The following is a 40,534-nucleotide window of genomic DNA, read 5'->3' as shown; positions in this document are numbered from 1 at the left end:
AACTATAATTAGACACCAAATGGTGCATAAAACGCCGAACGGGCTTGGTGTATAACATTCCTTGTCATTAGAACTCTCCTTGTCTAGGCTGGGCGCTTCCGGGCAACGATGAATTTATAAGGGAGTTATACACCATGGATGGAAAGCCGCGATTGTTGGATCAGGTGCGGGAGCAGATCAGGCTCAAACACTACTCGATCAGAACTGAACGTGTCTATTGCGAGTGGGTTAAACGCTACGTTCGATTTCACCAATATCGACATCCGGTCGAAATGGGCGCGCCGGAAGTGGAAGCCTTTCTTTCTGATCTTGCGGTTCGCCGTGATGTATCTGCTTCGACGCAGAATCAGGCGTTAGCCGCGTTGCTGTTTCTCTATAAGCAAGTCCTCAAGCAGGATCTACCTTGGCTAGGCGAGGTGGTGCGTGCAAAAAAGCCAGCTCGGTTACCGGTTGTGCTCTCGATGGAAGAGGTACATCAGATATTAGGACGGCTGAACGGCGAGGTCGGGCTTGTAGCTCGGCTTCTGTACGGCGGAGGTTTGCGTCTCATGGAGGGGGTTCGGCTGAGGGTCAAGGATGTCGATTTCGCTCGCAACGAAATCATCGTTCGGGACGGCAAAGGTCAGAAAGATCGCGTGACCGTCATGCCTGCAAGTCTGGTTGCGCCGCTTAAACAGCATATGGCCCGCGTGCAGTTTATCCATCGCCAAGAACTGGCCGAGAACAGGGGAGACGTATATCTACCCGACGCTTTGGCGCGTAAATATCCAAAGGCGCCATGGGAGTGGGCCTGGCAGTACGTGTTCCCTGCGACGGGTCTCTCTGTCGATCCGCGCAGCGGAGCTGTGCGTCGGCATCATCTTGACGAGAAGCGTGTGCAGCGGGCCTTCAAGCGTGCTTTGAAGGAAGTCGGAATAGCCAAGCTGGCGACCCCTCATACGTTGCGGCACAGCTTTGCGACTCATCTATTGGAAAGCGGGCAGGACATCCGCACCGTGCAGGAGCTGTTGGGGCACGCCGATGTAAAAACGACAATGATCTATACCCATGTGCTCAACCGTGGTGGTTTGGCGGTGCTGAGCCCTTTGGATCGGATGTGACTACGTGGGCGAAGGCGTAATGCCGTGCTGAAAGGTGTGCCATGACACGTTAACTATACGGCTATCGATTGGCAGGCAGGTGAGTTGCCTATCGACACAGGCTCGACTGAGCCTGAGCGATTCTGAATGTTGACCTGAGTAGGTGAGGGCGAAATCAACGCGCGCGATCTACGGCTTCTCGAGAGCGCGTCGCATTGTCTGCCGCAGCCGGTGCTTCTGGCTCGGCTGCAGCGGGATCGGTGTAAGGCTCGCTTGATGGCGCCGCGGTCGGTGTGCCGACGCTCTGGTTGGCGCCGCGGCAGGTCAGCTCGGCGAACGGCTCGTCAGGGGAATAGTCGCCGGGTACCCGCTCGACCCGTTGTGAGTTTGGCGTCACGGTGAATACGGGCGGGGCGGAGGTGTCTGCCCGTGCATCGGCGGGCACGCGGAACTCACAGGTTACCGTTTCGCCGGTCTTGTTCATGACCTTTACCGCCCGAATCCCCACCAGTTCGCCGCCGGCCTCGGTTGTTTCGGTCGGCACGCCCATGGCGCTGACCTCGATATCCAGGCCGTTCAGGTGCGTGATCACTTCGGGCTTCGGCGTTTGGGCGAATGCAGGCTGCGCGCAGAGCGCAATGCCGAGGGCGATGAGCAGTGACTTGGTCATGGAACCTCCTTGAGTCGATGCCTGCTTAGAAGGGTTCGATGGCTAAGGGTTCGGTTCTTTCCGCAGGGATTGATTACAAAAGATGGTCGCTAGTCCAGATGAGACAGCGAAAGGGCATTGGTCGCGCGCCTGGCAATGCCTATGGTTGCACCTGCATGGTTAGAGCGGAATCACCCCGAAGCCGCGAGCCATCAGGGCGGCCAGCAACGGGATCAGCAATAAGGCGAGCAGTTCGATGCGGATGATCAGCTTCACCCAGCGTGTCGTGGTCGGTCTGATCGCCGGAACCTGACCGGCCTTCAATGCAGGGCGCCACTTGAGGAAGGTGACGGTGGGGTAGATCGACAGCAGGGCCACGATCACGAACAGCCCAATCTTGGCGTGAAAGAAGCTGTTATTGATGTAGTAATCGAACCCCTTGCCGTAGCGCATGGCGCGCGCCGCACCTGTGACCAGCACCAGGCCGGCGACGATGCCGAAGGCAGTATCGGCGCGTAACAGGCTGCGTGCCCGCTTGAAGTCCAGCGGCTGGCTGAACAACTGATGTTCGAGGGTCAGCAGGGCGAAGAGCAGGAAGATCGCCACGAAGTGTAGGTAGGCGGCGACGGCGTAGGCCATGTTCAGTGTCCTTTCGATGGTACGGCCGCGAGTGCGGCATGAGTCGAGGTAAACCATTGTTGCTGGCGTTGCAGGCGTCGGGCGATGCTGCCCAGACAAATGCCACGCAGAAGCATGAAGGCGAGAAAGGCCAACCACAATCCATGATTGCCCATGCCCCGCAATAGCCAGCCCAATGGTAGCGAAATCGCAACGGCCAGGAGCATTGCGTTGCGCATTTCACGTGCACGGGTGGCGCCGATGAAAAGGCCATCGAGCAGGTAACTCCAGACGGCCACCAGCGGCAGCGCCGCCAGATACGGCAAATAGGTGATTGCCGTTTCGCGTACTACGGGGATGTCGGTTTGCAGGCCGATGAACAGCTTGCCGCCGAGCAGGAAGAACAAGCCGAAGGCGATGCTCGCCAGCAGTGACCAGCCGCCGGCGACGGTCAGGATACGACGCAGCTCGGTACGGCTCTGCGCACCGATGGCGTGGCCAGTGAGCGCTTCTACTGCATGAGCCAGCCCGTCGAGCGCATGGGCGGTGAGCATCAAGCCGTTGAGCAGCAGCGCGTTGGCAGCAACCGTGGCATCGCCCAGTCGCGTGCCCTGTACGGTGACCAGAAAGAACACCAGCTGCAGGGCCAGCGAGCGGACAAAAATATCGCGATTCACTGACATCAGTGGTTTCCAGCTCACCCAGCGGCGCATCGCCTTGCTGTCCAGACGACCTCGGTAGCGCAACAGGGCGCCGCGGGTCAGGGCCAGGCCGACCAGCACACCGCTCCATTCGGCGATTACCGATGCGCGCGCGGCACCGGCCACGCCCCAGTCCAGACCGATGACGAACCAGAGGTCGAGCGCGACGTTGATCAGGTTGGTGGTGAGCAGGATCGCCAGTGGCGCGCGAGCGTTCTGGGTGCCGAGAAACCAGCCGATCAGCGCCAGACTCGCCAGTGCCGCGGGCAGGCCGAACAGGCGAGTAAGGAAGTAGGCCTGCGTCAGGCTGTCGAGCTCGGCGGACGGCTGCATCAGCTGCAGCGCGTACTCTTTGAGCGGCAGCGCGACCAGGCTCAGCAACAAGGCGAAACCGAGTGCGAGCAACAGGCCTTGCAGCAACACCTGTCGCAGCGCACCGCCATCCTCACGCCCCGCCGCCTGGGCAGCGAAGCCGGTGGTGCCCATGCGCAGGAAGCCCATGACCCAGACTAGCAGCGTATAAAGGCTACCGCCCACCGCAACCGAAGCCAGCTGATGTGCATGCGGCAAATGGCCAATCACGGCGCTGTCGACCAGAGCCACCAGCGGCACGGAAAGATTGGACAGAATCATCGGTGCAGCCAACGCCCAGACCCGTTTATGGGTGGGCGCGTGCTGCCAGGCGGTCAACAGCCGTGACATGAAGAGGCTCCAAAACAGCCGGAAATCATACGTTGGCGCGACGAAAGCGACCAGCGAGAGGGCTGCAAAGGGCGAAACGGCCGAGGAAAAGGGAAGGGGCGGACGAACGATCAAGTCATCAAGGCATTACAAACAAAACATCTGATTGTCCGCCCCGCTTGCTTGAGCTCGCAGTCTTTTTTGCCCATCAATGAATCAACCAGCTCAACAGCCAAAGCCCGAGAAACAGATAAATCACGCCGGCGATGATCGAGCGTCGGAAGAAAGCGCGAGCGGCGGCCACCAGAAACATCAGGCCGATCGCCAGGGCGATCAGGCTGATCAGCGAACGGTCCATGCCCAAGGTTCGCGAAAGGCCCTCCAGAAAGTTCGCCCCGGCATCGGCGAACAATCCGAAGAGGCCGCTGAGTGCATCGACGATGTAGCGGATTACCGTGCCGAGCGCCTGGCCCAGCCATTCGAAAAAACCTTCCACCCGCATGTCTTTCTCCTGCCGTTCGATCCGGGGCTGCAAGCGCAGCCGTTCCTTGGGGCATTGGGCTATCAATCCGTCTGCCAGTTCCCACGGCCCGGATTGAACCGGGGTTTTGCCGGCAGGTCAGTACAGGCTGATCGGCTCCTACGTTGCGTGCCGTCATGCAATTGCAACCCTTTGTGGGTAGGCTGTCCGCCGATGCTCTAACGAGAAAAGACGATGCCGATTTTTACCAATGCGCAGTCGCGGTGGCTGCCAGGCGCGCGCCCGAAGGTCTGGGCCCTGGGTATGCTGGGCGCCGGTTTGCTTTACGCCGCTGCGACGTTTCATCTGGATGAACGGATGTTTTATGGGCTGAAATCCGCCTGGTACGAGAACAGCTGGGAAGCACGCAGCCTGTGGCTCCCGGAGTACAACGTGCGCGTCGAGGCGCAGCCGGTGGCGTCGATTTCCAATAACTTGTCCGGGCTGACCTTCGATGATCGACGCAATCACCTTTGGGCAGTGGTGAACAACCCAGAGTCGTTGGTCGCGCTGGATCAGGATGGCAACTTTCTTGAGCGTTACCCCTTGCAGGGCTTCACCGATGTCGAGGGCATCACCTACCTGGGCGACAACCTGTTGGCGGTTGTCGAAGAACGCAGTCAGTCGGTGGTAATCATGCCGGTGCCGGATCGTCCCGGTACGTTGCAGCGCGAGGACTATGCGTCGGTCTCGCTGGCGCTGGGCGAAGAGGACAATGCCGGTTTCGAAGGCGTTGGCTACGATCGCGCCGGTGATCGGTTGTTCGTGGTGAAGGAGAATTCGCCGCGCAAGCTCTATGAAATCCAGGGCATCAAGGCCAGCCTGAACGGCCAGTTGGACCTGAAGATCATCGACCGCGAATCATGGATCGAGGACACGGACATGGCTACCGACCTCGCCTCCGTGCACTTCGACGAGCGAACCGGCCATCTTGTGCTGCTCAGCGACGAAGCGAAGATGATGTTGGAACTCGACAGCGAAGGCGGGCTGGTCAGCTTCCGTTCGCTGTGGAGCGGCTTTGCCGGCCTCGAAAACAGCGTGCCGCAAGCCGAGGGCATGACCTTCGATGCGCGCGGCGATCTATATCTCGTCAGCGAACCCAACCTGTTTTACGCGTTCGAGCGCAAATAGCCTGTTTCGACCGCCGCGCTCAGCCGCGGCGGATCATCCACACGCCACCGAAGATCAGCACCAGCCCGGCAACCTTGCCGACGCTGATCGATGACTGACGAAAACCCGCCCAGCCGAAGTGATCGAGCAGCAGCGCCATCCCCAACTGCCCGGCCAGCACCAACGCCATGAACAGCAACGCGCCAATGCGCGGGCCGGCGAACGCCGCCGTGGCGATGAAAAACATGCCGAGTAGGCCGGCGCACCAGTGGTACCAGTGCAAACCCTTCAGGGCCTGAATCGAGGGCATATCGCGCTGGACCAGAACGACAAAGGCCAACGCCACGGTGCCTACGGCAAATGAAAGCATCGCCGCGCTCATGACGCTGGTCAGGTGTTTGGCCACTTGTCCGTTGATACCGGCCTGCAGCGGCAGAAACGCCCCGGCAATCAAAGGCAGAACGAGAAGCCACCAGGCTACGACAGGCATGCGAATTTACTCCGATGATTACAAAGACAGCCCTGCCAGGACGGCAGGCCAGAGATCGATGATGAACCCAGCTCTCGAGGCAATTTGCAGGTGTTCCGTTACTACGCGCCACCTTTTGGCGAGCCCATGGATCATTAATGGGCTGTTGCGCCAGTATTCGCCACGAAGCGCGCCTTGTATGGTTTCTTTGCAGGTTCAAAATTGGACTTGTCAGGGTGGAGGAGGGGCAAGCGCGCCTTCCGGCCCTCGGGGCGAAGCGTTTACCCTTTGTCGGCAGTTCGAAGCCCGCCACTGCAGCAGGCCGGGTTCGGAACGGACTGCAGTCTACTGCGGTGGATATTGCGCAAGCACCTTGGCGACGGTTTCGCGGAACATTCCGGCGCGCTCCTGAGGACTGCCAGGATCGTCGCGCAAGACTTGTTCAGCACTGCCGCGCCAGACCAGCTTGCCGTCCTCGGCATCGTAAAAATCTACCTGCAGGGTACCGACCTGGTAGTGAATGGTGCGGGTGTCGGTGATCATCGGCCCGCCCCAGAAACCATGCCACGGGCTGCCCCAGGCTCCCATCGACGTGGAAGTATATTGCTGGGAGCGCTCGTCGACGATGAACCAGGCCTGTATCAGCACATCCGGCTGGCTGCCGGACTGAGCCTGGCGCAGGCCGCGCTGGTCGAGCTGCTCGCTGACCGCGCTACGGATGCGCTGTTCGGTGAGGTCGCTCTTGATCCGCGGATCATCCGGGCGGTACTGCAGCGCCGGCTCCTGCCAGCTCCAGGTCCGGTAGGCGGAGAAGTCGCGCTGCGGATCGAAATCGCGCTGTACCTGAGTGCTCTGGCAGGCGGCCAGCAGCAACAACAGGGGAAGCATCAGTAATGAACGGAACATTTCGGTTCTCCTCGCGATAGGGGCATGCAGGCTCAGCGCGGTGGATAGTCGGCGAGCGCGTTGTTCACGGCTTGACGCGCGGCATCCTTGCGTTCGGCCTGATTGCCGCCGCTACGAGCTTCGGCGCGGTTGCTCCAGATGGCCTGGCCTGAGCTGCTGTCATACATCTCGACGTACACCGAGACCACCTCTTCTTCGTAGGTGCGCATTATCGGCGCACTGGTCCCAATGCCATAACCGCTGCCGTAACCGCCGTAATGACCAGCCCCGATATGAGGGCCGTAATCGTCATACGTCTGCCGCACGCGCGTCTCCATGTTGGCTCGAGCGCTGATCTGCACGTCGCCCTTGGTATTGTCTGGCGCAGGCCGCAGGCCGCGCTGATCGAGGGCGCCGGCGACCATTTCCTGAAGCTCTTCCCCGGCGAGCGAGGCCGTGCCAGGCGGTGGATTGCGCCAGCTCCAGCTCTGATAACTGGAAAAATCCCGCGGTGCCGCAGGGTACACCGGAGACTGGATCTGCTCGACGGGCGGCGCGGGCGGAATCGGCGCGGATTCGCTGGTGTACGGATTATTGCTCTGGCAGGCCACGAGACTTAGGCAGAGCAGCGGCAGGGCAGCGCGGGTAAACATAAAATACCTCCCGGCCGGCACTCAGCGGGGCCGACACAACCAGTGCAGGTAGCGCCCGAGGCCGGCAAAGGCGGGATGGCGGCGGTACGCCAGTTCCATCTCGACGAGGTCGGCAGGCTCGGTGCGGGCCTGAAAATCAGCGGGCATGTAGTCATGGAATACGCGCACGCCACTGGTTGATTCGACCCGCCAGTGCGACGCGAGTTGCGCGGCCAGCTCGCGAGGGTCGAGGGGCTGCTGCGGCGTCAGGCTCTGGCGTTCACCGGCAAAGCTCTGGCTGCGCAGCTTCTTGAAATGGCCCTTGAGCAGGTTGCGGTAGATCAGCGCGTCGCGGTTGTAGAAGGCCAGCGACAGCCAGCCATCGGCGGCGGCCAGGCGATGCAGCACCGGCAGGATGGCCTGAGGTTCGGCCAGCCATTCCAGCACCGCATGGCAGATGACCAGATCGAAACGGCCTTCGACCTGACTTTCGATGTCCTGCCAGGGCGCCTGGATAAAGGTGGCCGATTGACCGGCAGCGGCGAAGCGCTCGCGAGCACCTTCGAGCATCGGTTCGGCGGGCTCCGCGAGCGTCACTTGATGGCCTTGCTGTGCGAGCCAGAGACTCATGTGGCCAAGCCCGGCACCGATATCGAGCACGCGCAGCGGGCGTTGCGGCAGCACTTCGGCGAGGTCCGCCTGCAGCACCGCGAGGCGGATCGCGCCCTTGGCCCCGCCGTAAATCTTCTCGGCGAAACGCGTCGCCAACTCGTCGAAATGGCGATCGCTCATCGGGCGAACCGCCGCTCGTTGTCCGCCAGCTTGGCCAGCAGCGCCTGTTCCATGTCGATGCCTAGTTCGCTGCACATCAGCAGCAGGTACATAAGGATGTCGCCGACTTCCTGGCCGGCATGCTCAAGCTTGTCGGCAGGCAGTTGCCGCGACTCGTCCTCGGTCAGCCACTGGAAGATTTCCACCAGCTCGGCCATTTCCACGCTGGCGGCCATGGCGAGGTTTTTCGGGCTGTGAAAGCGCTGCCAGTCGTTGCGATCGCGGATGGCGTGCAGGCGTTGGGTGATCTGTTCGATGTTCATTAGGATTGCGGGCTCGGTGAAAAGGCCAGTGACCGGTGCGGCTAATGGCCTGACTGCAAATATCGTTTGTTCGTTTCTTCGTCGTTGCGGGGAGCTGTAGGAGCGAGCTTGCTCGCGATCAGCCTCTAATATCTACGTTCGCGCCGTATCTGCTTGCGACCTCGGTTCGCCAGCAAGCTGGCTCCTACAAAAGCAGCGGGGGGGCGTCTGGGTATCTTTGCACGATCCGATCGCTCGATTGTAGGAGCGAGCTTGCTCGCGAACCATGCTGAAAGCCGACTCGAGTTTGCAGGTTCAAGGACTGCGGAGCGGCAATGCCATATCGGGCCATGATCGCTCGTGGCGATCCACAGTCCCTCGCCAAACAGCGCAACAGCTTCGGTCAGCGCGCAAGCGCCCGCAAGTGGTCAGAGCTGACGGACCTTCAACTCACGCTCGATGGCGATTACACCGGGGCGATAGCTGCCGTGCTCAATGGCGCGAATGGCCTGTTCCAGGGCGCGCTCGGCGATCTGCTCGTGCTGCTGGGAGATGGCGTTGACCGGTATCGGCAGAAAGTCGAGCAGCTGCGCGTCACCGAAGGTGGCCAGCCGCAGCTGCGCAGGCCATAGCAGGTCGCGCTCGCGCAGGGCATCGAAGACGCCTTCGAGCAGAACGTAAGCGGTGGTTATCAGTGCGTCGGGCATCTCGCCGTGATCAAGCAGCGCCAGCATCTGCTCGCGGCCGCAGGCGCGGCTGAACTGCTCGGCCTGCCTCACGCTGATCTGGCCCGCGTATTTTTCCAGTGCTTGGCGAAAGCCTTGCTCGCGCTGCTGGCTGATGCGCAATTCGGGCCGTGCGCTGATCAGCGCGATATGCGCGTCGATTGGTGAATGCAGTGAGTGGGTCAGCTGCGTGGCGGCTTCGCGGTCGTCGCTGACGACCGAGCAAAACTGCTCTGGGTCCAGCGCGCGATCGAGAGCAATGATCGGCGTGCCGCTGGCGAGCAGCGTGCGGTAGCTGGCATCGTCAGCCGGCAGACAGCTGGCAACGATCAGCGCATCGCAGCGCCGCGAGCGCAGCACCTGGATGACCTGGCGTTCAGTTTCCGGCTCGTCATCGGAGCCGACGATCAATAACTGATAGCCGCGCAAACGGGCGCGCTGTTCGAGCAGTTTCGCCAGCCGGGCATAGCTGGGGTTTTCCAGGTCGGGAACGATGAAGCCCAGGGTGCGCGACTGTCCGCGCCGCAAACCGGCAGCCTGTTGATCGAGTTGGAAACCCTGTTGCTCAGCCACTGCCATTACCCGATCCACCGTGGCCTGGCTTATCCGCCGCTGTACGGCCTGGCCGTTGAGGACGTAGCTGGCGGTGGTCACCGAGACATTGGCGAGGCGGGCGATGTCGGTCAGTTTCAACTGCAGAATCCTGGGCTGAGAGACAGAAGGTATGAACTTGGGCTTCTAGAGTTACCCAATATTGCGTAATGTGCCAGCCTTTGCTGAAACGTTTCAGCAATCGTCCGGTCATAAGCGCCGTCCGGTGATCCCAGCGCCCCAGCCGGCAAAAGAAACAATAGTGAGCCCGTACAGGAGTTCTTCATGCTTGAGTTGAATGCCCAGCATATCCACATGCATCAGGCGGCCGCCGACAAGCCTGCCGCTCTGGCTTTGCTGGCCGAAGTGCTGGTGGCGGACGGTCTGGTGGCGCCCGGTTACCTCGACGGGCTCCAGGCGCGCGAAGCGCAGGGCTCGACCTTTCTTGGCCAGGGCATCGCCATCCCGCACGGCACGCCGGAGACCCGCGATCAGGTCTTCACCACCGGCGTGCGCCTGCTGCACTTTCCAGGTGGTGTGGACTGGGGCAACGGCCAGCACGTGTTCCTCGCCATCGGTATCGCCGCGCGTTCGGATGAGCATCTGCGTTTGCTGCAGTTGTTGACCCGAGCGCTTGGCGAAGGCGATCTGAGTGAGGCGCTGCAGAAAGTGGATAGCCCCGAGGCGATCATCGATCTGCTGCAGGGCGCGCCGCAGGAATTGGCGTTGGATGGCGAGCTGGTGGCGCTCGGTGTCGCCGCCGATGATTTCGACGAGCTGGCCTGGCAGGGCGTCAAGCTGCTCAAGCGCGCCCAGTGCGTGGAGCCCGGTTTCAATGCCGGGCTGGCGCTGAGCCAGGCGCTGCCGCTGGGCGATGGGCTGTGGTGGCTGAGCAGCGAGCAATCGGTGCAGAGTCCTGGGTTGGCCTTCGTCACGCCCATCAATTCGCTGGTACACCAGGGGCAGCCGCTCAACGGGCTGTTCGTGCTCGCCAGCCTTGGCGAGGCGCATCGGGCAATGCTCGAGCGCTTGTGCAATCTATTGATCGAGGGGCGCGGGCAGGAACTCAGCCAGGCGACCTCCAGCCGCGTGGTGCTCGAAGCGCTCGGCGGCGAGGTGCCCGCCGACTGGCCGAGCGCTCAGGTGCCCTTGGCCAATGCCCATGGTCTGCATGCGCGGCCCGCCAAGGTGCTGACCGAAATTGCCCAGGCGTTCGACGGCGATATCCGCGTTCGGCTGGCCGGTAGCGAGAGGGCTGGCGTGTCGGTCAAGAGCCTGAGCAAGCTCTTGGCAATGGGCGCGCAGCGTAGTCAGGTATTGGAATTCATTGCCGAGCCTTCGATAGCCGGCGATGCGTTGCCGGCACTGGTGCGCGCCGTCGAAGAAGGCCTGGGCGAGGAGGTCGAGCCCTTGCCCGCGCCGGGCCAGGTGATGGAAAACGCCGGCGCGTCGCTTGCCGCGCAACCGGATCAAAAGACTGTCGAGCACGCGGCTTTGCGTGTCGGCGAGCGCGTGATGGCCATTGCCGCCTCGCCCGGCATCGCCATCGGCCCGGTACTGGTGCGCAAGCCACAGGTTATCGACTACCCCAAGCATGGCGAATCCCCGGCGGTCGAGCTGCAGCGCCTGGATACGGCGCTCGACCGCGTGTTCAGCGAAATTGGCGTGCTGATCGAGGAAAGCCAGGTCGCCAGCATTCGCGACATTTTCACCACTCATCAGGCCATGCTGCGCGACCCGGCGTTGCGCGAAGACGTACAGGTACGGCTGCAAAAAGGCTTGAGCGCCGAAGCCGCCTGGGTCGAGGAAATCGAAAACGCCGCGCAGCAACAGGAGTCGCTGCACGACAAGCTGCTGGCCGAGCGCGCAGCGGATTTGCGTGACGTCGGCCGTCGCGTGTTGGCCTGTCTGACCGGTATCGAGGCCGAGCAGGCGCCGGAAGAGCCCTACATTCTGGTGATGGACGAAGTGGCACCCTCGGACGTTGCCACGCTCAACTGCCAGCGCGTCGCCGGCATCCTTACCGCTGGCGGCGGTGCGACCTCGCACAGCGCGATCATCGCCCGTGCGCTGGGCATTCCGGCCATCGTCGGCGCCGGGCCAGGCGTGCTGGGGTTGGCGCCGAACACACTATTGCTGCTCGACGGCGAGCGTGGCGAACTGCTGGTCGCGCCGAGCGATGCGCAACTGGCCGACGCCCGAAGCGAACGCGCCGAGCGCGAGGAGCGCAAGCGTCTGGCGAACGAGAGACGAATGGAGCCGGCGATCACCCGCGACGGCCATCCCGTGGAGATCGCCGCCAACATCGGCGCGGCCGGAGAGACCGCCGACGCCGTATCCCTCGGAGCTGAAGCCATCGGCCTGCTGCGCACCGAACTGGTGTTCATGAACCATTCCCAGGCGCCGGACCAGGCGACCCAGGAGGCCGAGTACCGCCGCGTGCTGGAAGCACTCGAAGGACGGCCTTTGGTGGTGCGTACGCTGGACGTTGGCGGCGACAAGCCGCTGCCGTACTGGCCGATGCCGGCCGAGGAAAACCCCTTCCTCGGTGTGCGCGGCATTCGCCTGAGCCTGCAGCGCCCGGACATTCTCGAAACCCAATTGCGCGCGCTGCTGGCCTCCGCCGACGGTCGCCCGTTGCGGATCATGTTTCCCATGGTCGGCAACATCGATGAGTGGCGCACCGCCAAAGCCATGGTCGACCGGCTGCGTGCGGAGCTGCCGGTGGCCGATCTGCAGGTCGGCATCATGATCGAAATCCCGTCCGCCGCGTTGATCGCCCCGGCGCTGGCGCGAGAAGTGGATTTCTTCAGCATCGGCACCAATGACCTGACCCAGTACACCCTGGCCATCGACCGCGGGCATCCGACCCTTTCCGGTCAGGCCGATGGCTTGCATCCGGCGGTGTTGCGCCTGATCGATATGACCGTCGAAGCCGCGCATGCGCAGGGCAAATGGGTGGGCGTGTGCGGCGAGCTGGCCGCCGATGCGCTGGCGGTGCCGATGCTGGTGGGCCTCGGTGTCAACGAATTGAGCGTGTCCGCCCGCAGCATCGCGCTGGTCAAGGCGCGGGTGCGGGAGCTGGATTTCAGCGCCTGCCAGCGGCTGGCTCAGCATGCGCTGCTGCTGCCCGGTGCGCATGAAGTGCGCGCCTTCGTCGGAGAGCATTGCTGATGGCGCGCGTCCTGACGGTCACCCTTAATCCTGCACTCGACCTGACTGTGCAACTGCCATCGCTGCGCCTGGGCGAGGTCAACCGCAGCGAAAGCCTGCAGGTGCATGCCGCCGGCAAGGGCCTCAACGTGGCGCAGGTGCTGGCCGACCTCGGTCACCAGCTGACCGTGACCGGCTTTCTCGGCGCGGACAATCCGCAGGCGTTCGAGCAGTTGTTCGAAGCACGTGGCTTTGCTGACGAATTCGTCCGCGTCGCCGGAGAAACCCGTAGCAACATCAAACTGGCCGAAGCTTGCGGACAGATCACTGACATCAACGGTCCTGGGCTGATGATCGCCGAGGCGGAGCGCGTCGAGCTTCTGGCCAGGCTAAAGCGCCTCGCCCCAGTACACGACCTGGTGGTGGTCGCCGGCAGCCTGCCGCGCGGTGTTCAGGTGGAGTGGTTCGTCGACCTGTTGCGCACGCTCAAGCAACTCGGCGTGCGGGTCGCGTTGGATACCAGTGGCGCGGCGCTGCGCGCCGGCCTGGCGACGGCGCCCTGGCTGATCAAGCCCAACGAAGAGGAGCTGGCCGAGGCCCGCGGAATGAAAACGGCCGATGCTCAGGCGCTTGCCCGTGAAGCCTGGCGCTTGCAGGTCGAAGGCATCGAGCACGTAGTCATCTCACAAGGTGCCGAGGGCGTGAGCTGGTTCGGTCCGGATAGCGCCTGGCATGCGCAGCCGCCAAAGGTTCAGGTGATCAGTACCGTCGGCGCCGGCGACTCCCTGCTCGCCGGCATGCTTCACGGCTTGCTGGAAAACTGGCCCGCCGAACTCACCCTCAGCCACGCCACGGCCATCGCCGCGCAGGCAGTTGGGCAGGTCGGCTTCGGCATCACCGACCCGGCACAACTCGCCGAGCTGGAAGCCGCCGTTCGCCTTCAGCCGCTCAGCCAATAATTCCAATAAGAGGTGAAAGGAATGAATCTTCTCATCGTCACGGCCTGTCCCAACGGAATGGTCACCAGCGTGCTCACGTCGCGCTTGCTCGAAGCGGCTGCCCATCGCCTGGGCTGGTCGACCGCCGTGGAAGTCCACGATCCCAAGGCCATCGGCTCGCCGCTCACATCCGCGCAGATTGCCAATGCTGACCTGGTCGTGGTGGTCAAGACCGGGCCGTTATCGCTGCAACGCTTCATCGGTAAGCGCGTCGCTCAATCGACGCCGTCCGAAGCCTTGCTTGACCCGGAAGGCTTCCTGCGCAGCGCCGCCGAGACGGCCGGCGAACTGCAACAGGATGACGAGGCTGATGCAGCCCAGTCCCGCAGCAAACCCAAGCTGGTGGCCATCACCGCGTGCCCGACCGGCGTGGCGCATACCTTCATGGCTGCCGAAGCCCTGCAGCAGGCGGCGATCCGCAAGGGTTACGATTTGCAGGTGGAAACCCGCGGCTCGGTGGGTGCACGCAATGTGCTCGACGCGCAGGCTATCGAAGAAGCCGATGCGGTGCTGCTGGCCGCCGATATCGAGGTGGACGTCGCCCGCTTCGCCGGTAAGCGAGTGTTTCGCTGCGGCACCGGTGTAGCGCTGAAACAACCCGATGCGACGCTGGATCGCGCGCTGGAAGAAGCCACGGTGCTCAGCGGCGGCGCCGCGGTCAGTGCCAGCGGCGGCGAGCAGAAGGGCGAAAAGACCGGCGTTTATAAGCACCTGCTCACTGGCGTTTCGTACATGCTGCCGATGGTGGTGGCCGGCGGCTTGCTGATCGCGTTGTCCTTCGTCTTCGGCATCGAAGCATTCAAGGAGGAAGGCACCTTGGCCGCGGCGCTGATGAAGATCGGCGGCGAAACGGCTTTTCAGTTGATGGTTCCCTTGCTGGCCGGCTACATCGCCTACTCCATTGCCGACCGGCCTGGCCTCGCGCCTGGCATGATCGGCGGGCTGCTGGCCGGCACGCTGGGTGCGGGCTTCATTGGCGGGATCATCGCAGGCTTCGTCGCCGGCTACGCGGCCAAGGCGGTCAGTCGCTGGATTCCGTTGCCGGCCAGTGTCGAGTCGCTCAAGCCGATCCTGATCATCCCGTTGCTGGCCAGCCTGGTCACCGGCCTGGTGATGATTTATGTGGTGGGCACGCCGGTGGCGAAGCTGCTCGCCGGTCTCACCGAATTTCTCGACACCATGGGCACGTCCAACGCCGTTCTGCTCGGGCTGCTGCTCGGTACCATGATGTGCGTCGACCTCGGCGGACCGGTGAACAAGGCGGCCTATGCCTTCTCTGTTGGACTGCTCGCGTCGCAAAGCTACGCACCGATGGCCGCGACCATGGCCGCCGGTATGGTGCCGCCGATAGGCATGGGCATCGCCAGCATCATCGCCCGGCGCAAGTTCGCCCAGAGCGAGCGCGAAGCCGGCAAGGCCGCGCTGGTGCTCGGTTGCTGCTTCATCTCCGAAGGCGCGATTCCCTTCGCCGCGAAAGACCCGCTGCGCGTGATTCCCGCGAGCATCGCCGGCGGCGCGCTGACCGGTGCGCTGTCGATGGCCTTCGGTGCCAAGCTGCTCGCGCCCCATGGTGGCCTGTTCGTGCTGCTGATTCCCAACGCCATCAACCACGCGCTGCTGTATCTGCTCGCAATCCTCGCCGGCAGTTTGGTGACCGGGGTGATTTACGCCGTGATCAAGCAGCCCGAGGCTCAGCCGCTCGCCGTTGAGGCAGCAACCTGATCGGCGGGCCGAAAATGCTGAACTAAAGCCCTTCCCGTCGTATCCACTAAAAGCTGGTTGAGACCTTTGTGTCAGAAAGTTTCGCCAGCTTGCTTTGAAGAACGAATCGGCAGGAGAGCGTTGCATGAGTATCGAATACGAGCCACGACCCTTGCGTATCACCCTGACTGCCTTAGTAGTTTTGGTGCTGGGCGGGCTGATGGCGGTCGGCGGCGGCTACCTCGCGATACTGGGCGGGTCCTGGTACTACCTGATCGCCGGCATTGGGCTGCTGGTGGTGGCGGGCCTGCTGTTTGCCCGGCGCCGTGCGGCTATCTGGCTGTATGCGGTGCTGCTGCTGGCGACACTGGTCTGGGCGCTCTACGAAGTCAGCTTCGACTGGTGGCAGCTGGCGCCGCGGATCGATCTCTGGTGCATTCTCGGCCTCTGGCTGATCCTGCCTTTCGTCAATCGCTACGTGAGCGACCGGTTGGTCTGGCGCGACGGTGCCAGCGGATTGCTCGGGCTCGGCCTGCTGGCCGGGGCGCTGATGGCGGCTTACTCGCTGACGCAGGATTATCACTCGATCACTGGCGAATTCAGCGACGCGCAAATGCAGGGCCTCGACCCGCAAGGGCAGGCCGGTCGCTCTGAGAGCGAGTGGCCGTCATACGGCGGGTCCGAGCAGGGTGACCGGTACTCGACGGCGGATCTGATCACGCCGGAGAACGTCGGCAAGCTGGAAAAAGCCTGGGAATACCACACCGGCGACCTACCAGGGCCGAACGATCCCGGCGAGTTTACTTATGAAGTGACGCCACTGAAGGTTGGCAATAGCCTGTACATCTGCACGCCGCACAGCATCGCCATTGCGCTGGATGCCGATACTGGCGAGGAGCGCTGGCGCTACGACCCGAACATCAATCGCGAGGCCGAGTATTACCAGCACATGACCTGCCGTGGCCTGGCCTTCCATGATGCGACCCGCTATGCCGCGGCGGCCTCGACCACCGGGCAGCCGGACCAGCCCGCTGCACGCTGCGAGCGTCGGCTGTTCCTGCCGACCAACGACGCCACACTGATCGCCCTCGACGTAGAAGACGGCAAGCCCTGTGAAGATTTCGGCGATTCCGGGGTGGTGGATCTAAAAGTCGGCTTGGGTGAGGGCGCGCTGGGCGTTTATCTACCGACTTCGCCGCCCGTGGTGACCGAGAAACTGGTCATCGTGGGAGGGTCCGTTACCGATAACGGTTCGGTGGATTCTCCCGGTGGTGTTATTCGCGCATACGACGTTCGCAATGGGCGGTTGATCTGGAACTTCGATCCGGGCAATCCGGACGCTACCGAGCCGTTGCCGCCAGGCGAAACCTATACGCGCAGCACGCCGAACTGGTGGACCACCGCGACGGCGGACGAGTCGTTGGGCCTGGTCTACATCCCCACAGGCAACCAGACGCCGGACCAGTGGGCAGAACCGCGTACGCCACAATCCGAACGCTTCACCGATACTCTGGTCGCGCTGGATCTGGCGACCGGCAAGGTGCGCTGGGAATTCCAGACCGTCCATCACGACCTCTGGGACCGCGACCTGCCGTCCCAGCCAACCCTGATCGACATCGACGGACCGCAGGGCAAGGTCCCAGCAATCATCCAGCCGACCAAGCGCGGCGACCTCTATGTGCTTGACCGCCGCACAGGCGAGCCCATCGTGCCGGTGGAGGAGTTTTCCGTGCCGCAGGGCACCGATTACGGTGACTTCACTGCCCCGACTCAGCCGGCGTCGGCGCTCAGCTATGCGCCCGACGAACCGCTGTATGAGAAGGACATGTGGGGCGGCACCCCGCTGGACCAGATGATGTGCCGGATCCAGTTCCGCAAGTTGCGTTACGACGGTGATTTCACGCCGCCGTCGCAGAAGGGGTCGCTGATCTATCCGGGCAACGTCGGCACCTTTAACTGGCCATCTGTGGCGGTCGATCCGAGCCGGCAGCTGTTGTTCGGTGCGCCGAATTATCTGGCGTTCGTCTCGACCATGGTCAAGCGCAGCGAAGTCGATCCCGATGAGCGTTCCGGCGGCGGCGAGACCGGTCTGCAACCAAACCTCGGCGCGCCCTACATGGTCAGGCTGGAGCCTTTCCTGTCGGTGTTGGGCCTGCCATGCCAGACCCCGCCGTGGGGCTTCGTCACCGCAGTTGATCTGCGCACCATGAAGAAGGTTTGGATGCATAAGAACGGCACCAGCCGTGACAGTGCGCCGCTGGGCATTCCGTTCCCGGTGGGTACGCCGGCACTGGGCGGCCCGATCGTCACCGCAGGCGGTGTGGCCTTTATGAGCGGCACGCTGGATTACTACCTGCGCGCCTACGATCTGCAGACCGGCGAAGAGCTGTGGAAAGCGCGGCTGCCGGCGGGTGGGCAAGCGACGCCGATGACTTATGTTTCGGAGAAGACCGGCAAGCAGTACGTCGTGCAAATGGCCGGTGGGCACGGGTCGTTCGGGACCAAGATTGGGGATTCGGTGGTCGCGTGGACGCTTGAGGATGACCGTTAAGAACATTCGCGAGCAAGCTCGCTCCTACAGACCCGGCTCGCATTCGCTTTGTAGAAGCCAGCTTGCTGGCGAAGCTTTGGCAATGGTGCAGGTATTCGCGAGCTAACTCGGTCCTACGAGTTTCGGTGCCGCTGATGCTTTTGTAGGAGCAAGGGGGACGCCGAGTTCTTGCTGGTGAAGCTTTTAAGTCGCTAGACGAGTAAGCATCATCACAACCACGCAGCATCCCAGAACGGATAGTCGCCGATGCGCTTAACCAGCCCGGCGCGCAGCGGGTTCGCGACGATGTACCGCGCAACGTTGCGCAGGTCTTCCTCGTTGCGGATGGCGCGGTCGTGATAGCCCTTCTGCCAGATCGCGCCTTGGCCGCCGTTGAGACGGTTGGTGGCAATCGCGCTTCGTGATTTCAGGCGCTGCATCAGCTGGCCCAGCGAGCCAGTTCTCAGCTGCACGAGCCAATGCAGATGGTTGGGCATGACTACCCAGGCCAAGGACTCGATTGCGTCCGACTGCCCGATCTGGTGGATTTCCCACGCCAACGACGACGCGGCAGGCCAGTCTGTGAACAGGGCGGTGCGGTTCAGCGTCACGCAGGTCAGCACATAGGGCTGGTTGGGCAGACTGACTCGCCCTTTGCGTAGGTCGCATCCATGAAAGCGCATTCCGTTGCGTCCTTCTGTTGATGCCTGGGGTCAAAAGCGGCGGCGCTTCATTCGCGAGCAAGCTCGCTCCTACAAGTGAGGCTGAGTCAGGCCTGTAGGAGCGAGCTTGCTCGCGAAGCTTTTATGCAACAGGCACATTACAGCGCGCCGGCGAACGTTGCATCGTCGCGTTACTCAATGATGCTCGCGCGTCGCCCTGAATTTCACGTCAGGCCAACGTTCTTCCATCAGCGCTAGATTCACCCGCGTTGGTGCCAAATAAGTCAGATGGCCGCCGCCATCGACCGCAAGGTTCTCATAAGCCTTGTCGCTGAATTCCTTGAGCTTCTTCTCGTTGTCGCACTCGATCCAGCGGGCGGACCAGACGTTGATCGCCTCATAGGCGCATTCAACCTTGTATTCCTCTTTCAACCGGCTGGCGACGACGTCGAACTGCAGCACGCCGACCGCGCCGAGGACGATGTCGTTGTTGCGCTCGGGAAAGAACACCTGGGTCGCGCCTTCCTCGGCCAGTTCTTGCAAGCCCTGACGCAGCTGCTTGGATTTCAGCGGGTCCTTCAGGCGGACGCGGCGGAACAGCTCCGGGGCGAAGTGCGGGATGCCGGTGAAGCCGAGGTTTTCGCCTTCGGTAAAGGTGTCACCGATCTGGATGGTGCCGTGGTTGTGCAGGCCGATGATGTCGCCGGCCCAGGCTTCTTCCAGCTGCTCACGTTCGCTGGAGAAGAAGGTCAGGGCGTCTGCGATGCGCACATCTTTGCCGATCCGCGCGTGGCGCAGCTTCATGCCTTTTTCGTACTTGCCCGAGCAGATGCGCATGAAGGCGATGCGGTCGCGGTGCTTGGGGTCCATGTTCGCCTGGATCTTGAAGACGAAGCCGGTGAATTTCTCTTCAACCGGCTCGACCACCCGCTCGTTGGCTTCACGCGGCAGTGGGCGCGGCGCCCAGTCAACGACCGCATCGAGCACATGGTCGACGCCGAAGTTGCCTAGGGCGGTGCCGAAGAACACCGGGGTCAGCTGACCCTTGATGAATTCGTCCTGATCGAACTCGTGGCAGGCACCCTGCACCAGCTCCAGCTGCTCGACGAAGCGGTCGTATTCGTCGCCGATGTGCCTGCGCGCTTCATCGGAGTCCAGGTTCTGGATGATCTTCACGTCGGTACGCTCGTGCCCATGGCCCGGCGTGTAGACGATGATGTAGTCGTCCTTGAGGTGATACACGCCCTTGAAGTCGCGATAACAGCCGATCGGCCAGGTGATGGGCGCGGCCTTGATCTTCAGGACCGCTTCGATTTCGTCGAGCAGCTCGATGGGGTCGCGGATGTCGCGGTCGAGCTTGTTGATAAAGCTCACGATGGGCGTGTCGCGCAGACGGCAAACGTCCATCAGCGCGATGGTGCGCGGCTCTACGCCCTTACCGCCGTCGAGGACCATCAGCGCCGAATCCACCGCGGTCAGGGTGCGGTAGGTGTCTTCCGAGAAGTCTTCGTGGCCGGGCGTGTCGAGCAGGTTGATCATGTGCTCGCGGTAGGGGAACTGCATTACCGAGGTGGTGATGGAGATACCGCGCTGCTTTTCCATTTCCATCCAGTCGGACGTTGCGTGACGATCGGATTTACGCGATTTCACGGTACCGGCCACGGCAATGGCCTTGCCCATCAGTAGGAGCTTTTCGGTGATCGTGGTCTTGCCCGCGTCGGGGTGGGAAATGATGGCGAAGGTGCGGCGCTTCGCGACTTCGGCGGCCTGAGAGGTCATGGCGGTCCCGGTATAGAAAGCGTGTCGGAAAAAAGCCGGCGATTATAGCGCAAAGGGCGTTCCAGGCGTGGGCCGTCAAGGAGGCCTGCCGGTGGTCTCGCAAGGCTCCGTCAGTCCGCAGCGGGGCGAGACGGATGGAACATCACCGCAGCACATCTGTCGGTTTGAATAGGGTAGGTTCGCCAACGCGGCAAAAAATGGAGCGGGTGCGGATTTTTCGTTGATCTGTAACAGCTGTGGTTCTAAAGTTCGCGCCCGAACGTCCATGCTGGCAACGATCCATCCGGCTCAAGTACTGACGACGAGAGATTACGATCCACCAGGTCAGCGACAACGCAGCATGAACGAATGCAGCGGTTGTCATTTGGCTTGGCCGTAATACTCGGCGACATGCCTTGGGAAGTAGGCGAACCAAAGTGGGGAAACTGATCAGGCGTTCATGTTAGGTCTGGCCTGCTCGCAGCGAGCAGAACAGACGCAAGTCCCCAATCCGACTTTACGTTTCCCGATTTGGAGCCATGCATGTCGATCAATATCGAAGACTATTATTCCCGTTCCACCTTCCAGAAGATGAAGGATTTCTCTGACCAGCACGAAACGCCGTTCGTGGTCATTGATACCCAAACCATTGACAAGGCGTACGACGATCTGCGCGCCGGTTTCGAGTTCGCCAAGGTTTATTACGCGGTGAAGGCCAATCCGGCGGTCGAGATTATCGATCTGCTCAAGAGCAAGGGTTCCAACTTCGATATCGCCTCGATCTACGAGTTGGACAAGGTAATGTCCCGCGGTGTCGGCCCGGAGCGCATCAGCTACGGCAATACCATCAAGAAAGCCAAGGACATCCGCTACTTCTACGACAAGGGTGTGCGCATGTTCGCCACCGACTCGGAAGCCGACCTGCGCAATATCGCCAAGGCCGCGCCGGGGTCGAAAGTCTACGTGCGCATCCTGACGGAAGGCTCGACCACCGCCGACTGGCCACTGTCGCGCAAATTTGGCTGCCAGACCGACATGGCGATGGACCTGCTGATTCTTGCGCGTCAGCTGAAGCTCGAGCCTTATGGCATTTCCTTCCATGTTGGCTCGCAGCAGCGTGATATCTCGGTATGGGATGCCGCAATCGCTAAGGTCAAGGTAATCTTTGAGCGCTTGAAAGAAGAAGACGGTATCGAGCTGAAGATGATCAACATGGGTGGCGGCTTCCCGGCCAACTACATCACCCGGACCAACAGCCTGGAAACCTACGCCGAGGAAATCATCCGCTTCCTCAAGGAAGACTTCGGCGACGACCTCCCGGAAATCATTCTCGAGCCGGGTCGTTCACTGATCGCCAACGCGGGCGTCCTGGTGAGCGAAGTGGTGCTGGTGGCGCGTAAGTCGCGTACCGCGGTGGAGCGATGGGTCTATACCGACGTCGGTATGTTCTCCGGCCTGATCGAAACCATGGGCGAAGCCATCAAGTTCCCGATCTGGACCGAGAAGAAAGGCGAGATGGAGGAAGTGGTGATCGCTGGCCCGACCTGCGACAGCGCCGACATCATGTATGAGAACTACAAGTACGGCCTGCCGCTGAACCTGGCCATCGGTGATCGCATGTACTGGATCTCGACGGGTGCGTACACCACCAGCTACAGCGCCGTGGAGTTCAACGGCTTTCCGCCGCTGAAGGCGTACTACCTCTAAGCATCGTCTCTATGCAAAACGCCGCGATCTTCGCGGCGTTTTTGTTTCTGCGATTCGGGGGAGCGACGCTAAACGGCCAGCGAGGTAGGGTGGGCCGGGCGGCGTTCCGCTTCAGCCCACCGTGATGGGATCGCCAGCTGCTTGTGGTGGGCTGAAGCCCACCCTACAGCGCTAACTTGACGCTGCGGGAAACCGCGCTACGTGATTTGTGCATCCGCGACGGGCTGCGTTGCAGCAGGCCGAGCGGCGATCTGGGCATCGCTCTGATCGCCGATTTCGGCGCACCGTGCCGCATACTTTGCAGTGATGTCGGCAATCGGTGCGATCTTCGCTGCGAGCAGTTCGTCTCGGGCTTTGCGCAGAAATTTCAGGTGACCGAGCGACAGCGCCTGGATCAACCAGTGACGGGCATCATCCCAGCGCTGCTCGCTAATCAGCACGGCGGCGTAACTGAACTGCCCACGAAAATCTCCCGCCTCGGCGGAGCGTCGGTACCAGTCCAAGGCTGTCGCCCGATCAGCCGGGACCATCAGGCCTTCTTCCAGATAACGCCCGACCAGGTTCATCGACTTGGCGTGGCCGAGCTCGGCGGCGCGGCGATAAAGCGCAAAGGCAGACGCTTGGTCCTGCGCAACGCCGCGGCCGGTGGCGACCAGGTTGGCGAGGTTGTAGAGGCTCCAATCTAGGCCAAGGTCGGCAGCTTTTCGGTAATAGCGGGCCGCCCGGGACAGATCGCCTACACAGCCCCAGCCATGCTCGTGACAGCGCCCCGCCATATTGGCGGCCATGGCATGACCGCGTTCTGCGGCGATGCTGAACCACTGCAGCGCCAGCGCCTGATCCTGTTCGATGCCGCGCCCGTCGAGGAGGATCTGCCCCAGCAATGCTTGGGCCTCCAGCTCGCCCTGGCTGGCGGCATGGATGATCCAGCGAGCGGCACGCCGCGGGTGCTCTTCGAGGTCCAGGCCGAACTGGTCGAGGCTCAATGCCTCGTCGCGATGCAGATGGTGAGCGCCCATCAAACCTCGACCCAGCGCCGCAACAGATTGTGGTAGGTGCCCGTGAGCTGCACCAGCGAAGGGTGATCCGGAACGTCCTGATTGAGCTGCTGAATCGCCTGGTCCATGTCATAGAGCAAGGTGCGTTGCGCATCTTCGCGTACCAGGCTTTGAATCCAGAAGAACGAGGCGAATCGCGCACCTCGGGTTACCGCTTCGACCTTGTGCAGGCTGGTGCTGGGGTAGAGCACCAGGTCGCCAGCGGCCAGTTTGACCCGCTGGGTGCCGTAGGTGTCCTGGATCAACAGCTCGCCGCCGTCGTAGTCTTCTGGTTCGCTGAAGAACAGCGTCGCCGAGAGGTCCGTGCGTACCCGTTCGGCGCTGCCGCGAACCTGTCGCACGGCGTTATCGATGTGATAACCGAACTTGCCGCCGGCCGTGTAGCAATTGAACAGCGGCGGAAAGACCTTGCCTGGCAGTGCAGCGGACATGAACTGAGGATGCTCCCAGAGCCGCTGCAACATGGCTTCGCTGATCTCACGGCTCAGCGAGTCATCTTCGGCTAGTTGCAGGTTGTGTTTGGCCTTGGCCGACTGATAGCCGGCCGTGACTTTGCCATCGAGCCACTGCGCCTGTTCCAGCGCAGTGCGGATCCTGAGCGTTTCGTCTGCGGAAAAAACCTGGGAGATGCATAACAGCATGAGTGCACCGGAAGGTGATGGCGGATAAATGATAGCTGTTCGCATTTAAATGTTTCGGAATGCGACGGAATGTATCAGAATGCCGGTCGCTAATAATAGCAATTATCGATAGCGTTCAACTTTTTGAAGGATATTGTTTCCGATGTCGCGTCCGTCTCTAGAGCTCTCTTCAAACCCCCGCTTGCTGGTCTCGGCCATCGGCGTGACCCTTACTGCGCTGTCCGCACCGGCAGTCGCGCAGGACGCGGAAAAAGCGCCCGCTGACAATCAGGAGCCCGTCGCCCTGGATTCGGTGACCGTCGTTGGTAACCAAGAGCAAAGCTACAAGGCTGATGGTTCGGCATCGAAGAAGTACACCGCGCCGCTGCGTGAAACACCCAAGTCGATCACTGTAATTACCGATCAGGTGATCCGTGACACGGGTGCGTTGTCGCTGGTCGACGCTCTGCGCACTACGTCAGGCATCACCTTTGGCGCCGGGGAGGGTGGCAACCCGGCTGGCGATAGGCCGATCATTCGTGGCTTCGATGCCGAGAGCGATACCTTCATCGACGGCTTGCGCGACATCGGCTCGCAAACCCGCGAGATTTTCAACATCGAGCGAATCGAAGTGAGCAAGGGGCCGGGCTCGGCCTATACAGGGGCTGGTTCAACCGGCGGAAGCCTCAATCTGATCACCAAGACGGCCAAGCGCCAGAACTTCGGTGATGCCAGCTTCACTTACGGCTCCGATCAGACCCGCCGTTACACCCTCGATGTGAACCGGGTGATCAGCGATAACGTCGCCGGCCGTCTCAACCTGATGAAGCATGAAGCCAACGTCGCTGGCCGCGACGGCGTTGAGGTTAGCCGCTGGGGCGTGGCGCCAACCGTGACCTTCGGTTTCGACACTCCGACACGCGCGACGCTGTCCTACTACCACCTGGAAACCGACGATGTGCCGGATTACGGCATTCCGCTGACCGATGCCACACCGGCAAATCCCAACCGCGTGCCGGTGAGTGTCGATCGCGACAATTTTTATGGTCTGAGCCACCGCGACTATCGCGAAAGCACCACAGACGCCGGCACCATCAGGCTGGAGCATGACCTTAACGACAACCTGACACTGTCCAACACCACCCGTGTGGTGCGCACTACGCTGGATTACATCGTCACCACGCCAAATGACTCCGTAGCCGGCAATCTGGATCAAGGGCTGGTCTTTCGCTCGCCGAAGAGCCGTAACTCGACTTCCGAAGGTTGGGTCAACCAGACGGACCTGAGCGCGCGCTTCGACACTGGTAGCGTCGAACATAGCGTGGTGACGGGTGTGGAAATCAGTGATCAAGGTACGCACAACCGGCCGTATGTCATCAGCACGAGCGGTCGTGTCTGTACGGCAATTGGCCCGGACTGCGCCGACTTGGCGAACCCGAACTACGACGCCGCCTGGAATGGAACGATCGAAGACAGTGACAACTACACCGATACCGACACCAGGACGCTCGCGGCTTATGTGTTCGACACGCTGAAGTTCAACGAACAATGGTCGTTGAATCTTGGGTTGCGCTATGACGACTACGAAACGACATCCAGCGGCTACGGTTCGCTGGCGGGCCGCGGATCGCCGAGCGGCGATTTCGAACGAGAAAGCGGCTCTCATTTCTGGAATTACCAAGCGGGGTTGGTTTTCAATCCGCTACCTAATGGCAGCATCTATGTAGCCTGGTCGACTTCCAGTAACCCGGTCGGTGAAAGCAGCGGCGAGGGCTCGTCCAACGTTGCCTACAACACGCTTGATCTTGAACCGGAACGTAACCGCAACGTCGAGATCGGCACCAAGTGGGAATTCCTCGATGATCGCCTTGGCGTCGATGCGGCTGTGTTCAAGACCGAAAAGACCAACGCTCGAGTCAACGACGCAAACGGCTTGCCGATGAATATTGGCGAAACGGAAGTCACCGGCTTCGAGCTGAGCGTCAACGGCCAGCTCACCTCGAAGTGGCAAACCTTTGCCAGCTACACCTACCTCGATGGCGAGTTGGTCAAGGGTGTTGGAACAGGCGTCGACGATGGGAACGCGATCCCCAGCACACCGGAAAACAGCTTTAGCTTCTGGACAACCTATCATCTGCTGCCGCAGCTGACCGTCGGTGGCGGCGCCAACTACGTCGATTCACGCTTCGGCAATACGGCCAACACCATCGAGGTGCCGAGCTACTGGCGCTACGACGCGATGGCCGCATATCGCGTCAGCAAGAATCTGGATCTGCAACTGAACGTGCAGAACCTGACCGACAAGCGTTACTTCGACCAGGTTTACGGCAGCCATATGGCACACGTGGCCGCGGGCCGTACTGCGCTGCTGAGTACCAACTTCCACTTCTAAGCGAAGCGCGAGTGCTGCGCCACTACTTATAGCTGAGGGTGGCCGCAAAATAAAAATGTCCGTATCGAGAGATACGGGCATTTTTTTGCTTTTTTTCAGCGTGCGCTGGTGCCTGTCGGTCCTGTTTCGCTGTCGCGGATGGTAACGCCTGGAACGGCTGATGGGGCCAAGCGCCTGCTGCCAGTCTTCTGCGTCAGTACAGGTCCCGTTTGTATCGCCCTTGCTCGGTCAGCTGTTGCAACTGCTGGTCGCCCAGCACACCGGCAAGGATCTGTTGCACCTCGCGCCCCATTCCTTCGAGGCTGCCGCAGATATAAAGCGCGGCGCCTTCGTCGATCCAGCGCCGCAATTCGTCGGCCGCATCGCGCAGAAGGTGCTGCACATAGATTTTCCCCGGCTGGTCGCGGGAAAACGCCAGATCCAGTCGCTGTAGATGACCCGATATCAGCCAGGCTTGCAGCTCGTCACGAAAGAATTGATCGTGCTGTGCGCTGCGCTCGCCAAACACCAGCCAGTTCATGGAGGCCGGCGTGCCGGCGCGTTCGCGCAGATGCGCGCGTAGCCCTGCCAGGCCGGTGCCGTTGCCGATCAGGATCATCGGCGTGTCTGCAGCCGGACCGTGAAAACCCGGATTGCTGCGTACCCGCAGGTCAAGCTCATTGCCGATCACCGCATGCCGGCAAAGCCAGCCGGAGCCAATTCCCAGACGACCGTCGGCGTGTCGCGCTTCGCGAACCAGTAACTGCAACTGGCCGTCCGCGGGGACCGAGGCGATGGAGTATTCGCGATGCGGCAACAGCGGCAGCGCCAATAGCCCATCGATATCAAGACCGAGTAGCGCTGCTTCGTCGTCGGGCAGTCGCCGCGTGGACAATGCATCGGCGAGTGTTAGCTGGTCGATGGATGCCTGTGGATCGTGACCAAGGCGCCGTAGTAACGCGTCCATCTCGGCTAGCGAATGCCGCGGGCCAACTTCTGCGATGTCGCCGGCGCGCCAGTTGTGTCTGCCATCGACTGCACTCAAGCCCAGATGGAAAGCCGGCGCACCTTGGCTGCCAGGGTTCAGCCATTCACGCAGGTCGAGGCGCCAACGCTGGTACGGTGCGGGCTGCCAGTCTGTGAAGTCGCTGTTGCCGCCCACATGGGCGAGCTGTTGTTGCCAATGACGCAACACGCCGGCGTCACCACGGTCGGCCTCCAGTCGATCGAATAGCGACAAGGCGCCAAGCTCGCGCAACCGGGTATCGAGGCGTCGGCCAAATCCGCAGAAGTGGTTGTATTGACGGTCGCCCAGCGCGAGGACGGCATATTCCAGGTGCGACAGGTTGCGCACCTGATTCAGCAACTGGCGTTCGAAGCGTGCGGCGTTTTCCGGCGCCTCGCCCTCGCCATAGGTGCTGACAATGAACAGAACGCGGCGGTGATCGTGCAAGGCCTCAGGACTGAGGCCGTTCAAGGGCAGAACGCTGGTCGCGACACCTGCGCCGCGAAGTTGGTCGGCGCTGCGCTCGGCAAGTTCTTTGGCCTGGCCGCCTTGGCTGGCATAGGCGATCAGCAGTGCGCTAGATGTTGTTTCGTGCGGCGGAACGGCTTGGCGGTGGTGCTGCCATAGATGCAGACAGACTCCCAGATAGGCCATCGCCACCAGCGTCGCGGAAAGCTCCCGGGCCGGTTGCCACCAGAACAGCAGCGTGGCGAGCGACAGGCACGCCAGCAAAGGCATGTGGCGCACGAGCTTTGATGAATGCAGCAAGATGAGCCGTCTCCGGGGATTGGCTTGTTTCAAGTGTGGTGACGCGAGCGGTTTTGGAGGCAATTCGAACGCAAGGGGATGTTGCAGCAACTGCCGGGCCGAGCTGTTCCGGCAGCTGAAGGATTGTATCTGCGCGGTCCGATCCACCTTCCAGCGCTGCCCCATATGAAGCAGCGTGCGTTGCGCGCTCTCTAGGGCGCCTGTATTTCCAAGGTTGCGCTATAGGTGGCGCGGCGTTCGGTGGCGGGCTCCGAGACACCCTTGTCGCTGATCATCTCGGCTTCCAGCCAATACATGCCCGCTTCCGGCCAAGTGATACTCACCTTGCCCTGTTCGTCGGTGGTTGCGTGGATCTCGCCCAAATGGTCGCGATAGCGATTGCCGCCGGGGATCACGCTGATCTTCACGCCCGCGGCCGGTTCGCCATCGAGTAGGAAGGCGAACTCCGCCGCTTCGCCGGCGAAGAGGTCGTTGGGATGGGTAATGGGTGCCATCTCTAATCCTTTGCCGGTGGGCGTGAGCACTTCCTTAGAAGGATTGCCGGAGGTAACGAACACTTCCATGCGGCTGCTGTTCTGGCTGACCTTGAGGTCCTCGCCTTTGGCTGGGACTTCCTTGGCGAACGCCTCAGGGGTGCCCATCCAGCGGCGCATTTGGCCGTTCTCCTTCCATCGTGCAAACAGACCGTTGTTGGCCACCGCCAGCTTATAGGTCCCTTTCTGCGTCAGATGCACATCGAAGGTGCTGCGGTAGTGGCCGATGGCGCCATTCTCGGCCTGGATCGGTGAGCCGTCCGGTGCGATCACGTGCAACTGCGATGCGGGCCGTGCGCGCATGCCGGGCGGACCGCTAGCCGGCGCCTGGTCGAGGTTGCCGATGCCCTGCAGGCGCAGTGGGACGTGCTCGAAATAGAACAGGTCATTGGATACCGCGGCGTCGACGGTGATCCATGGGTCCTCTCCAGACAGTACGGTCGCCGATGGCAGCATCCAGGCACGGTGAGCCTGGGCAGAAAGTGGCAGACATACGGCCAGGGCCAGGGCGGTCCATTTGATCATGGGTTTCATGAGCGATTCCTAGTTCATGGATTCAGGTTAAGAGATATGTTGCCCAGCTCACTTTTGCCCTGGGCTCGATGGCTTTGTTTTTCCTGTGGCGGCCAGCTGAAGGGCACTCGCAGCAATTCGCGACCGCCGACTTCCCGAGCTGCTTCCACGACCAGTCGATACTCACCGGCGGGCAAATCCTTGAGTGGGGCCTTGCTGTCGTCGAAGTTCAGTTCATGGCTGCCGACTGCGCGGGTCGCAGCGCTGACACCATCGACCGGAAGGTCCAGGCTACGACCGCTGCGGCGCCACCACTGACGCAGGTCCTTGAGCCATTTTTCACCTTCCTCATCCTTCAGCTTCACGTCGTACCACACGGCCAAATCGGCGACATGGCTCTGGTCCGGGCGCTCCAGCCAAAGTGCGACGTAGGGGCGGTGATATTCGGCGACCTGCAACCGTGGAATCTCGACGGAGACCTGTAGGTCAGCCGCCATAATTGGCGCGCTGATCAGAGTGAGGGGTAGCAACAAGCGTTTACGCATCGCAGATCCTTAATGAATGAACAGCAGGGCCAACAGCACGGGAACAACCAGGCCCAGGCCGACCAGCGGCCAGGTGATGGGTCGCCCGGCGGCGTGGCGCTGCAACAGCAACAGGCCGGTGAGACTGAAAACTACGCATGCCGCGGCAAAGATATCGATGAACCAGCTCCAGACCGTGCCGGTGTTGCGGCCTTTGTGCAGGTCGTTGAGATAGGAAACCCAACCGCGATCGGTGGATTCGTACAGCAGTTCGCCGCTTTCCAGTTCGAGGCTCAGCCATGCATCGCCACCGGGGCGGGGCAGGGCGATATACAACTCTCCATCGGTCCACTCGGCGTTGCGATCGGCCAGCTCGATGTTTAGCTCGCTCTCCAGCCAGAAACGCAATTGACTAGGCAAACCAGCCTCTGGCGACTCCGTCAGCAGCTTGGTCCGCAACGCTTCAGGAAGATGAGCCTGACGCTCGGAAATGACGGGGCTGGCCTCGATTTGCCCTGCATGGTTGAGTGTGATGCCGGTAATCGCGAACAGGAGCATGCCGGCCAGGCACAGCGCGGAGCTGATCCAGTGCCATTGGCGGAGGGTGCCGAGCCAGAGTCGCATGGTGATCCTTGTGTGGAGCGAGGGGGCGGCAAAGATTCTAGGGGGCGCTGGAGGCAAACGCTAATAATTTACAGACGTTATACATTCGCATCGAGAGGCTGCGTGTTGCCGGCTTGAGCGAAATTGAACGACGGTCAGGAGTTCCGGTTCTCGTTGGTTTGGGGGGCCAGGTTGGCAGTCATTGAATGGAGTGCGACGTCTGAAAGCGTGCTCGATACGGCATGGCTCGCTTCGAGCCGGTTGTGTCTCGGTCGTGTTGGCAGGGCGTGCAACCCCGCCAAACTGGGGGTTACGACGTCACGGCATCTCAACTTCGATGACACCGTCGGCATTGATGCTGACCTGGCGGGTCCCGGCCTCGACCTCCGGTGTCGGCATGGAATCCATGCTCTTCATCGCGAAGTTGCGCATCACCGGCTGGTAACCGCCGCCGCTGTTCAGATTGAGGTTGACGATCCGGTAGTCAGTGCCGCCAAGCGCTTCGGTAGCCAGTTGTGCGCGGGCGCGGAAGGCGGCGACGGCATCCTTCAGCAGGGCATCTTCGTTCTGCTTTCGGATCGCGTCGGAGACGCTGAAGTGCATGCTGCCCATCTTCAAGTCCTGCATCAATTCGCCGGTAAGTTTGGACAGAGCAGTGAAGTCACCGCTCTCAAGGCGCAGCTCGGCGCGTTCGCGCCAGGCGGTGATCTGCTGGCCCTTTTCCTCGTAGACCGGATAGCTGCTGCGGCTGCCCTGGCTGACGACGACGCCTTTCGTTTGGCGGGCGCGCTGCAAGGCTTTGTTCATGGCTTCGGTGGTCTGCGCGGCCAGCTGCGCCGGGTCCTCGTGCTGGGCTTCGCTGTAAAGCGTGACGTGCATGCGGTCGTGGGCTACTTCGCTGCTGGCCTCGGCACGCAGGGAAATCTGGTTGTAGTGCTGCTCGTCGGCAACAACCGGAAAGCAGGCAAGGCAGGCCAGCAGCGCGACGCTGCGGGGAACTGTAACGAACATGAGAGCTCCTGAATTCAGTGCACCACCGGTGCGGCGCAGAGACTTTAGCCCTTTGAGGGCCGTTACGCAGTTTTTCTGTGCGTCGCGTTGACGCAGAAAGGGCTGCCTCCCGAATCGCTTGGTTATACTCGCCATTCGTTTGGAGAACCCATGTACGCATCCGTTCACCTGCTGTCTGCCAGCCGTCAGAATCTCCGTCTGCTCACCCTGATCCGCATCCTCGTGCTTGCTGCTCAGGCGGGCGCGGTGGGGCTCGCCTATGCCACGCAGTTGTTCGTCTTGCCGTGGGCGCATCTGAGTATCACGTTGGCGATCTCCGCGCTTATTTGCCTGGGCACGGCTTTACGGCTGCGAGGGCCCTGGCCGGTGACCGAACTCGAATACGCGGTTCACCTGGCTGCTGACTTGTTGATTCACAGCGCGCTGCTGTATTACTCGGGCGGTTCGACTAACCCGTTCGTTTCCTACTATCTGGTACCGCTGACGATCGCTGCGGCCACATTGCCGTGGCTGTACTCAGTCGTTCTGTCCGGCATGGCGCTTGCGGGCTACACGCTGATGCTGGTGTGGTACGACCCGGTCATCGCCCCGCCGGTCGATCGCACTACCTTGCTCGTCTATGGAATGTGGCTGAGTTTTGCCTTGGCAGCTGCGCTGATTACCTTTTTTGTCGCACGTATGGCCGAGCAATTACGACGTCAGGAGCAACTCCAGGCCCAGCGCCGCGAAGAAAGCATGCGTGACCAGCAGCTTCTGGCCGTGGCGACGCAGGCGGCTGGCGCCGCGCATGAATTGGGTACGCCGCTGGCGACCATGAGCGTGTTGCTCAAGGAGTTGCGCCAGGAATACCGCGATCCGCAATTGAGCGAAGACCTCGAACTGTTGCAGTCACAGGTCCAGCTCTGCAAGGAAAGCCTGCGTCAGCTGGTTCGTGCCGCCGAAGCCGATCGCCGCCAGGCCATCGTCGAGCAGACCGTGCGCGAGTGGACCGAGTCGGTGCTGCAGCGCTGGCATCTGATGCATCCAGAGGCAACCTATCGCTTCCAGTGTTTGGGTAAGGGCACGCCGCCGCGTCTGATGCCACCGGCTGATTTGAGTCAGTCGCTGCTTAACCTGCTGAACAACGCCACTGATGCCAGCCCGGATGATCTGGAGATTCGCCTGGACTGGGACGCACAATGGATCAAGTTGACCATTCGCGATCACGGCGCCGGTGTGCCTCTGGCTATTGCCGAACAGATCGGCAGACCCTTCATCACGACCAAGGGCAAAGGCTTCGGCCTCGGCCTGTTCCTGAGCCAGGCCAGCGTGACGCGCGCCGGCGGTACGGTGAAACTCTACAATCACGAAAAGGGTGGCACTCTGACCGAGCTGCGCCTGCCGCATGGCTCGGTACGGGCCTGAACTGACGTGACAATGATGCGAGGAATCCAGACATGACCGAAGAGTTGCAGCACGAAGGCGACGATCAGCCCCATCTGCTGCTAGTGGATGACGATCCGACATTTACCCGTGTCATGGCACGCGCCATGAGCCGCCGTGGTTTGCATGTCAGCATCGCCGGATCGGCCGAGGAAGGCCTGGAGATGGCGCAGCAAGAATTGCCCGATTACGCGGTACTGGACCTGAAGATGGAAGGCGACTCAGGCTTGGTACTGCTGCCCAAACTGCTCGAGCTGGACCCGGAGATGAAGGTGCTTATCCTCACCGGCTATTCGAGCATCGCCACCGCGGTCGAGGCGATCAAGCGCGGTGCTTGCAACTATCTGTGCAAACCCGCCGACGCTGACGACGTGCTCGCCGCACTGCTTTCCAAACATGCTGATCTGGATACGCTGGTGCCGGAAAACCCGATGTCGGTGGACCGGCTGCAGTGGGAGCATATCCAGCGCGTGCTCGCTGAGCATGACGGCAACATCTCCGCCACGGCGCGCGCGTTGGGCATGCATCGGCGGACCTTGCAGCGCAAGCTGCAGAAGCGCCCGGTTCGGCGCTGATCGCCCTCAGCAAGCGCAGGTAGCCGTCTTGGATGCCGGCACTGCGCTGTTTATACCAAGTCGACGGCTAGCCCGGCGCCCGATCCGGCAGTTTTTGTTTACCCTGTTGGTATCCACGACTCTTCTTTTCGAGCGTTGCCATGCTCCCCCTGGTTCTGCAGACCCTGAGCGTCACCGCACCGGTTTTCGTAATGCTGTTTGCCGGCGTCGCACTGATGCGCCTGCGCTGGATCGATGGTGCATTCATCCATACGGCATCGACGTTGGTGTTCAACGCCACGATGCCAACGCTGCTGTTTCTTTCGGTCATCAAGGCGGATTTAAGCGCCGCGCTACAGCCGGCACTGCTTATCTATTACATAGCCGCTACGGTGGGTGGCTTTTTGCTGGCTTGGGCCTGGGCGCATTGGCGCTGTCCGGTGGCGGATCGCGGCGTCTACGTGCAGGGTGCTTTTCGCGGCAACAACGGCGTGATCGGACTGGCATTGGCTACCAGTCTTTATGGCGACTACGGGCTTTCGCTCGGCGGCGTGCTGGCCGGTGTGGTAATCCTTTTGTATAACAGCCTGTCTGCCGTGGTCTTAGCGATCTACAGCCCCGATGGCCACGCAGATGCCCGGGCGATCATCCGCAGTATTCTGCGCAACCCTTTGATCATTGGCGTGACCGCAGCGATACCCTTCGCCTATTGGCAGGTTCCTCTACCCGATTGGCTGATGACATCGGGGCAATATTTCGCTCAGCTGACGCTACCGCTGGCTCTGATCTGCATCGGCGGCACACTCTCGATTGCGGTGTTGCGTGAAAGCAGCGGCATTGCGATGAGCTCGAGCATGATGAAGATGGTCTGGTTTCCGGCGCTGGCTACGCTGGGCGCTTGGCTATGCGGCTTTCGCGGCGCCGAGCTCGGTATCCTGTTTCTGTATTTTGGCTGCCCGACCGCGGCTTCCAGCTTTGTCATGGCGCGCGCGGTCAATTCCAATCATCAATTAGCCGCGACCATCATCGTCATCACAACGCTCGGCGCGGCGGTGACGATCAATACCGGGTTATTCCTGCTCCGCTGGGCCGGCTGGATCTGACCAGCCGGCCATGAGCATCAGGCGCGTTGGCTTTTCCAGGCGCGCCCGGAAATCACCACCAATGTCACAGCAGTCAGCGGCAGAACATAGCCAATAATCGCGTCACCAAAGGTTTCGGCAAACGGGCGCCCGGTACTGGCCGTCACCAGGTAGACCGTATAGGCGATGTAGTAGGCCAGGAACAACAGACCTTCCCAGCGGTTGATGGCATAACCGGTGAAAAAGATCGGCAGACAGGCCAGCGCAACCGCGATCATTACCGGGAAGTCGAAGGCCAGGGCGCTGGCTGCGACGCCGATTGCCTCTGGCGATACCAGCGAGGCCAGCCCTAGCACGCAGAGCAGGTTGAAGATGTTGCTGCCGACGATATTGCCGACGGCGATATCGCGTTCACCCCGGATGGCGGCGAGTATCGAGGTCGCCAATTCGGGGAGGGAAGTGCCGACGGCAATCACGGTCAAACCGATCACCAGTTCCGACAGGCCCAACGCACGGGCCAGCGATACGGCGCCCTCCACCAGAAAGTTCGATCCCGTCACCAGCAGCACCAGGCCGGCAATCACCAGGCCGGCATTGATCAGGCTTGCGTAGGGCTTTGGTTTTCCATCGAGACCGAACTCCTTGGTGAACTCGTCATCAGCGGCTGCGACTGCATTGGCGCGGCGGCTGCTGATGATCAGGAACAGGGTATAGCCGATGACGGCCGCAAATAGCAGGGCACCATCGAGGCGACTGAGCGTGCCGTCCCAAGCCAGTGCATAGGTGACCAGACTGGCGCCGATCATGATCGGCACATCGAGGCGGATCAATTGGCGAGACACGATCAGCGGCGCAATAAGCGCCGTCATGCCAAGAATCAACAAGACGTTAGCGATGTTGCTGCCAATCACGTTGCCGATGGCGATATCGCCGCTGCCATTCAGCGATGCCTGCACGCTTACCGCCGTCTCTGGCGCGCTGGTGCCGAAGGCGACCACGGTAAGGCCGATGATCAATGATGGGATGCCGAATTGGGCTGCCAGTTTGGCAGCGCCGCGCACCAAAACCTCGGCGCCAGCGACAAGCAGCACCAGGCCGGCTATCAGATAGACGAACGTCATCAGGGTCACGAAGGTAGCTCCAGAGGGGATCGAGGTGGGTCAGCGCTGGTGTTTCCAGGCGCGCAGAAAGATCACGAAAAGCGTAATGACCGTCAAGGGCAATACGTACCAAGTCATTGCATGGCGTAACAGATTGATGGCCGGCAGGCCGGTAGAAAACATCACCAGATAGAGCGTATAGGCCAGGTAGTAGCCTAAGAACATCGTGCCCTCCCAGCGTTTGATTTGGTATCCGGAAAAGAAGATCGGCAGGCAGGCACCAAACACGGCGAGCATGACCGGCAGGTCGAAGGCCAGCGCATTGGGTGAAATCGACAGACCGTCGGCCGAAACCAACGCTCCGGCACCGAGCACCAATAGCAGGTTGAAGATACAACTGCCGACCACGTTGCCAACGGCGATATCACGCTCCCCGCGATAAACCGCTAGCAGTGAAGTCGCCAGCTCGGGAATGGACGTGCCGACCGCGATTACGGTGAGGCCGATCACCAGTTCGGACAGGCCCAGTGCGCGTGCCAGGGCCACCGCACCTTCAATCAGCAGATTCGAGCCAGCCATCAGCAGGCCCAGCCCGAGCACTATCATCGACAGCTGGACGAGCCAGCCGAGTGGTTTCGGTTGGCCTTCGGGGCCGTATTCGGTGGTGAACTCGTCAACCTGCGCGCGTCTTTTCTCGCGCTTGCTGGCGATGATCAGAAACACCGTATAGAGCAACAGCGAGGCCATCAGAATGCCGCCGTCCAACCGGCTGACGCGGCCGTTCCAGGCGAGGAAGAAGGTCAGCACGCCGGCGCCGATCATGACCGGCACGTCGAGGCGCACCAGTTGGCGGGACACCAGCAGCGGCGCGACCATTGCCGAAAGGCCAAGAATCAGGAGGATATTGGCAATGTTGCTGCCGATCACGTTGCCTACGGCAATGTCGCCGCTGCCGCTCAGCGAGGCCTGGATGCTGACGGCCGCCTCCGGTGCGCTGGTGCCGAACGCGACGACGGTCAGGCCGATGATCAGCGGAGAGATACCGAAGCGCGCAGCCAGTTTCGCGGCGCCTCGGACCAGGGCTTCGGCACCTGTCATCAACAAGACCAGGCCGACGATCAGATAGGCGAACGTCATTAAACTCATTGCAACTCCATCGGTATTCGGCGCTCCCGGTCAGTCTACTTTTTCGATCTTGGCGTTGACCACGCCGTCCTCGATCAGGTCAATCTTGCTGGCAGCGATCCGTGACAGATCGATGATCCGCCCCGGCTTGAACGGGCCGCGATCGACGATGCGTACCGTTACCTGTTTGCCGTTTTCGAGATTGGTCACCTTTACGCGCGTGCCGAACGGCAGCGTTTTGTGCGCAGCGACCAGCTCGTTTTGATTGAATGTTTCGCCGCTCGCGGTCTGCTCGCCATGAAAACTGCGGGCGTAATAGGACGCCTTGCCCTGCTGGATGAAAGTGCGTTTGGCTTTCGAAACTTCATCCTGCTTCTCGGTACAGCCGCCAGCCAGGGCGAGCAGGAAGGGTATAACCAGCAGTCTGGTTTGCATGAGCCAATCCCCTGAATGAATGCAGGCGCGGCACCAGCTGCCGGGAGTGGATTGCTATACAGTCTTGAACGTTATTGAGCGCTAACCGACGCAGCCGTTCAACGGGTCGATCGACACCGAAGCGTTGACTGCAATCGTCATGAGCACCGGAGACGAGGCGGGTCCTGTCAGGCCCGCCTCGTTGGGTCAGCCTTCGAGCTTGCTCTTCAGCAATTGGTTGACCTGGGCAGGGTTGGCCTTGCCCTTGGAGGCTTTCATCGCCTGGCCGACGAAAAAGCCGAACATCTTGCCGCGCTTGGCTTCGTCGCTGGCGCGGTATTGTTCGACCTGCTCGGCGTTGGCTGCCAGCACCTCATCCAGCATCGCCTCGATGGCACCCGAGTCGGTGACCTGCTTGAGGCCCTTCTTCTCGATGATGTCATCTGCCGAGCCTTCACCGGCCGCCATGGCTTCGAAGACCATCTTGGCGATTTTGCCGCTGATGGTGTTGTCCTTGATGCGTTGGATCATCCCGCCTAACTGCTCGGCAGAGACTGGCGACTGCTCGATATCCAGGTTGTCCTTGTTGAGCAGGCTGGACAGCTCGCCCATCACCCAGTTGGCGGACAGCTTGGCATCGCCACAGGTGCGCTGGACTTGCTCGAAGTAGTCGGCCATCTCGCGGCTGGCGGCCAGTACGTCGGCGTCATAGGCGGAAAGGCCGAATTCGCGTTGGAAGCGTTCACGCTTCTCAACCGGCAGCTCCGGCAGGCTGGCGCGGATCTCGTCGAGAAAGCGTTGCTCGATGACTACCGGTAGCAGGTCAGGGCAGGGGAAGTAGCGGTAATCGTTGGCTTCTTCCTTGCTGCGCATGGAGCGCGTCTCGTCCTTGTTCGGATCGTACAGGCGAGTTTCCTGCACCACCTTGCCGCCGTCTTCGATCAACTCGATCTGCCGCTGCACTTCGTGATTAATCGCTTTCTCGATGAAGCGGAAGGAGTTGACGTTCTTGATCTCGGCGCGGGTGCCGAATTCGGTCTGGCCTTTCGGGCGCACCGAGACGTTGCAGTCGCAACGCAGCGAGCCTTCAGCCATGTTGCCGTCGCAGATGCCGAGGTAACGCACCAGGGCATGGATTGCCTTGACGTAGGCCACCGCCTCCTTGGCGCTACGGATATCCGGCTCGGAAACGATCTCCAGCAGCGGCGTGCCGGCGCGGTTGAGGTCGATGCCGCTCATGCCGTGGAAATCTTCGTGCAAGCTCTTGCCGGCGTCTTCTTCCAGGTGCGCACGGGTAATGCCGATGCGCTTCTGCGTGCCGTCTTCCAGGGTAATGTCGAGGAAACCCTTGCCGACGATGGGATGATCCATCTGGCTGGTTTGATAACCCTTCGGCAGATCGGGATAGAAATAATTCTTCCGGGCGAAGACGTTCTTGTCGGCAATCTCGGCATCGATTGCCAGACCGAATTTGCAAGCCATGCGCACGGCTTCGGCATTGAGCACTGGCAGCGTGCCGGGCATGCCCAGGTCAACCAGGCTGGCCTGGGTGTTGGGCTCGGCGCCGAAGGTGGTGGCGCTGCCGGAGAAAATCTTCGACTGGGTTGCGAGCTGTGCGTGGATTTCCAGCCCGATCACGGTTTCCCATTGCATCTTCAATCTCCTCAGAATCCGGCCGGGGCGCGCATGTGCCAATCGGTCACTTGCTGGTACTGATGCGCCACGTTGAGCAAGCGCGCCTCTTGGAAATAGGGCGCTAGCAACTGCACGCCTACGGGCAATCCATCGATGAATCCAGCTGGCATGGAAATGCCCGGAATGCCGGCCAGGTTGGCGGTGATGGTGTAGATATCTTCCAGATAGGCCGAGACCGGGTCGGCATTCTTTTCGCCGAGCTTCCACGCCAGGTTCGGCGTGGTCGGGCCGAGAATCACGTCGACTTCATCGAAGGCGCTGACGAAGTCGTTCTTGATCAAGCGGCGAATCTTTTGCGCCTTGAGATAGTAGGCATCGTAGTAACCGGCGGACAATGCATAGGTACCGACCATGACGCGGCGTTTGACTTCGTCACCGAAGCCTTCGGCGCGCGAGCGCTTGTAGAGGTCGGTGAGGTCCGCTGGGTTCTCGCAGCGATAGCCGAAGCGCACACCGTCGAAACGCGACAGGTTGGAAGAAGCCTCGGCCGGCGCGATCACGTAGTAGGAGGGGATTGCGTGCTGCATGTTCGGCAGGCTGATTTCCTTCACCGTGGCACCGAGCTTTTTCAGCTCTTCGATCGCCGCCATTACTGCGTCGGCGATCTTCGGATCGAGCCCTGCGCCTAAATATTCCTTCGGCAGACCGATGCGCAGGCCGTTAAGCGGCTTGCTCAGCGCCGCTAAATAATCGTCTAGCGGTTGGTCGACGCTGGTGGAATCCTTCGGGTCGAAGCCGGCCATGGCGCCGAGCATCAATGCGCAATCCTCGGCAGTACGGGCCAGCGGACCACCCTGATCGAGGCTGGAGGCGTAGGCGATCATGCCCCAGCGCGAGACGCGTCCGTAGGTCGGTTTCAGTCCTGTAAGGTTGGTCAGCGCGGCGGGTTGGCGAATGGAGCCACCGGTATCGCTGCCGGTTGCGGCTGGCAGCAGACGTGCGGCAACCGCTGCGGCCGAACCGCCGGACGAACCACCCGGGACTCGGGTCGGATCCCAAGGGTTCTTTACCGCGCCATAAAAACTCGACTCATTGGCCGAGCCCATGGCGAATTCGTCCATGTTCAGCTTGCCCAGCGATACCGCGCCCGCAGCGGCGAGCCGTTCGACCACCGTGGCGTCATAGGGCGATTTGAAGCTGTCGAGGATCTTCGAGCCGCAGCTGGTGCGCACGCCCTGGGTGCAGAACAGGTCCTTGTGGCCTATCGGTGCACCCAGCAGAGCGCCGCTTTCGCCGCTGGCGCGACGCATATCGGCGGTCTTGGCCTGGGCAATGGCTTGCTCTTCGGTGACGGTGATAAAGCTGTTCAGTTGCGGGTCGAGCTGCTGGATACGGGTCAGCAGCGAGCGGGTCAGTTCTTCTGCGGAGAAGCGCTTTTCGCTCAGGGCGCGCGCAATTTCGGCGAGAGTCAGTTGGTGCATGTCGGCGTCCTTCATTACTCGATCACCTTCGGGACCAGATAAAGGCCGCTTTCCACGGCCGGAGCGATTGCCTGGTAGGCCTCGCGCTGGTTGCTCTCAGTGACTTCGTCGGCGCGCAGACGCTGGTGGGTTTCCAGCGGATGGGCCAGCGGCTCGATGCCATTAGTGTCGACCGCCTGCATGCGATCGATCAGGCCGAGGATGTTATTGAGGGTCTCGGTGGTGCGGGGCAGGTCGTCTTCATTCAGGCCCAGACGGGCCAGATGAGCGATCTTTTCCACCTCGGAGCGTTCAAGCGCCATCGGAATTCTCCAGCGTGAGGCGAATCGGGTGCGCCTTCCGTCGGCAAAGGCCAGCGTCAGAGCAGCAAGGTCGAGCCGCGGCAGCGGGCATTCGAGCCCGGAAAAGCCATCAATCTTACATGCCTGTAGGTGTTCTCGGTAGCACGGCTGCGGCTTGCCGGGTGCACTGT

General features: G+C 61.4%; 35 protein-coding genes and 1 pseudogene. 11 read left to right on the top strand and 25 right to left on the bottom strand.

Annotation, left to right across the window (positions count from 1 at the left end):
* Nucleotides 1–134: 134 nt before the first annotated feature.
* Nucleotides 135–1,100, top strand: a complete 966-nt coding sequence (locus NAV33_RS19885; RefSeq protein ID WP_255983277.1) for an integron integrase — start codon at nt 135–137, stop codon at nt 1,098–1,100.
* Between the two features lie 280 nt (nt 1,101–1,380).
* Here the strand turns inward: NAV33_RS19885 and NAV33_RS19880 are convergent.
* From NAV33_RS19880 to NAV33_RS19865, 4 genes and pseudogenes are all read right to left on the bottom strand, one after another.
* Nucleotides 1,381–1,749 (bottom strand): annotated as a pseudogene (locus tag NAV33_RS19880) (hypothetical protein); the annotation flags it as partial.
* Between the two features lie 159 nt (nt 1,750–1,908).
* Nucleotides 1,909–2,367 (bottom strand): DUF2214 family protein, encoded by a 459-nt coding sequence (locus NAV33_RS19875; protein WP_255983275.1) that lies wholly within the window; start codon nt 2,365–2,367, stop codon nt 1,909–1,911.
* Between the two features lie 2 nt (nt 2,368–2,369).
* A complete protein-coding gene (locus tag NAV33_RS19870) occupies nt 2,370–3,749 on the bottom strand; it encodes an MATE family efflux transporter (RefSeq protein ID WP_255983273.1) in 1,380 nt (459 codons plus the stop codon).
* Between the two features lie 187 nt (nt 3,750–3,936).
* Nucleotides 3,937–4,230 carry a hypothetical protein gene (locus NAV33_RS19865; protein WP_255983287.1) on the bottom strand — a complete coding sequence of 98 codons (294 nt, stop codon included), beginning with the start codon at nt 4,228–4,230 and terminating at the stop codon, nt 3,937–3,939.
* 213 nt (nt 4,231–4,443) lie between these two features.
* Here NAV33_RS19865 and NAV33_RS19860 point away from each other — a divergent pair, with 213 nt between their 5' ends.
* Nucleotides 4,444–5,379, top strand: coding sequence for an SdiA-regulated domain-containing protein (locus NAV33_RS19860; RefSeq protein WP_255983272.1), 936 nt, complete (start codon nt 4,444–4,446; stop codon nt 5,377–5,379).
* Between the two features lie 19 nt (nt 5,380–5,398).
* On the opposite strand, the gene NAV33_RS19855 is transcribed toward NAV33_RS19860, so the two are convergent.
* The 6 genes from NAV33_RS19855 to cra form a co-directional block, all read right to left on the bottom strand.
* Nucleotides 5,399–5,848, bottom strand: coding sequence for a DMT family transporter (locus NAV33_RS19855; RefSeq protein WP_255983270.1), 450 nt, complete (start codon nt 5,846–5,848; stop codon nt 5,399–5,401).
* 324 nt (nt 5,849–6,172) lie between these two features.
* Nucleotides 6,173–6,733 carry a DUF4136 domain-containing protein gene (locus NAV33_RS19850; protein WP_255983268.1) on the bottom strand — a complete coding sequence of 187 codons (561 nt, stop codon included), beginning with the start codon at nt 6,731–6,733 and terminating at the stop codon, nt 6,173–6,175.
* Between the two features lie 32 nt (nt 6,734–6,765).
* Complete coding sequence (locus tag NAV33_RS19845; RefSeq protein ID WP_255983266.1) at nt 6,766–7,365, bottom strand: DUF4136 domain-containing protein; 600 nt, start codon at nt 7,363–7,365, stop codon at nt 6,766–6,768.
* Between the two features lie 21 nt (nt 7,366–7,386).
* Nucleotides 7,387–8,136 carry a methyltransferase gene (locus tag NAV33_RS19840; protein WP_255983264.1) on the bottom strand — a complete coding sequence of 250 codons (750 nt, stop codon included), beginning with the start codon at nt 8,134–8,136 and terminating at the stop codon, nt 7,387–7,389.
* Nucleotides 8,133–8,438: a nucleotide pyrophosphohydrolase gene (locus NAV33_RS19835; protein ID WP_255983262.1), complete on the bottom strand. Its 306-nt coding sequence runs from the start codon at nt 8,436–8,438 to the stop codon at nt 8,133–8,135. Before NAV33_RS19835 ends, NAV33_RS19840 begins: the two co-directional genes overlap by 4 nt.
* Nucleotides 8,439–8,845: 407 nt before the next feature.
* Nucleotides 8,846–9,835 (bottom strand): catabolite repressor/activator, encoded by a 990-nt coding sequence (gene cra, locus NAV33_RS19830; RefSeq protein WP_255983260.1) that lies wholly within the window; start codon nt 9,833–9,835, stop codon nt 8,846–8,848.
* Nucleotides 9,836–10,018: 183 nt separating this feature from the next.
* Between cra and ptsP the strand changes: the two genes are divergently transcribed.
* The 4 genes from ptsP to NAV33_RS19810 all read left to right on the top strand — a co-directional run bounded on the left by ptsP (nt 10,019) and on the right by NAV33_RS19810 (nt 18,136).
* Nucleotides 10,019–12,907: a phosphoenolpyruvate--protein phosphotransferase gene (gene ptsP / locus NAV33_RS19825; RefSeq protein WP_255983258.1), complete on the top strand. Its 2,889-nt coding sequence runs from the start codon at nt 10,019–10,021 to the stop codon at nt 12,905–12,907.
* Complete coding sequence (gene pfkB / locus NAV33_RS19820; RefSeq protein WP_255983256.1) at nt 12,907–13,845, top strand: 1-phosphofructokinase; 939 nt, start codon at nt 12,907–12,909, stop codon at nt 13,843–13,845. The genes ptsP and pfkB overlap by 1 nt, the downstream gene beginning before the upstream one ends.
* A gap of 21 nt (nt 13,846–13,866) precedes the next feature.
* The gene (locus tag NAV33_RS19815) at nt 13,867–15,606 is read left to right on the top strand and encodes a PTS fructose-like transporter subunit IIB (protein ID WP_255983254.1); all 1,740 of its coding nucleotides are present in this window, start codon (nt 13,867–13,869) and stop codon (nt 15,604–15,606) included.
* Between the two features lie 124 nt (nt 15,607–15,730).
* A complete protein-coding gene (locus NAV33_RS19810; RefSeq protein ID WP_255983252.1) occupies nt 15,731–18,136 on the top strand; it encodes a glucose/quinate/shikimate family membrane-bound PQQ-dependent dehydrogenase in 2,406 nt (801 codons plus the stop codon).
* Nucleotides 18,137–18,345: 209 nt separating this feature from the next.
* Here NAV33_RS19810 and NAV33_RS19805 read toward each other — a convergent pair whose 3' ends face one another.
* Together NAV33_RS19805 and NAV33_RS19800 are read right to left on the bottom strand one after the other, a co-directional pair.
* Complete coding sequence (locus NAV33_RS19805) at nt 18,346–18,798, bottom strand: REP-associated tyrosine transposase (protein ID WP_255983250.1); 453 nt, start codon at nt 18,796–18,798, stop codon at nt 18,346–18,348.
* A 174-nt stretch (nt 18,799–18,972) separates the two neighbouring features.
* On the bottom strand, nt 18,973–20,556 hold the full coding sequence (locus tag NAV33_RS19800; protein WP_255983248.1) for a peptide chain release factor 3: 1,584 nt from the start codon (nt 20,554–20,556) through the stop codon (nt 18,973–18,975).
* 522 nt (nt 20,557–21,078) lie between these two features.
* Between NAV33_RS19800 and NAV33_RS19795 the strand changes: the two genes are divergently transcribed.
* Nucleotides 21,079–22,242: a type III PLP-dependent enzyme gene (locus tag NAV33_RS19795; protein WP_255983246.1), complete on the top strand. Its 1,164-nt coding sequence runs from the start codon at nt 21,079–21,081 to the stop codon at nt 22,240–22,242.
* Between the two features lie 197 nt (nt 22,243–22,439).
* Here NAV33_RS19795 and NAV33_RS19790 read toward each other — a convergent pair whose 3' ends face one another.
* A complete protein-coding gene (locus NAV33_RS19790) occupies nt 22,440–23,261 on the bottom strand; it encodes a tetratricopeptide repeat protein (protein WP_255983244.1) in 822 nt (273 codons plus the stop codon).
* Nucleotides 23,261–23,941: a Fe2+-dependent dioxygenase gene (locus NAV33_RS19785; protein ID WP_255983242.1), complete on the bottom strand. Its 681-nt coding sequence runs from the start codon at nt 23,939–23,941 to the stop codon at nt 23,261–23,263. The genes NAV33_RS19790 and NAV33_RS19785 overlap by 1 nt, the downstream gene beginning before the upstream one ends.
* Nucleotides 23,942–24,083: 142 nt before the next feature.
* Between NAV33_RS19785 and NAV33_RS19780 the strand changes: the two genes are divergently transcribed.
* Nucleotides 24,084–26,312, top strand: a complete 2,229-nt coding sequence (locus tag NAV33_RS19780; RefSeq protein ID WP_255983241.1) for a TonB-dependent receptor — start codon at nt 24,084–24,086, stop codon at nt 26,310–26,312.
* Between the two features lie 193 nt (nt 26,313–26,505).
* Here NAV33_RS19780 and NAV33_RS19775 read toward each other — a convergent pair whose 3' ends face one another.
* From NAV33_RS19775 to NAV33_RS19755, 5 genes are all read right to left on the bottom strand, one after another.
* Nucleotides 26,506–28,062 carry a sulfite reductase flavoprotein subunit alpha gene (locus NAV33_RS19775; protein ID WP_336605406.1) on the bottom strand — a complete coding sequence of 519 codons (1,557 nt, stop codon included), beginning with the start codon at nt 28,060–28,062 and terminating at the stop codon, nt 26,506–26,508.
* 194 nt (nt 28,063–28,256) lie between these two features.
* A complete protein-coding gene (locus NAV33_RS19770) occupies nt 28,257–29,132 on the bottom strand; it encodes a DUF4198 domain-containing protein (protein WP_255983237.1) in 876 nt (291 codons plus the stop codon).
* Nucleotides 29,133–29,146: 14 nt separating this feature from the next.
* Nucleotides 29,147–29,656 carry a DUF2271 domain-containing protein gene (locus NAV33_RS19765; RefSeq protein ID WP_255983235.1) on the bottom strand — a complete coding sequence of 170 codons (510 nt, stop codon included), beginning with the start codon at nt 29,654–29,656 and terminating at the stop codon, nt 29,147–29,149.
* 9 nt (nt 29,657–29,665) lie between these two features.
* A complete protein-coding gene (locus NAV33_RS19760; protein ID WP_255983233.1) occupies nt 29,666–30,259 on the bottom strand; it encodes a PepSY-associated TM helix domain-containing protein in 594 nt (197 codons plus the stop codon).
* Nucleotides 30,260–30,556: 297 nt separating this feature from the next.
* The gene (locus NAV33_RS19755; RefSeq protein ID WP_255983231.1) at nt 30,557–31,249 is read right to left on the bottom strand and encodes an SIMPL domain-containing protein; all 693 of its coding nucleotides are present in this window, start codon (nt 31,247–31,249) and stop codon (nt 30,557–30,559) included.
* Nucleotides 31,250–31,399: 150 nt separating this feature from the next.
* Between NAV33_RS19755 and NAV33_RS19750 the strand changes: the two genes are divergently transcribed.
* The 3 genes from NAV33_RS19750 (at nt 31,400) to NAV33_RS19740 (ending at nt 34,328) form a co-directional block, all read left to right on the top strand.
* A complete protein-coding gene (locus NAV33_RS19750) occupies nt 31,400–32,653 on the top strand; it encodes an ATP-binding protein (protein ID WP_255983229.1) in 1,254 nt (417 codons plus the stop codon).
* Nucleotides 32,654–32,685: 32 nt separating this feature from the next.
* The gene (locus NAV33_RS19745; RefSeq protein ID WP_255983227.1) at nt 32,686–33,246 is read left to right on the top strand and encodes a response regulator transcription factor; all 561 of its coding nucleotides are present in this window, start codon (nt 32,686–32,688) and stop codon (nt 33,244–33,246) included.
* A gap of 140 nt (nt 33,247–33,386) precedes the next feature.
* The gene (locus NAV33_RS19740; RefSeq protein WP_255983225.1) at nt 33,387–34,328 is read left to right on the top strand and encodes an AEC family transporter; all 942 of its coding nucleotides are present in this window, start codon (nt 33,387–33,389) and stop codon (nt 34,326–34,328) included.
* A 17-nt stretch (nt 34,329–34,345) separates the two neighbouring features.
* Here the strand turns inward: NAV33_RS19740 and NAV33_RS19735 are convergent, their stop codons facing one another.
* The 6 genes from NAV33_RS19735 to gatC form a co-directional block, all read right to left on the bottom strand.
* The gene (locus NAV33_RS19735) at nt 34,346–35,437 is read right to left on the bottom strand and encodes a calcium/sodium antiporter (RefSeq protein ID WP_255983223.1); all 1,092 of its coding nucleotides are present in this window, start codon (nt 35,435–35,437) and stop codon (nt 34,346–34,348) included.
* A gap of 30 nt (nt 35,438–35,467) precedes the next feature.
* A complete protein-coding gene (locus NAV33_RS19730) occupies nt 35,468–36,553 on the bottom strand; it encodes a calcium/sodium antiporter (RefSeq protein WP_255983221.1) in 1,086 nt (361 codons plus the stop codon).
* A gap of 30 nt (nt 36,554–36,583) precedes the next feature.
* Nucleotides 36,584–36,967, bottom strand: coding sequence for a septal ring lytic transglycosylase RlpA family protein (locus NAV33_RS19725; RefSeq protein WP_255983219.1), 384 nt, complete (start codon nt 36,965–36,967; stop codon nt 36,584–36,586).
* A gap of 186 nt (nt 36,968–37,153) precedes the next feature.
* A complete protein-coding gene (gene gatB, locus NAV33_RS19720; RefSeq protein WP_255983217.1) occupies nt 37,154–38,599 on the bottom strand; it encodes an Asp-tRNA(Asn)/Glu-tRNA(Gln) amidotransferase subunit GatB in 1,446 nt (481 codons plus the stop codon).
* A gap of 11 nt (nt 38,600–38,610) precedes the next feature.
* Nucleotides 38,611–40,062, bottom strand: a complete 1,452-nt coding sequence (gene gatA, locus NAV33_RS19715) for an Asp-tRNA(Asn)/Glu-tRNA(Gln) amidotransferase subunit GatA (protein ID WP_255983215.1) — start codon at nt 40,060–40,062, stop codon at nt 38,611–38,613.
* Between the two features lie 14 nt (nt 40,063–40,076).
* Nucleotides 40,077–40,364 (bottom strand): Asp-tRNA(Asn)/Glu-tRNA(Gln) amidotransferase subunit GatC, encoded by a 288-nt coding sequence (gene gatC, locus NAV33_RS19710; protein WP_255983213.1) that lies wholly within the window; start codon nt 40,362–40,364, stop codon nt 40,077–40,079.
* Between the last annotated feature and the right edge of the window lie 170 nt (nt 40,365–40,534).

Origin of the sequence: Stutzerimonas stutzeri, from assembly GCF_024448715.1 — a bacterium.
GTDB lineage: Bacteria > Pseudomonadota > Gammaproteobacteria > Pseudomonadales > Pseudomonadaceae > Stutzerimonas > Stutzerimonas stutzeri_AR.
Note: the sequence above shows the minus strand (reverse complement) of the source record. Positions and strands in the feature narration are given on the sequence as shown.

Bases quoted from the DNA above. Each gene is read 5' to 3' on its own strand.
- NAV33_RS19885 (WP_255983277.1), top strand. From the start codon at position 135: ATGGATGGAAAGCCGCGATTGTTGGATCAGGTGCGGGAGCAGATCAGG.
- NAV33_RS19875 (WP_255983275.1), bottom strand. From the start codon at position 2,367: ATGGCCTACGCCGTCGCCGCCTACCTACACTTCGTGGCGATCTTCCTG.
- NAV33_RS19870 (WP_255983273.1), bottom strand. From the start codon at position 3,749: ATGTCACGGCTGTTGACCGCCTGGCAGCACGCGCCCACCCATAAACGG.
- NAV33_RS19865 (WP_255983287.1), bottom strand. From the start codon at position 4,230: ATGCGGGTGGAAGGTTTTTTCGAATGGCTGGGCCAGGCGCTCGGCACG.
- NAV33_RS19860 (WP_255983272.1), top strand. From the start codon at position 4,444: ATGCCGATTTTTACCAATGCGCAGTCGCGGTGGCTGCCAGGCGCGCGC.
- NAV33_RS19855 (WP_255983270.1), bottom strand. From the start codon at position 5,848: ATGCCTGTCGTAGCCTGGTGGCTTCTCGTTCTGCCTTTGATTGCCGGG.
- NAV33_RS19850 (WP_255983268.1), bottom strand. From the start codon at position 6,733: ATGTTCCGTTCATTACTGATGCTTCCCCTGTTGTTGCTGCTGGCCGCC.
- NAV33_RS19845 (WP_255983266.1), bottom strand. From the start codon at position 7,365: ATGTTTACCCGCGCTGCCCTGCCGCTGCTCTGCCTAAGTCTCGTGGCC.
- NAV33_RS19840 (WP_255983264.1), bottom strand. From the start codon at position 8,136: ATGAGCGATCGCCATTTCGACGAGTTGGCGACGCGTTTCGCCGAGAAG.
- NAV33_RS19835 (WP_255983262.1), bottom strand. From the start codon at position 8,438: ATGAACATCGAACAGATCACCCAACGCCTGCACGCCATCCGCGATCGC.
- ptsP (WP_255983258.1), top strand. From the start codon at position 10,019: ATGCTTGAGTTGAATGCCCAGCATATCCACATGCATCAGGCGGCCGCC.
- pfkB (WP_255983256.1), top strand. From the start codon at position 12,907: ATGGCGCGCGTCCTGACGGTCACCCTTAATCCTGCACTCGACCTGACT.
- NAV33_RS19815 (WP_255983254.1), top strand. From the start codon at position 13,867: ATGAATCTTCTCATCGTCACGGCCTGTCCCAACGGAATGGTCACCAGC.
- NAV33_RS19810 (WP_255983252.1), top strand. From the start codon at position 15,731: ATGAGTATCGAATACGAGCCACGACCCTTGCGTATCACCCTGACTGCC.
- NAV33_RS19805 (WP_255983250.1), bottom strand. From the start codon at position 18,798: ATGCGCTTTCATGGATGCGACCTACGCAAAGGGCGAGTCAGTCTGCCC.
- NAV33_RS19800 (WP_255983248.1), bottom strand. From the start codon at position 20,556: ATGACCTCTCAGGCCGCCGAAGTCGCGAAGCGCCGCACCTTCGCCATC.
- NAV33_RS19795 (WP_255983246.1), top strand. From the start codon at position 21,079: ATGTCGATCAATATCGAAGACTATTATTCCCGTTCCACCTTCCAGAAG.
- NAV33_RS19790 (WP_255983244.1), bottom strand. From the start codon at position 23,261: ATGGGCGCTCACCATCTGCATCGCGACGAGGCATTGAGCCTCGACCAG.
- NAV33_RS19785 (WP_255983242.1), bottom strand. From the start codon at position 23,941: ATGCTGTTATGCATCTCCCAGGTTTTTTCCGCAGACGAAACGCTCAGG.
- NAV33_RS19780 (WP_255983241.1), top strand. From the start codon at position 24,084: ATGTCGCGTCCGTCTCTAGAGCTCTCTTCAAACCCCCGCTTGCTGGTC.
- NAV33_RS19770 (WP_255983237.1), bottom strand. From the start codon at position 29,132: ATGAAACCCATGATCAAATGGACCGCCCTGGCCCTGGCCGTATGTCTG.
- NAV33_RS19765 (WP_255983235.1), bottom strand. From the start codon at position 29,656: ATGCGTAAACGCTTGTTGCTACCCCTCACTCTGATCAGCGCGCCAATT.
- NAV33_RS19760 (WP_255983233.1), bottom strand. From the start codon at position 30,259: ATGCGACTCTGGCTCGGCACCCTCCGCCAATGGCACTGGATCAGCTCC.
- NAV33_RS19755 (WP_255983231.1), bottom strand. From the start codon at position 31,249: ATGTTCGTTACAGTTCCCCGCAGCGTCGCGCTGCTGGCCTGCCTTGCC.
- NAV33_RS19750 (WP_255983229.1), top strand. From the start codon at position 31,400: ATGTACGCATCCGTTCACCTGCTGTCTGCCAGCCGTCAGAATCTCCGT.
- NAV33_RS19745 (WP_255983227.1), top strand. From the start codon at position 32,686: ATGACCGAAGAGTTGCAGCACGAAGGCGACGATCAGCCCCATCTGCTG.
- NAV33_RS19740 (WP_255983225.1), top strand. From the start codon at position 33,387: ATGCTCCCCCTGGTTCTGCAGACCCTGAGCGTCACCGCACCGGTTTTC.
- NAV33_RS19730 (WP_255983221.1), bottom strand. From the start codon at position 36,553: ATGAGTTTAATGACGTTCGCCTATCTGATCGTCGGCCTGGTCTTGTTG.
- NAV33_RS19725 (WP_255983219.1), bottom strand. From the start codon at position 36,967: ATGCAAACCAGACTGCTGGTTATACCCTTCCTGCTCGCCCTGGCTGGC.
- gatB (WP_255983217.1), bottom strand. From the start codon at position 38,599: ATGCAATGGGAAACCGTGATCGGGCTGGAAATCCACGCACAGCTCGCA.
- gatA (WP_255983215.1), bottom strand. From the start codon at position 40,062: ATGCACCAACTGACTCTCGCCGAAATTGCGCGCGCCCTGAGCGAAAAG.
- gatC (WP_255983213.1), bottom strand. From the start codon at position 40,364: ATGGCGCTTGAACGCTCCGAGGTGGAAAAGATCGCTCATCTGGCCCGT.